Raw genomic sequence first — 57,671 nt, forward strand, 5'->3', positions numbered from 1 at the left:
TTTACAATGGTGTGGTTCAGGGCGTGCTGACCTGTCTGGGTAGATAGCACGTTGAAGTTCTTGTCAAAAATCTTCCAGGTATAGGTGGCGTTGGCAAATGGATAATGAACGGCTTTCACTACCGATGTGTCGATCTTAAAGGGGGCGCAATCAAAGGCAGCGTTTACTTGCAGCTGTGCCTTGGCATTTGGACGAACGAGAATGTTTTTGTGCACCGTATCTACACACCCAAAGGCGTTGGTCACAATCAGTCGCACGGAGTAGGTGGTGTCCTGGGTGCCGGTATTGACAAAAACCACAGGTGAAGGCAATGAGTCGGTCGAGGTCTGACCGTTGCCAAAGTTCCATTGATGGCTCAGCTGTGGTACACCGTTCTGGTTGGAAGATGAGGTGCTGACAAAAGTGATGGCCACTCCGTCGCACACCGTGTCGGACGATGCCGTAAAGTCAGCCTTCGGCTTGGGATATACCCAGTACTGCTTGCTGAGGCTGTCCACACAGCCGTTGGCGTCGGTCACCACCAGTTTTAAGGTATAGACTGCGCTGTCGCTGGTGGTTAATGGCAGATTGAAGGTGGGCGTAGCCGTGTTCAGCCCTGTGGAGGATACCGCCGGGGTGATGCTCCACGCATACTGCAATCCGCTTCCGGTGCTCTGGTTTGTCGGTTGCAGCACAGCGGGCGAACAAGCCGGCGCAGGCAACTGAAAGGCTGCTGTGGGACGCGGGTTCACCACCACAGCCTGCCAGGCTGAGTCCTTACAGTCATCCGTTGAAGTTACTGCAAGACTGATGGTATAGGTGATCGGTGTGGCCGTCTGATTGTCGGGGAAAGTAAAAGTCGGCGCTGCTGCCGTCGCATTGCTGATCAGCACGGCCGGATCGCTTACATACCACTGATAGCTCAGCCCCTTGCCCTGGCTGGTGTTGACAGCTGTGACAGTAGATGTGGCACACACAGGCGATGGAATGCTGAACTGTGCCAATGGCCTTGGATATACCGTCACCGACTGGGTGACAGAGTCCTTACAACCGGTGCCGGCTGTTACCACCAGCTTGACTACTATTGTGCTGTCCTGGGTGTGGCTTGCGTTGGTGAAGGTAAAAGAAGGATTGACAAGATTCGAAGCAAAGTTTCCATTTACATACCATGCATACTGAATGTTTGGAGTTGAAAGATTTGTGGTCTGAATGACAGAGTCTTCACAAATTCCACTAGCAGAAAGGCTGAAATTGGCAACTGGGTTGGCAATAAACGTCACCTGCACTGTATCATAGTTTTTACACTCGTATATAGAGTCCCTCACCACGAGGATATATGTAGTAGGCACAGTGGGTTTTACGTATATCTGCGCCTGGTGACCAACTGTATCGTTGGAAGATGTAATCCACAAATATTTATTGGTGCCGGAAGCCGGATTTCCGATCAAAACCGAATCACCCAGACAAATTACTTTATTGCCCCCACCTGCTGCAACGGGCAAAGGAATGATGTCGATGCTTATGCTATCTGTCCGGCTGCATCCGATAGAATCCGTCACCGTGACATAGTATTTACCGACGCCCTGAGAAGCATTAAGAGTTACCGTAGGAGATGTGGTAGATGACAGTCCGTTTGAAGGAGACCACTGGAAAGTTTTAGGGCCTGTACCACCGGTAGCGGAAGCTGTAAAAGTAGCTGTACCATCGATACAGACAAACGAAGGGCCGAATACCGAAATCTGAATTTCAGGATATACCTGTATCAGAAATGTCGCTGTATCCTTACAGCCGCGGCTGTCGGTCACATAGTAGGTGACAGTCGTTGATTGGGTTATATTGTTAAGGATAATGGTGGCCGATGAATCCGAGGCACCGGTAGAGGCCTGCCAGAAAATGCTGTATGGGGGCAACCCACCGGTAATTGGTGGAGTGTATTGAAACGTGTCATTGAAGCACACAATCGTATCATTAAAACCACCAACCTGTGGCAATGGATAAATCTCAACCCGTTGGGAATCAAGGGCCTCACCGCATTCATTCACAAGTTTGGCTTTGATCCAGTAAACTCCCGGGGTGTGAAAGAAAATTTTCGGCAGCGAGTCATTCAATGTCGATCCGCTGTCCAGCGACCAACCGGTAGCAGGTGAAATCGACCAGGTGTAATTCACTGCCCCAAGACTGTCGTAAAATTCGTACTGATGCAAGGGATCCACCCCCATATGTATCCATGTTGGCCCGCAATACTCCACCGGCGGAGGCATGTTGATAAAGGGTTTTCCCTTTATGCGAATGACGGTATCTATGACCAATGTGCCGCAGAAATTGGTTTTGGTCAGTGTAATGGTATATTGGCCAATCTGATGGAATAGGGCAGTAAAAATCCGCATGTTGGTATCTCCTTGTGTGATGGTATAGCCAGAGTCAGGAGTAATCGACCAATGCCAATCGTTGTACAGACACGCCTGCATGGTGTCACCGGGGTCAAAAAAGGTGAGTTCAAATGGTGCACAAAAAGAGCTGTCGTTGTTTGGAAAAATGAATTGTATATCTCCGTTGGGCGGCTCGGCCACACAGATGGTATGTGGTATGGAATCAATTTCACAATTCTGATCGTTGCCTACGTATTGCCAGATGGTGTAATAACCGGGCACGAGAAAGCGCACCACAATGTCTTTTGTACCCGAAATCCACTGTGTCGGGTTGGCTGGATTTGTCATTATTCCCAGAAATCCGGAATCCACCACAAACGTATTAGGTGTGATACTCCACACGATTCTGCCCGTAGAATCGCAGTTGTAGTTTCCTGAGCTGAAAAACGTACGAATACCCTTATTTGACGTGTCTGAAATTTTCACAGGGTCATTGGCGCATACTGTATCGGGTACGGTGAAGCCAGCTACGGGACTTTTAGAAATTACAATGGGAAAAATGGTGGCAGAAGTGGTCAGACATGGATTAACCGCCGTAATCGTGACACTAAATGCATTGCTGCTTTGAGCCGTACTATTGCCACATGATGGTTGGAAAAATGTGTAGGTGAAATTGGGTGGAGGAGGATGATTAAATACTATGGGCGGACTGCCATCGCTCACCTGAACAATGTATTTCGTACCCGGTGGATTGTTCTGAAAATTATTGATAGGAAAAGTAAATGTTACTCCGGTACCGTCTTTTGGCAAACAGGCTACAGTATTACCCGGAGAGCCAATCCCAATAGCCGGGTTCGATCCATAAAAGAGATTAATGGTTTGAGTAGTCGTACAGCCAGCACTATTGGTGAGTTCTACCGTCACAGGATAAAAGCCGGGGGTAGTAAATGTCAGGTTTAATGTCGGTGGTAATACTGCACCTTGTGAATGTAATACATTATTTACAAATATCTTGTAAGAAGAATATCCTCCACTTCCGAAAAAGGCAAGAGTAAATGTAACACTTGGATTGACCGAGCATACATAGTACGTTTTTACTCCTTCAATAGTGATTGTGTCGCCATTGGCAAACAAGTTGAGCACCGGAGCAGATAAGACATGTACAGTTTTATTTACTGTGGTTGTACAGCCGAATTCATTTATAAAAGTGTAAGTAAGCGTTTTATTACCTGTACCCGCTGCGCTGGTATTCCAAGTATTGTTGCTTACACCCGGGCCGCTCCAGGTGCCGCCCGGTGGGCTTGCCCATGCTGACATTGGGAATGTACCTTCATGGAGGCAAAAGGTATCTTTCGGAAGATTTAGCGTAACAGGAGTTGAGGTTCCAACGAATACATATATAGATTTAGCAGGAGCGTTGTTTGTATCAAGATGAACAGGATAAATTCCAGAGCTGGTGTAGCTAACAATAAGGGGATTACTGAATGAAAATTGAAAAGGTCCGCCGTTGGAATATACCCAAGTCACAGAACCGGAAAAAGATGTGCTGAATGTAACGCTCGAACCTGTACAAATGCGAATAGTATCATTGACAATCTGGCCCGGGGAGGTAGTTATTATTTGAGAATGAAGATAATTCGTGCAAAAACAGGCCAATAGCAATGTAATCCAGCGGAGCATGAGGTTTCATAATCTTTTGCCCTAACAAAAATATTTTTCACAAATAATCGCATTGTTAAAACTTACCACAAAAGGGAAAAGTTTTTCCGGAAAGGGCATAATTGTTTAAACAGAAACCAAATTACATAAACTAAACTGAATTCTGTTTATTAAGCTCAATCACTGCAATCTCAGGCCATATTCCCACCCTTCCCGGAAAGCCAATAAAGCCCAGACCTCGATTCACATACAGATAGCGATCGTTTTCCTTGTAAAGTCCTGCCCATTTTGGATATCGCCATTTAACCGGGCTCCACTTGATCCATCCCGGAATTTCGACACCAAACTGCATTCCGTGGGTGTGACCGCTGAGGGTGAGATGAATTTTTTGATCAGTGTGTTTGATCTCTATATCAAAATGTGAAGGGTCGTGGCTCATCAACACGATGAAGTCGTCGCTTCGGGAGGCATGTAACGCCTTTTTCAAGTCTCCGTACTGAGGAAATGGCGGTGCTCCGAAATTTTCAACCCCGGCCACATAAATCGAATCAGAACCTATTGAGATTCGAACACCTTCATTTCTCAAGTTGGTAAATCCAGCCTTTTTTTGAAGCTCAATCAGCTCTTCGAGATTGGCAGCTTTTTCAGTAATCGACTCCCAAAGTACATAGTCGCCATAGTCGTGATTGCCAAAAATGGCATACTTTCCAAAGCGAGCTTCAATTTTCGACAAAGACTCTAAAAAAGGTTTTGTCTCTTCAGCTATGTTGTTAACCCAATCACCTGTAAAGAGCACCAGATCAGGTTTTTGTTCATTGATTAGCCGCACAGCATCTTCTACAGGCTCTACATCCCTAAAACTTCCAATGTGTAAGTCAGAAATCTGCACGATCCGAAAACCATCAAACGCGTCAGGCAATTCCTGAAAAGAAAGCGGAACGCGATGAATCTTAAACAAATATTTACCTTTCAAGAGACCATGTAAAATAGAAGCCATCGGAATCGCGGCTAAGCCAATGGCTACCTTGCTGACGAATTCTCGTCGCGACAGGTCAAAGTGGGTTTTAAATGCTGCATTAGCAATCCAACCAAGAGCTCTGGCAACATCTTCTATAAGAAGCACAGCAGCAATAAGCATTTTTGGAACATACAAAAGGATCATCGCTCCAAAAATCCAAAAAGCCGGATAGTATCGCGCAGAGCGATCGCCTACATACCACACCAATGAAAATATGGAAAGATAAAAGGCAACAGTGGTAATCCAATACACCATTCTTGGCCAAGAACTTTGAAAACCAGCTCGAAATGCCTGCCATGCATAATAGTCAATCGCTATCAGAAAAATTAATGAAACTAAAAAGCGGAGTAGATACACCGAATTCATTTTGCAAAGGAGTTGTTAATTCAAAGATGTTTAGTGGGTGCAGCCAATAATCAATTATGTACTTTTGATTGTCAAAGAAACGTTTTTGAATTGATTTCGTTTTAAAAATGGTTGCTAATTTTCAATGATGGCAAGGAAACATTCTCTTTTTACGCTTGGGTTTATTGCGGTAATTCTTACCTCTTGCAACAACGAACTAAAAGTTAATGCCCCCTGGCGCGACATTCCGGTAATTTATGCACTGCTCGATCCGGCACAAGATACCCACTTTGTCCGCATCCACAAGGCCTTTTTGGGCGATAAGCCTGTGACTGAAATGGCTTCGATTCCCGATTCACTCTACTATACCAACATGACTGCTGTGGTGGAAGAGTACGTCGATAAGCAATTAACCCGAACATTTCCCGTATTACTTCATCCTAATCCTCCAAGGTTAAATCCCGGTATTTTTACTACAGATGGGTATAAGCTTTACTACTTCAATGCGCAGCTCAACAACAATGCTACCTACAAAATCATCGTGTCGCGTCCGGGCGAACCCGATGCAATGGCTACTACTACATTGGTAGGTCCCTATCGCATTGTACGCCCTGTGACCCAGCAGCTCAATCTAGCGGGCCGAAGCTCTGACTTCGCATGGACAAAACCCGACAGAGGCACCATTTTCACGTGGGAACTCGACCTTTACTACCTTGAACAAAAAGTCAACAATCCGCTGGATACAGTTACTAAGGTTATTACATACGTCTTCAATCACGAACCCACCAATTTCCCGGCTCAGCTCAACTATACCTTTTCAACTGACCAATATTTCGCCTTTTTAGGAGCCAACCTCGACAGCGATCCTTCTGTTTACAGGTTTTTCCGAAGGATGCGTATGCGCCTTGTTGCAGGCCATGAAACCATGGCTCAATTTATAAAAGTAAATGCTCCCACGGGAGGAATTGTGCAAGAAAGACCTCTGTTTACAAATGTAGAAAATGGCGTTGGACTTTTCTCATCACGCCGTACAGTTGTTCCCTCAAATATCAATACAGGTCAGGAGATTGTCTTCGACTTCGACCAGGGAACACAAATCCGCCTCTATTCTGACCCGGCAATGTGTGGCAAGCGCTTTGTACGGGTAACAGCCGTGGACAGCTGCATTTGTCAAGACGGAAACATCGTCTGCTGGAGATAATTATCAGGTATTTAAACGTCCTTTAAAAACAATTCGCTACATACACCGTGTTTAGCTCTTTATATGAAAGAGCGCATTCAAAAATTACTACAACATCTCACTGCAGGTCTCGAAGAGCGCGATGAGGCCGTAAAACTCACCTTGCTTAGTGCCATAGCCGGCGAAAGTATTTTTCTATATGGTCCGCCAGGTGTAGGCAAGAGCCTGATTGCACGTCGTTTGAAATACGCCTTCGCCGACGGCAAATCATTCGAATACCTCATGACCCGCTTTAGCACGCCTGAAGAAATCTTTGGCCCCATTTCCATTAAAAAACTTAAAGAAGAAGACCGCTACGAACGCCTTACCGACGACTACCTGCCGGGAGCCAACGTGGTCTTTCTCGACGAAATCTGGAAGTCTGGTTCTGCCATCCAGAATGCCCTGCTAACCATTCTCAACGAACGCATCTACCGCAATGGTACTCAAGAAATAAAAGTAAACCTCCACGCCATAGTAGCAGCCAGCAACGAACTACCGCCCGACGGTGAGAGCTTCGGCCCGCTCTGGGACCGCTTTCTCATTCGTTACCAGGTGCTACCGGTAAAAAATCCCCAAGCCTTCCTGCGGCTCATCACGGCTAAAGAGGATGTCTATCAAGACACCATACCTCAAGAGCTGAAAATCACCCTCGATGAACTTCGCTCTTGGAACGAAAAAGCGGAAGCTGTTGAAATACCCGACGAAATTGCGACTGTAATTCACGTCATTCGCCAAAAGCTCGAGGAGGCAGAACAAACCATACCCGACCTTGCACCTTTCCGCATCTACGACCGCCGGTGGAAGAAAATCGTTAAACTTCTCAAAGTTTCTTCCTTCCTCCACGATCGCAAGGAAGTACACCTCAGCGATGTGTATCTGTGCAGCCACTGCCTCTGGAACGACACTGCCCAAATACCTGTGGTGCGTCGCATCGTAACAGAAACCATACGCGAACACGGCTATAACACAGCTCTGCGACTATCGCTGCTCACAGCTGAAATTCAGCGCTTCGAGTCAGAAGTACACACTGAAACTCAGATTAAAGTCGTCGATTTGGCCGAAGTGCCTAAAACCGTAAAAGACGAGTACTTCCGCCTTGAAAAATGCGACGAATTGCCTTCGGCTGCGTACATCAAAATAACCGATTACAAAATTTTACAGCCAAACGATTTTCAGGTTATCAATGTTTTTGACGACGACTTCAAGCTCGTGTATCGCCTGCAAACCACTCTGGGAACGCGGCCTTACAGCATCCGTATTTCGCACAACAGTCGCACTATTCAGCTCGATCTTCAGTGTGTAAAACAAGAAGTAACTCGCACCATTTATAAGGCTCCTCATCCGCTGGTAAAAGCTTACTGGGACGAGTGGAGTCAACGCCTTGCCCACTATTTAAATGAGCGATTTAACGCCTTGCAAAACGACATCCCTCAAGATCTTCTTGCCGAGCGCGACCACCTTTTCAGCGACATTTCGGTGTTTGAACTAATCAAGGAAAATTTTGAAAAGACCCGAAAGCGCCTCGATGCCCTGCGCTTGCGCCTTGAGAAGACACAGCACCTCTACACCTCCGTACCTCAAACTGAAAAAGTCTGATGCGGCTGGACAACGACTTTCGCCTGGCTGAAGACATAGATGCCTTTGTTCATTTCGGCCAAGTACTCACCCGCCGGATGCGCATGTATATAGCCGACTACCTCATAAAAAAAATTGGCATCAGGACGTACTGGAAACCTTCCGAAGAACTGCTTGACTCTTACCAAGTTCACTTGAGCGCTCAGCTCGATTTCCTCTTTGAAAACGAACAAGTACTTGCCGAACTTTTGTCCAATCAACTGTTGGCTCGCCGAATATTGTCTGAGGTGCTCTTTTTCTTTCGCAATGTGGCCAAAAAGACCCAAAAACAACACCCCTGGCAGGTGGAACAAGCCACCCTCGAAGGCTGGACTGCCCGCCCGATATCTAATCTCTTGAAGCAGTGGCCCTTTCTACTACGCGACATGCTCGCCACTGGCGAAGTGAACGAACCTCAAATAGCCTACCACCGAACAAAACTCAAAGAGCTCGAAAAATCGTTTGACATAACCGCTTTCGACCTGGTAATCAACGACCTGCTTGCCATATGGGACGCTTCTCTTCAAACCCGGATACTCCGATGGCAACTCAGCCAAATCGAAGATGACTACCAGCAGCTCAAAGAAAACATCGAGAACAAAACTCTCGAGATTATCCGCGTGAAGAGCACTTTAGGCCAAATTACCGACTTCCTCAACCCCGATTGGAATTTGAACAGTGCCCTAATACGCGATGAAGATTTCAACGTGCTTGAGCAGTTCAATACCTATCTGAAAGACCACTCTTCCATACAACATCTTGCCGACATGCTTGGCAGCCTTCGTGAGGCAGAAATGGAAACTGTAGAAGAGTACTACGAACGCCAGCTTACCACATATAGCCTTGTGCGCAACCCTAACTATAAATCCGAAATTACCGGAATCACCCTTGGCGACTCGCTTCCACACGTGCTACCCCAAGACCTTAGCCTTCTTGGCGAATCCGAAACCGAGTGGAAGTTTTTAAAAAAATTTGCTGACCATCAGCTCCTGCAGTGGCAGTACGACGATAGCCTGCGCATCAAGGGCACCGAAGAAGTACTCGAGTCGCGCACGCTCACTCGCAAAAAGAAAAAGGGGCCCTTCATTGTATGCGTTGATACCAGCGGCAGCATGGAAGGCATACCTGAGAAAATTGCCAAAGTGCTCTGCTTTGCCATCATCCGTATGGCTGCCTCACATCAGCGCCCGGCCTACCTCATCAACTTTTCCACTGGCATCAAAACCATCGACCTCTACAATGTCTCAAATGAGCTTGGCGCTCTGGTCGAATTTCTCAAAATGAGCTTTCGCGGAGGCACTGACATTTCCCTTGCTCTCGACGAGGCCCTCCGACAGCTCGAAACCCATCAGTACAAAAACGCCGATGTGCTCGTCATTTCCGACTTCATCATGTACCGAATCTCTGAAGACATCATGCAACGTGTGGCACGCCAGCAGCTCCACTACGGCACTGCCTTTCACAGCCTCATCATCTCAAACGAGGCAAACGAGCGTGTCGTAGAGCGCTTCGACCACGTATGGCTCTACAACCCCGACGACAAAAACATCATACAGCGCATTTACAAAAGCACCCAACAGTTCGGTCATTAAAGCACAACCAGAGAATCTTTGCCTTCGAAAAATTAACGCAGCATCTTAATGGCCTTGCGCAGCGCTTCGATAAATAGGTTAATTTCTTCCTTGGTGTTGTAAAAAGCAAAGGAAGCGCGCACCGTACCCGGAATGTCGAAAAAGTCCATCACCGGTTGTGCACAGTGGTGACCTGTACGCACCGCTATGCCGTAGTTGTCGAGCAATGTACCCACATCATAGGGATGACACCCATCAGGAATAAAACTTATCAGCGAAGCCTTCTGTGGTGCTTGTCCATAGATGCGAATTCCACCCATTTCGTATAAGGCAGCTGTAGCATATTCAAGCAATTCCTGTTCATAGGACGCTATTTGGTCAAGTCCTATGCTCTTAAGATACTCAAGAGCCGCACCCAGTCCAATCGCCCCCGAAATATCAGGTGTACCCGCCTCAAACTTAAAGGGCAGCTCTGCCCAGGTACTTTTCTCAAATGTCACTGTTTTAATCATCTCTCCACCGCCCATATAGGGTGGCATAGCCATTAGCAGGTCTTCGCGGCCATAAAGCACACCGATACCGGTTGGCCCACACGCTTTATGACCTGAAAAGGTATAAAAGTCAGCCCCAATCGAACGCACATCCACAGCCATGTGCGGTATGCTTTGTGCCCCGTCAATCAGAATTACAGCCCCTGCTCTATGAGCCATTTCGGCCATTTGCTTCACGGGATTGATCGTGCCAAGCGCATTCGAAATGTGATTTACCGCCACCAGAGCTGTATTCCCCTCCATGAGTAGCCGGTCGTAAGCTTCTATATCGAGAACCCCATTGGAGTCCATAGGTATCACCCTCAGCTTCAAGCCATAGCGCTCTGCTGCCATTTGCCAGGGCACAATATTAGAATGATGCTCCATTGCCGAGATCAAAACCTGCCAGCCGTGAGGCACTAAGCTTAAAAAAGAGTTAGCCACCAAATTAATCGCCTCCGTAACACCCCGCACAAAAATGACTTCATGTGCATGTGCAGCGTTCAGATGCCTCGCTATAGTTAGGCGGGCATTTTCCATAGCCTCCGTAGCCAGCTGGCTTAAGGTGTGCACCCCACGGTGTACATTGCTATTGTAATTATTGTAATATTCTGTTATACAATTGATTACCTGTAAAGGCTTCTGGCTTGTAGCCGCATTGTCAAAATATACCAGAGGCCTACCATTCACCGTAGCCGACAGTATAGGGAAGTCCTTCCTGACATTTTCCACCGAAAAAGCAACCGTATCCATTACGCGTTTTTGTATCAAACAAAAGTACTGTTTAGAATGATTATAAACTTCCACAAAATCCTAAAACTTCGCCTCTCTTATTTTATGATTTTTTTTTTTTTATCTGGGCGTGCCCCAGGCGAAGGCAGAATATTCTGCCTTCGCCTGGGTCGGCGTGCTCCGGGGTACGCTTCGCTCCCGTGCTTCAGCTCCGCAGCGCTTCGCTTTCGCACCGCGCTAGCGCGCGCCCTGCGCATGCCTCACGCAGTAAAATTCAAATAAATTACAAATACATCCCTCCATACCAAAAGAGCTTTGATTTGCAGGCGACCAATACCTTTTAAACAAGCAAATTACAAAAATTTAAATCCTAGGTATTGGCCATGATAAAACCTTTTACTTCAAGAATACAAAATCTACCGATACCCAAAAGTTTTATTATCCAGCCCGACTACAACACCTCCACCGCCACAACGAGAAATTTCATTTTCTTAATCATGCCCACTTACATTCATCAAAACACGCACAAATCCCAGATTTATAGCCAAAAATTCCCGGATGTAGATTGCTAAAACTACCAGAAATAAGACCCTCGAAAAGATTTTTTCCCTCCTTAGTGTATTGGTATTTCTACCTTTGCCCATATGGAAGAATTCATCGTTTCAGCTCGAAAATACAGACCACAAGACTTCAGCTCCGTAGTTGGCCAGGAGCACATCACCCAAACCCTTTACCGCGCTATACGCAGCAATCAACTCGCCCATGCGCTGTTGTTCACCGGTCCCCGGGGCGTGGGCAAAACCACCTGCGCACGCATCGTAGCGCGAATGATCAATCAAACCTCTGACGACGACCCCACCGACTATAGCCTCAACATATTTGAGCTCGATGCCGCTTCGCACAACGGTGTGGACGACATCCGCCAGCTCAACGAACAAGTGCGCGTAGCCCCTCAAGTGGGCCGATACAAAGTGTATATCATCGACGAGGTGCACATGCTCTCTACAGGCGCCTTCAATGCCTTCCTCAAAACCCTGGAGGAGCCACCCGCTCACGTTAAATTTATCCTGGCCACCACCGAAAAGCACAAAATACTGCCTACCATCCTTTCGCGCTGCCAGGTGTATGACTTTAAGCGCATTAGCGTTGACGAAATCACGGCTCACCTGCGCAAAATCTGCGAAAAAGAAAACATCACTGCTGAGCCTATGGCCCTTCACGTCATCGCCCAAAAGGCTGACGGAGCCCTGCGCGATGCTCTCTCTATATTCGACAAGATGGTCACCTTCTCAGGCAAAAACCTCACCTACGCCGATGTAATTAAAAACCTGAACATTCTCGATTACGACTATTATTTCAAAATAGTAGATACCCTCCTGGCCGGAGACTCTTGGCAGCTGCTCCTTCTGTACAAGGAAATACTCGACAAAGGCCACGATGGTCAGATTTTTATCAACGGACTTGCCTCTCACCTGCGCGATTTGCTCGTCACCGGAAACGAGCGCACCAAACAACTGCTAGAGGTACCCGAAGATGTTCGTGGCCGCTACATAGCCCAGGCCAGACTAGTACAGCCCAACAGCATTTTTAAAGCCCTTAAAGTCCTGAACGACGCCGACTATCGCTATAAATCTACCTACAACCAGCGCTTGCTCGTTGAGCTTTCGCTGCTACAGTTGGTTGCACATTTCCGAAAAGAAACACCAAAAAAGTAGCCGGGTCTGGAGAGCAGTTAACGGCTCCAAAATCTTCAGACCCATCTGCACAGGAGCCTAAAGCCGAAGTAGCAGGCCCACTGTCTACTTCATCAAAGGCTGCTTTTTCCACCACCGCAGAAGAAAGCGGAAACACCACTGCTCCATCAGCCAGCTCTTTCCAAACCGCATCTCAGAAAAAGAGCCTCTTCTCCTTAAAAAAGGAAGTTTCTGAAGCCTTATCCCAAGCAATAAAAGAACCTGAACACCTACCCGAAGAGCCTTTTACGCTTGACACACTTCTCAGGCACTGGCAAAGTGTTATCGATTTAGTAGCGTCTAGGGGTAATCAGGTTCAGGCGAGTCTTATGATGCAGTGGAAACCCATCCGCGTCGTGCAATCCAAAGTCTATCTTCAGGCCCCATCGCTCACAGTAGAAAAAATGATCCGGGAGACGCTGGAACCTTTTCTGCCCGAGATTAAAAAATCTCTGCAAAATTTCGCTTTAGAACTCGTCTTCGAGATTGTGGAGATAAAAGACGATAGTGATGAAGAGAAGAAAATTCCTCAGCATATACGAAACTTTCAATACCTCACTGCCAAATATCCCGAAGTGGATAAGTTGAGAGAACTTTTTGGTCTCTACCCCACTGAGCTCTAAAAAAGTATCACGTCAATACCTTTGCACTGATGGAACGCAAAATCTTGATGGACCACACGCTGATGCAAATCACCTTGCAGAGGCTGTGCCGTCAGCTCATCGAAAATCACAACGACTTTTCTGAAAGTGTGCTGATCGGTCTTCAACCGCGCGGTACTGCCCTTGCCAGGCGTATCCATCAGCTACTCGAGGCCAATGGTGTACAAAATTGCCAGCTCGGTAGTCTTGACATCACTTTTTTTAGAGATGACTTTCGCATGCATCAAAAGCCCTTGAAGGCCAATCAAACGAAAATCGACTTTTTAGTGGAAGGCCAGCGAGTCGTGTTTATTGACGATGTACTCTACACCGGCCGAAGTGTTCGAGCAGCCCTCGATGCCATTCAATCGTTCGGCCGTCCCAGAGAAATTGAATTACTTGTCCTCATCGACCGCCGTTTCAGTCGTCAGCTGCCCATTCAGGCCGACTACATCGGTCGGTCGGTCGATGCTATAGCCTCAGAACGGGTACTCGTAGAGTGGAAAGAAGAAACGGGCAGTGATCAAGTAATAATCGTAAGACATTCATCATGAGCGCCTTAAGCCAACCTCATCTCTTGGGCATCAAATATTTACAGCCTTCTGATCTGCAGCTGATTTTCGAAACAGCTGATGAGTTTTACGAAGTCATCAATCGCCCGATCAAAAAAGTTCCATCACTTCGCGACAAAACCATAGCCAATATTTTTTTTGAGAACAGCACCCGCACCAAGCTTTCCTTTGAATTGGCAGAAAAGCGCCTGAGTGCCGACGTGATTAACTTCTCAGCATCAGGATCTTCGGTGGCTAAGGGTGAAACGCTCGTCGATACGGTAAACAACATCTTGGCAATGAAGGTCGATATGGTGGTAATGCGCCATCCTAACCCAGGGGCTGCCCACTTCTTAGCTTCACAAGTAAAAGCCACCATCATCAATGCCGGCGATGGTGCCCACGAGCATCCCACTCAGGCCCTGCTCGACGCTTACTCCATTCGCCAGAAATTCGGAAAAGACCTCAAAGGTCTTCGAGTAGCCATTATTGGCGATATTCTCCACTCCCGTGTAGCACTTAGTAACATCTTCTGCCTGCGCATGCTCGGTGCGGAAGTACAGCTCTGTGGGCCAGCCACATTGATGCCGCGATACATCGAGTCACTGGGCGTCACGGTGAGTTATGATCTCATGCAAACGCTCCAATGGTGCGACGTGGCAAACTTCCTTCGCGTACAGCACGAGCGCATGGACGTGAAGTACTTTCCCTCCATTCGCGAATATGTCATGCAATATGGCTTGAACAGCCAACTGCTCGATAGATTGAATAAACCAATCACCATCATGCACCCCGGACCCATAAACCGCGGGGTAGAGCTCACCAGCGAGGTAGCCGATAGCGCTCAATCCATCATCCTCCAGCAAGTAGAGAATGGAGTAGCCATTCGCATGGCCGTGCTCTATCTACTGGCCGGAAGTCGATAATTTCCGTAATTCCAATCACCGGGTCAGCTTTATCCATTGGCTACTTTTGCCCCTCGATTCACTTTTTAAATTTCAACGATGAAGAAGGAACTTCTCAATGCCTTTTTACTCAGTGCTTTTGGAGCTTTTGTCGCTTGGTTGATTGTCGATTTTACTCGCCTTGGTATGATTGCTACCGGCTTTTTTGTAGGACTGATACCTGCATTGATTTTTTCCACTAAAATTCAGTTTGTTACCGATACAAAAAGTTTAAAAACCGTCGAAAAAATCCTCTTTCCGATCGTTGTGGCTCTTATCGGATTTGAAGTAAAAATCCGCTCCATCACAGGTGCACCCATTTCTATTTGGATTTTTCTGCTTATAATGGTATCGCTTGTAGTTCTATTTGCATGGCTCATCTCACGTCGCGAACCCATCGGCGGATTTCTCGGAATAGGCACAGCTATATGTGGCAACTCAGCTGTTGCGGCCTTGGGCTCTTTCTGCCCCAATCGGGTGAAAGAGGCAGGTATAGCCATAGGAGTCATTAATATCCTAAGTATCGCTGCTATTTTGGTACTGCCTTTCTTGGCGAATCTATTTAACCTCAATGAGGCTCAAAGTGGCTTTCTGGCTGGTGCGGGTGTACAAGCTATGGCACTGGCGCTCGCCACCGGTAAAATTATGGGTCCCGATGCAGAAATGTGGGCTTCTATCACCAAGATTACACGAGTAGCTCTGCTCTCACCTGCTCTGTTGCTCACTTTTCAGCTGATGAAAAAGGACAAAACAGGCAAGGGAAAGCTCCAAATTCCTTTTTACATCTACATTTTCCTCGGTGCACTGCTGTTGTCTAACTTAGGAATTATACCTGCAGAGATTTTAAAAACCATTAAAATCGTAAATGAGTGGATTTTTGCAGCAGTAATGGTGGCCGTAGGTCTTCAACTCACGCGTCAGTCAATGGCTACCAGCGGCCGCAATGCCATTTTTTACGGTGTGGCTATATGGTTCTTTCAAATTGCCCTGATTCTTGTATTTTTAAAAGTCTTTGGCGTTTTCTCGAGCTAATCTCAAGAAATCAGGCGCTGAAGAACTTTTTTTATGAAATACTATCGAGCAGCTTCATAAGCTGATCGTGATGATTGCGAGCCGCTGTGTATCCTGCATCGAAGAGTTCTTGATGTTTATCAAAATCAAAAATGCCGAAGTTGTACGTCTCTTGAATGTCGATGCCTAAATCGCATTGCAGAAATCTCGATTCTGTATTTGACCAAAGTGCAAGGTCGAAGATGCGCTTGGTGATGGAAAACATGCTTTCGAATTGTGCTTGATGGCCATGCACATTGATATTGATTCCAATAATCTTTAAGTCCAGTTCCTTAAGTGGCTCGATGGGCAGATTGTTAAGCAAACCGCCATCCACATAGGTATGTCCATTGATCACCACCGGATGAAATACTACGGGTATTGACGATGAAGCCACCACAGCATCGGCCACACTGCCGGTTGAAAATATCTCCCAACGGCCGGTACTCAAATTTGTTACACAGGCATAAAAGGGAATTTTCAGTTGGCGAAAATCGTCGTGCGGGATGCTCTCGTTAAGAATTTGACGCAAATAACTCAAGTCCGATAGTCCAAACTTTAAATTTTTGAAATTAAAGACTTTAAAAACTGAGTTGACCTTTACGCGCTCGAGAATTTCTGTGGGCGATAATCCCTCGGCATAGAGGGCACCAGCAATCGCTCCGGCACTGGTGCCTGATACAGCCGCCGGTCTGATGCCAATTTCTTCCAAATATTCCAACACGCCTGCATGAGCTATTCCTCTGGCACCACCCCCACTAAAGGCAATGCCTATAGGTAATCTATTTTCGAGATTCATTTATGTTTTTGAAAATAAGTAAGTCCTTTTTACCCTGTAAAAGAGGTTTTTGCGAAGCTCTGTAAAACTCTTGTGCCACCTCATTCACACTCCTCTCACCACAGCAGAGTCTATCGTATATCTGGCCTATGGTAATCTCAGAACTCTCTATGGCCGAAAGTTCCTTAACAAAGCGATGTAAAAAAAGGCTCAGTAGTGTACGCGGATGTACAAGCGCCGTCTGCCCTGGAATAGTAGAAATCAGAATGGCAACTTCATCGTCTGAAGACTTTACCAGATTCGGGATTGAAATATTGTCGCTGTTTAAGAATGAAACGTCCAACAAAATAATGATCTTTTTATACCCCAGCGATCGGGCAGATTGAATGATCTCATCAACCGCCACACCAGTGAGGGGCACATAAGATGGATGCCCATCCACAGGCATAAAGTATAGTCGATTTTCGGTAGTATCAATATGTGCTAAACCATTAATGTAAATGAGTAAAAATCCGCCTGAGGCTGAAGTTGTTTTGGCGAGCTGTCCGATCCACTTCTGTGGCTTGCCGAAGATTCGCTGAATATCTGCTTTTGTGGCATTTTGCTCAGTTAGCATGTTTTCGGGAGTAATGCCTAAGCTCTGTGTAGCCAGTTGGCGCATTACCGACACATTGCTGAGTACCATACCTGTAGCAGGCAGGTGTTTGTACTGTGAGTTTTCAATGAATACTGCTTTTACATCAGAATAAGGTGCCCTACCGATTGGCAATTGAAATTCGTCTTCCTTGGTGTAAAAATCGTACATCGATTTGGCAAAGAATTCAGCAACTACTTCGCGCCGGAGTTGTGGTATGTTTAAAATTGTTTTCTCCCAGAGTTTTGAACCTCTGTGGATCCGCTTCATTCGCTCTTCGTAGGTAAATTGAGTCTGAAGAGCAGTGTTAAAAATTGAAATCTCCTCTACCTCTAAAGCATCTCTGCGATATACGAGTTTAATTGAACTTAAAGTAGTAGAGTTTGCCTCCTCCTTAAAGCTGGCAACCATCGATCGACTTACGCGTACGGGAAACTGGCCAAAGCTTTCCAATTCAATTAAGAACAACTGATTTTCAGCGTCGTATTCGATCAATTTAATTTTGGCAAACAGCAGTCGATCGCGCATCCACTGAGCATAAGCATCTACAGCCTGTCGCAGCCAATTGTTTCGCTGGGCATCAAACCGTTGTAAACGGGTTTTGTACTGTTCTTCCGTTTCTACCTCCTGTCGCTGTAAAAACTTAGATGCACTGTTTTTCAAATGCGTGGCAACGAATGAATTGATATCCGGAAGGTTGACTGAATAGTGATATTCATTGGTATAAACAGGTGTAAGGTGCTTTTTTTCAATAAAGTAGCTACTACCGGAGATTAATACTTCCGAAAAATTTTCGTTCTGAAGCTCACCTTCAATGAAAAAAATGCCTGGTTCGACCACATGGATGGGAAGGTCAGACGCATTCGGTTGGGCATACACTGCTGCATCTTGGGTAGTGTAGAGCACGCGCTTGGTGTAAAAACGCAAGGGCAGTTCTGCTACTGAGGAACCGTAATAAAATCTCAAAGTATCGAAAGGCAACAAATTGTATGAGGGATATGTGTTAAACAAGGCAAACACATTGCTCCGAAATACCCCTGACGAGTCAAATCGAGCTTGAATTTTTGGACCGTTGTTGAGCTGAAGAGTAAATACTGCATTACGAGCCGGAGTGCTATCAGCCGAATAGTAGAATTCGCTCGACAAACGATAGTAATAAGTCGTGTCTATATAAAGTCCGCCAAGACCAGCGCCAAAGGTAAGAGCCGAACCAGCAAGCAAATAGTAGGGAAATGGATTGTTCTGTGCAGCCTCTTGGCTTATCATAGTCAGGCCGGCTGTGATACCTGCTGCTCCCAGCATCATAGCACCCAGTTTGTAGCGATTGTTTCCCTTTACTCGTGTTACTTTTTGAACATACTCATTGTTTCTATAGCGGTAAGGCTTTTCGATCGTTCCATTAATTTCAACATATCCATCAGATCGCACTATCACAGGGCTCGGGTAGAGATTGCCCACCGTGTCGATCATTTCAATGGTGCTGAGTTCTTTGTTTTGTCTTAATACCCGCTCAGTTACCTGGCAACCGCTTATCAGCACAAAACTGACCCCCAGAAGTATCATTCTTAGCAAAATTGCCATAAGACAGTTCCTTATAAAGAAAGTGCTACAAAGTTTGCTTCCAGAAGCTAAACTTTGTAGCACATGGGTATAATAAAAGATGGTTTTAAAGGGTGATTAATAAAGTGATAGTTGGAACAACTTAACTTTTAACACGTTTTATCGAGCAGCCAATGGCTCTTGACTCCGCTACTTTAATGGCTGATCCACTTGCAATTGCCTCAATCACATCCATTAAGTAAAACCTGGTAGGTTCAGAACCAGAACGGCTGTTTTCATATTTATCGTTTATTGACCCCTTAAAGACGAGCTTCCAATCCTTGTCGAAGACAAATACGTGAGGGGTGGTCTGAGCACCAAAGGCATCGGCCAAACGATGGTTTTCATCTACCAAATAGGGCATTTTGTAATTGTTTTTCCGAGCATGTTCCTTCATGGCTTCAAACGAATCTTCTTTTTTCCGAAAGGCCTCGTTGCTGTTGATCAATACAAAACCAAGGCCGGCCTCCCGAGCACGTTCATATAGCGGATTGTACTGATCTTGCCAGCCGAGCACAAATGGGCAGGTGTTGCAGCTAAATACGACGATAAGTCCCTTTTTACCTTGTAAACTCTTGAGGTCGTGGTATTTACCATCTACGTTTTTCATTTTTACGTCGATGAGAGGAGCTACATCGCCGATGGAAAGTTGTTCTTTGTTTTGGGAAAGAGCATAAAACACACCCAAAAGTGTAAAAGCCGCAGTCAGAATTTGTTTCTTCATAGTTAGAAAATATTTTCTCAAAAATACCTTATTTCACCTATTTCAGTTCATACATGCCACTTTTATATTTAGGAGTATAATATTTTTTGTTTTAAACTACAAGTTTTCCTTGAAAATATTTTAGAAACGATGGACTTCCACAAAGAATTTGCTCGATTTATTGACAAAAGCATTATTTTGGCTTTAAAACTTTATTAACATTGCAAAAAATCCCCAGTGACAGATGAAATGGATTCAAAGCCTAAAACCATGGGCTGAAATATGGCTGTGTGACCGATTTACTTCCGAATTTACTCAACACGTACTTGGCAATTATCTCTCAGAGTGTCGATGGTTTGGAAGTAAAAATGCAGCAGTGAAGCGCCTAGTACCGCGAGGTGATTTGCGCTGGAACTTTTCAGACAGCCGTTTCTCATACCTTATGATGATCGATGTGGTACATTATACAGCACATACCGATACATATTTTTTGCCCATAGTCTTTCGGGCCGATATCGATGATGACCTACCCCAAAAATCTGTGCTTTGTGGCCTCGAACTACCCGAAACCAAAGGCTACATCATCGATGCCCTTTACGATGCTGACTTCCGGGAAGCGTTGTTTTTGCACATCTTAAAAGAAAAAGACCCTCCTATCGGAAATGGTCATTTGCGCTTTGAAAAAGGAAAAAAATTGCAAGCACCAGAAGCAATTGAATCACGATTGCTTAACGCCGAGCAGAGCAATACAACCATCGTGTACAACGACATGTATTATCTCAAAATTTACAGAAAACTCTTTCGCGATACAAATCCCGACTTAGAAATCACCCGATATCTTAGTGAAGAATCGTCCTTTACAAACTCACCCATCTATGCAGGTTCAATCACCTGGAAACGCGAAGGTTACTTCGACGTTTCACTCGGACTAATGCAGCAAAAGGTCGAAAATCAAGGCGATGCCTGGAACTATTTCCTTCAGAAAAACCTGCAAACCTTTCTCACCGTAAAAGAAATGAGCATCGGCCTCGACGACCTGCCAAAAGTACCGCTCTACAAAAGCGAAAAGCCTGAAGACATTCCTCAGATTTTTCACCAAATTACTCCTCCTGGCTTTTTTGGCGACATTGCTTTGCTTGCTCGACGAACTGTAGAGCTGCACATCGCCCTTTTTCGCGAAAAGACCAACCGAAACTTCTCTCCCTCTCAATTTAATCAAGACTACCAGGTGTGGTTGCTCAACAGATTGCTCTACCAGCTCGACAATAGACTTAACCTACTGGAAATGAACATCGATCGACTACCCGAACAAGGTAAGGTGTGGGCTGTTGAAGTAATGCGCAATGCCGAACACATTCGCAATCGCATCCTGAATTTTGACTATCACACCCTCAACAGCATGCGTATCCGCATACATGGCGACTACCACCTCGGTCAGGTACTCGTGAGTGGAGTGGATTTTTTCATACTCGACTTCGAAGGTGAGCCTGAAAGCACCATTCGCGACCGCAAAGTGAAACAGCCACCAATTAAAGATGTAGCCGGCATGTTTCGCTCTTTTCACTACAGTCTCTTTGCCACCATATTTAATCACCCTGAAATTGGTCTTCCACAAGAGTTTCTCTTCGAAGTGGCAGGTCGCCTTTATCGAGCTATAGCGTCTGTTTTTCTGCACTTCTACACCTGGCAGGCTTTTGAAAACAACCTCGACATAGGCTATCGACCTGAGGTTGATTTTCTATTGCGCTACCACATTTTCGAAAAAGCCATCTACGAACTCGGCTATGAGCTTAACTCCCGGCCTGAGTGGGTTGTAATTCCACTTAAGGGCATTATGCAGATTCTTAACAATGAATAATAAAACGTCCACAAAGACTCATTACAATCACCAGATTGATTTGAATCTGGTTGCAGCCATGCCTTGGAGCCTTATTAACATATTCAACTTTTTTTACAAAAGATTAAATGGATTTTCAAAGTCGAATTTGGATTCCGAGAATTTTCTGACTTCTTTTTACATCCTTATTCAGTGTGAAATCAAAAAACGCAATTTTTACACACCCTCATCAATGCTAACAAGAACACTCCAGTTCCGATATAAAATGCAGTGTATCCAAAAGAAAAATTTTAGTTGATCTTAATAATTTTCTTACAAAATACTCTACCGTCTTTTGTCAGTACTTCCATTGTATATACTCCACCAAGTAGATGGTTGAGGTCCAAATGATCGCCTGGATTCCAGAATTCAGAAACTTTTCTGCCGGAAAGATCATAAATAGTGACTTGTGATGCAGGCACGTCTGATATGAGCCTCAGTTCTGAGTAAAACGGATTGGGATATGCCTTTACAGAAAATTCTTCATTTTCGTTCAGATTTACCAGTCCGGAGATTGGTCTTCGATATATGCCTGTACCAGGATCATTAAATGAGACGAATATGTAGCCATTGTGCTCCAATAGCCCGGTTACAAATTTATTTGCAGGAAGGTTTGCTGTAATGTTTGTCCAGGTGGCACCTTCATTAGAAGTCACAAAAATACTGTCATTGATGTTCAGGCTTTGCTGGGTACGGGCCACGTAATAAATCCTGGTGCCAACCCTTACTACTCTTTGCAGCGTCTTAACAATACCACTTGCGAGTGAACTTTGTAAAAATGCTGGGATGGAAGTCGTAGTCCATGACGAACCTTCATTGGTGCTTTTGAAATATTGATTTCCGACAATCGCATAGCAATACAATTCACCATTCAGAACCCAGACGATCGAACCTTGCAGATTTGATGGAAGTCCGGTATTGGAAGGCTGCCAGGAATTACCTGCATTGGTTGATACAAAAATTCCTGATCCTTCAGTAAGTGCAATCAGCTTGTTGTTTATTGTAGCCATCGATGCAATATTCGAATTGGTCAATCCACTGTTGGCTGCTGTCCAGGTCAACCCTCCATCAGAAGATTTAAATACACCCTTGCTGTTTGTATAGGCAAACAAATCATTACCCATAATCAGAAACCCGCGGACATTCGTATAATCAGGACCCGTAGCGACTTCTGTCCATGTAGCTCCGTTATCAGTAGTGTAATGTATTCGGGAAGGCCCGTTAAAACCGACAAAAAACTTTCCATTGTGAAATATACTACTTACTCCTGTACTGGTGGCAAAGCCTCCCGTGTTTGGAATTGCACTCCAGGAGTCTCCGTTTGTATTGCTTCTAAAGTATCCACCAGCTCTTGTGAAGATGTGGCTTCCGGAAGACCCAAGAAGAAATGCACCTGCTGATTGAATGTTCAGCCCATTGTTTACCGCTGTCCATTGAGAATATACAGCGTTATCACCTAAATAAAGCACGATTATAAGTGCCAGTAATAACGAATTAGCATTCAATTGTTCAGATACACTGGTTTTCATGACTCTTAGGTTTAATATTAATTTTTAGTGGATTATTTAATTAAGAAATCTGAACATCGGGTTTTTTCAGTATGATAGCTATTAAAGAACCAGAGTTTTTTACCAGCACCCATAACAGGTTTCTCAGGCACTTGCTTCTTATAAGACCTGAGTTCCCAGCCCGCCAATTTTTGTGAGTAATTTGAATAGGCAATGATCATGTATTGTAATATTTGTAGATTCTCTTAACAGTTATAATAAAACGATCAGAATCCGGACATGGACATTTATAGTTGCATAATTCAACTTCTTGATCGGACAGAAGTATCCAACTTTTAAAAAAAGAAAAAATGAAAACTTCCGAAATTGTACTTTTATGATAGTTGGGTTTCATTGCTTTAGCCCGAACTGAGTTTACTGATTTCAAAATTTTTATAAGAAAAACTTATTTACAATACGTTATATATCGTATGTGAACAGATGTCCGGGTGCCGAAGTATGTTTTGTCTCGCGAAAGAGTTTTTTTAAACAAAAAAGCCGTCTCATTACTTGAGACGGCAGATTTTTGGCGAATCTAAATCTGGATATTATCCCACCAGCTCTTTTACTTTATCTGCAGCTTCCTGAAGAGCAATGACTGAGTGTACTTTCAAGCCGCTGGCATCGAGTATCTGTTTTGCTTCTTCGGCGTTAGTGCCTTGCAGGCGCACTATAATGGGTACCGGTATTTCACCTACATTTCGATAGGCATCCACAATACCCTGAGCTACGCGGTCGCAGCGTACTATGCCGCCGAAAATATTGATTAAAATTGCTTTTACATTTGGATCTTTCAGAATTATGCGAAAGGCTTTTTCAACTCTGGTTGCATCTGCTGTGCCGCCTACGTCAAGGAAGTTGGCCGGATTTCCGCCTGAGAGCTTAATGATATCCATTGTAGCCATAGCAAGTCCGGCGCCATTTACCATACAGCCCACATTGCCATCGAGCTTTACAAAGTTCAGGTTAGCTTCGCGCGCTTCTACTTCTGTGGGGTCTTCTTCGCGAATGTCGCGCATGGCAGCGTACTCCGGATGGCGAAAGAGTCCATTGTCGTCGAGTACTACTTTGGCATCTACGGCAATTATGCGGTCGTCTGAAGTTTTCAGTACAGGATTTATCTCAAACAAACTAGCGTCAATGCTGATAAATGCCTTGTAAAGCGCGTGTACAAACTTCACCATCTCTTTGTAGGCCTGCCCTTCCATTCCAAGATTAAAGGCTATACGGCGCGCTTGGAAATCTAAGAGACCAGTAGCCGGGTCAATGATTTCTGTAAAAATCTGATCGGGGTGCTTCTCAGCTACCTCTTCGATATCCATGCCTCCCTGTGGCGAGTAGAGAATCATGTATTTGCCTACTTGACGGTTAAGCAGCACGCTCATGTAAATTTCTTTGGTAGGATTCGGACCAGGATAGTATACGTCTTCAGCAATAAGCACCTGATGTACCTTTTTTCCCTCTTTTGGAGTTTGAGGGGTTACAAGGTTCATCCCAATAATTTGTGAAGCTTTTTCTCTGACTTCATCGAGTGATTTTGCAAGCTTCACTCCACCACCCTTTCCGCGGCCACCGGCATGTATTTGAGCTTTTACTACCCACCACTTGGTGCCGGTCTGTTCGGTGAGTTTTTTTGCTGCTTCTACCGCCTCTTCGGGTGTAGTAGCCACAATACCCTTCTGAACCCCTACGCCAAAAGAGCTTAAAATTTCTTTGCCTTGATATTCGTGTAAGTTCATTTGCTTCTGAATTTGTGCCCAAAGGTAATGGCCTAAAAGAAGTTATCGAGGATAATGTATCTGTTTTAAAAGAGCATTCAACATCAAAATCGATTTCTTTTAGGAATTTTACTATTTGTGATTAGTACAATTTTAAACAAAAATCTTATGAATACACTGAAAGTTATCTAGGTAGCCTTAATCTTTATGATGGCCTCTGTGAATTCCTTTGCCCAAAACAAAAAAAAAAAAAAAACGAATTCAATGGAAACCCTCAGCTTAGCCAAGGTTAGAAAGCAAATCAATCCTTTCTAATCGTTAAGCAATAAACGATGAGGAATCTCGGGCATAGTTGCTTTTTTCAAAGCATTCAAAAACACTTTGCAAAAAACTATAAGTAACCCGATGAGGCTAAAAAAGAAAAAATTCAAGGTTAAATTTCTGTTTCATTTGTGATTGCTGAAGATGGTACAATAAGAGATATTGATGTAGCAAAACCGGTTTATCCGCTGTTAGACAAGGCTGGTATTGCAAGTATTGCCAGCATTAATGAACTAGATCCTCGGAATAAACCTGCCACTCAAAAAGGAAAACCTGTAAGCGTAAAATATACAATTCCAATTTAGGCTTCTTAGAATGACTATATTTTTGAAACCCGTCGAATAAAAAAGCCGGACGATTTGTCCGGCTTTTCTTGTTCATCTCTGCTTTTTGATTTATTGAATGTTGTTCAAATTGCGATACCCTGGTTTGTTTTCGTACCAGTCAGTACGCTGCACACCAAGAGTATTCACCCACGTATTAAAGTACAGATAGGCATCCCAAATCTTTACCTTCTCTTTTGGAGCTTTATAATCGTGACTAATTAAAATAGCCCATGGATATCCTTCTTTATTTCTGTAAGTTACAGATCGATCTGAATTTGTTACGTCATCTCCTGTGCCGAGCAATGCTGTATTGGCTAAGGCAGTTGGTTGCTTGCCAAGCAAATGAATCTCTCTGCCGCGATTTCCGTCAACGAAGGCGAAGTAATTCAGTCCTTGTTGGTTCATTGGCTGCAGACTCTGCGGGCTATTGTATTTAATATTGATAAATATTGTGTCTCTTAATTGCTTAAAGGCATTGTCAAAAACGATCACTGTAGGTGCATTTTGACTGGTTTCCAAACCCTTGGCATTTGTTGTAATGATGTTTTCAGTAAGCCTTATTCCGGATACGCTCTGAACCGCTGATTCGGCATAAGGTAGCTGAAAACCAAAGCCATTGCGATAAGAGGCTCCTGTATGGTCTACCACAAATTTGTAATCTGACTCTACAAGCTGGTTCTGAGCGTTTAAAACATTTTTGAGGTTCAGTTTTACGATCAAATCATTGAAGTCGTAGTCGCCCATGTACGGCCATAGGTCTTCGAAAGCGACTGAAGAATAGCTGTCTTTGAAGGGTTGATATTGATTAAAAGCTTTAGTAGCATCATTTGGGTATTCGTCAAGAATGTCGGGTATTCCATCCGCATCGGAATCAGCGGGTGCAGGGCCTGGCACAGGAACATTGGCCTGGCTGATGGCTGTCACAGGATTGGATGAGACGTAAAAAATAGCATCGTTAAAATCATTGTCACACGTAGCACCATCTCTTCGCAAATCCTCGAAACCAATTACAAATCTCTGGAATTGAGAAAAGTTTAACATAACCATATGTGGTTTAAGAGATGGATTTGGCTCAGGATTAAAGGCAGGCTTTGAGAAGAAGTTGGTGTTTGATGGTGTAATGGTCGACGGTCTTGATGAGTTGCCTTGAGAGAATGCGTTTTGAATTAAGACCCATCCAATAGATTTTCCGGCTGGGAATCTTCCCAATTTAACCTTCATGCCAGGCAGTAATTCTCCTCCACTACCGTTAAGCGAATAATTGGGGAAGATTATATGTATTGTGTCAATTTGAGACAAAGATGTCGGCGGATTGGATGTATTGTACACATAATAACCCAAAACATTTCTGTAACCGGCACCCTCATGCACTACAGTAACATACACATCAGCTAATTCGGTAATTTGCACGTCGGTTTGATTTCCAGACTGAATGTAGTGCGGATTAAATTGTGGAACAGGTCTTTGCTCGGGCAGGGCATTGTTTACGGCTTGTAAGAAAGCTGAACTAAGCTGATCCCTGTTAGGCTCTAGATAGTTAGGCAAACCTTGAAGATTAAATCCTCCCATAAATTTGTATACGATGCCATTGTGCACAATGGGAGCAGGAGTGTTTTTATATGTAAAGGAGGGTGTTGATTTATTTACCGCAAAAAAGTTGTAGGTGATGCTTTTATTGATAATGGGAATTTCAATGTCACTTGGTAAACCAATAAAGTAGGATTTTAAAAAGACTGTATTAAGAGAAGAAGGCAGAATGATGGAAGAGATGTATTTGCCATCGTTGTCAAGTCTGATGGTTTGAAGCAGTGAACCGCCGGAATCGGGATCAGCAGTAAAGAGTTTTACGATTGCCCCTTTGTATTCAGGCGTTGCAATAAGTGAAATACTTCCTGGAATGGTTGTTTCAAAATTAAAATTGCTCGCCGGATTTGGCGCTGGCTCATCCACGTTCTTTTTACACGCAGCGAATGCAGCAAGTACAAATATGGCAGAGATGAATCTTGTTTTCATTATTTCTTTGAATTTACTTTTTTACATGAAAATACGTGCCAGTTTTCTATAGTATTGATTTTCAGTATTTTGAATTTCGCAAAATTTCCATTATTTGGAATTTGTACCATTTTAAGATTTTTTCTCAAAAATCACCTTTTTTTCTTTTTCTTATCAAATTTCAACACTGCAAGCGGAAATTTTTATGAGATTTGTTTGTTATCAGATGAATTTTGGTTGAAACAAAGCAGAATGTGGTTGAAAGTAATAATTTAACGAAAAGTGCAATAATCGAATGGGAGTAAAAGGTTTATTACTTAAGACTTGTCTTAAAAATGGATCTAGATGAATTAAATCATCTTCAAAAATGGGTAGAACAATTAAACCAACGGCAGCAAAAGCGTAAACTAAAATGACGCGTAGAAGTACTCGGCTATTCCGTTTTTGTCAACTATAATCAGCAGATTGTATCCGTCTATTGAAACTTTTACACCATTTCTGGTAGTTGTAAGGTTTGGCAACTCAAAAAGGTAAAAACCTATAATGTTGTATGAATTTGGTTCAACCTCAAATTCAATTCCTTCGATACCATCTTCTGTTATGTACTTACTTCTACTCACTGAAAAATACAATCTGTAATTTGGCTCAGCCGGATTTATTAACGTAATTTGATTACCGGAACTTATCGAAAAAATTGCTCCTCTATCTCTATTCTGCGAATAATAATTTCGGGACATAGTGATTCGTACTTTATCAGGCTGATTAGTAGCAAATGCTTTTTGCAGCGAGAGTACACTTGAAAACAGCAGTATTAAACCGAAAAAGCTTGAATTTTTCATAAATTAAATTTATGATTGCGAAGTTGGCAATTCGAAGATTCATCCATACTACTACATCTGAATGAAAAAAAAAGCCGCTCTACTGAAGGAGCGGCTTTTTATACTTAAAAAAGATAGATTAAATATTTCCTTTTACATCCAGGGTAAGCAAAAAGTTGTCGTCGATCAACTGATCTTTAAGTACTCCCTTGATGCCTGATGAACGGAACATTACGTTGAATTGGGTACGGTTTACACCAAACTCTGGTGCACTGAGGCTTACACCGTTTTCATTAACAGTGACAGTAGCGGGGAAGGTAATGTTTTTTGTAATGCCGCGAATGGTAAGGTTTCCACTGATGAGGTGAGTTGTTCCCTTCTCGGCATTGGCTTCTTCAGCCACATTAGTGATTTCAAATACAGCGGTGGGGAAGGAATCAACGGCAAAGAAGTCGTTGCTCTTCAGGTGATTTACGAGTTTAGCGTTGTACACAGAGTCTTCCAGATCCTTGCATACAATGGAGTTCATGTCGATTACGAAACGACCACCCACCAGCTTGCCGTCTTGCAACTGAAATACACCTTCCTGAATGTTGATTGTACCAATGTGAAAATCTCCAGAATAGGTTTTAAAGCCCTTCCAGTTCACAGTGCTACCCGCTACATCTACATAAGCCTGTGTGGCTGATAGGTAAGCTGGAACTTCTTGTGCTTCAGTAGTTTCTACAGCTTCTGTGTTGCTACCACCACAAGACCAAAGTAAAGTGGCAATTAGAGCTAGTGACGCGAGATTGTGGATTTTCATACGCTTTGTTGGTTTTAATTATGCAGAACAAAAGTAGTTTATTTTTTGAACACAATAATATGTACCTACATTTAATACATTAAATTTAAGTTAAATGAGGATAAAAGAAAATGAATGTAAAGGGCTAAATAACAAAAATATCGAATACTTTACAACCTTATAATTTTGTAGTTTTATTCTTTACTTTTCAAAATAAAATATTCAATAGCTAAAACGTACGACATTAAACCGAATCCAAAAATCACCCCTACACAATTTGGAGAAATGTATGACGTGTGTCTGAAGGATTCCCGTGCAGCGATGTTTGAAATATGCACCTCTACCACGGGCTTAGCCATTGCTTTTACGGCATCGCCTATGGCTACAGAGGTGTGTGTGTATCCACCAGCATTAAGTATGATTCCATCTGCCCACAGATCAGCCTCCTGGAGTTTTAAAATGATTTCTCCCTCAATATTGCTTTGCCAATCGTATAGTTCGATCGACTTCTGAGCGTATTTCAATCGCAATTGCTTTACAAAGTCTTCCCAGCTTTGACTTCCGTAGATGGATGTTTCCCTTTTGCCGAGTAAGTTGAGATTCGGCCCGTTGAGGATTAAAATTTTCATAGAAATTTTATAATAATAAGATGTTTTTCACTACTGTTTCATCTTGTCCAATTTCCTCGTTGATGGCTTTGAGCAATTTTTCTTTGTGCATCCAGAGTTCTTCGCGAAGTACCGAAGAATTGAGGTGTATGGTAAGCGTTTGTCGCTCATAGGTGATGTTTAGGGTATGATTTTGTGCTACTGGCCCTAAGATGCGGTACCATGCATCTTTTGCAGCCACTTCCATCATCTTTTCACTCCAACCGTATTTCTTTTTCAGTAGTTGAAGTACTTCGGCCAGGCTGTGTTCGTTTTTGCGTTTCATTTGACGTGAATTTTTTGGTCAGAGTGAATGTGAAAGAAACGGGCATTGCCATGAAACTGGCTGGCTATCTGTACACTCCGCTCCGGATCGGTATCTGAAAGGAAAATTTGTCCGAAGTTCATATCGCGTACCAGACGTATCACGTTAGCAGTTCGATTTCGGTCGAGCTTGTCAAAAATATCGTCGAAAAGCAGAATGGGTGGCATTCCAGTCTTTTCCTGAAGCACAGCATACATAGCAAGCTTAAGGGCGATCAGATAAGACTTTTGCTGTCCTTGGCTTCCAAATCTTTTCAACTTATATCCGTTGATGCGCATATCGATATCATCTTTGTGAATGCCACGAGAGGTGTAGAGTACTTCCATATCACGTGCGATAGCCTCGCGAAGCACAGTAGCAAGACTGCCCTGCGCCAAGTCGCTCTGATAGGCTACAGAAATATCTTCAGTAAAACCGGCTATTTCAGAATAAAACTTTGAGAGCCATTTAGCGGTTTTCTCCCAAAACTGTCTGCGCACAGTGTAGATGTATTCAGCCAGTGGCTCCATTTGTTCGTTGTATAACTCGAGCATCTCGGAGCTACACTTCCGCTGTGGTACTGTTTCTTTTAGGTAGGTGTTACGCTGTTGAAGCAATCGGTTGTAGCGCATTAGATGATGCAGATAAAGCGTATCTGCTAATGATAAAATCAGATCCGTCACTTTTCGGCGCTCTTCACTGCCCTCGTAAATCAGATTGGTATCCATCGGCGAAATCACCACTACCGGAAGCAGCCCGATGTGATCTGATAACTTTTGATATTCTACGTCATTGCGCCTGAGGAGCTTTTTGTCGTTTTTGCGAAGTGAAAGCAAAATTTCTTCTTCCTGCCCTGATCTTTCAAAAAGCCCTTTCACCATAAAAAATTCAGCTCCATGCCTGATAGCATGAGCATCGGTATTGGTTAAAAAAGATTTAGTGGTACACAAATAATGAATAGCATCGAGCAAGTTGGTCTTCCCTACTCCATTGGCTCCCAGAAAACAATTGATCGAAGGAGAAAAGTTCAATGATACTTCTTCCCAATTTTTGAAATTCAGTACATTAAGTGAAAGTAATAGCAGCTGGCTCACATGCGCAAAGCTAAGGGTCTACAGAGTAGTGTACTTTTGTTTGACTCAATTAAACTTAAAACTGTGAAACTACTACTGCTCGACAATTACGATTCATTTACTTACAATCTTTGGAATTATTTGAAGATGTGTAATGTCGATGTAGAAGTGGTATACAACGATCAGGTAGACGTGGGTAAAGTCAGGCATTACGGAGGCATTGTTCTTTCACCCGGGCCGGGCATTCCCTCAGAAGCAGGAGCACTTATGGAGGTGATTTTAAAATGGGCAGGCAAAAGGCCAATTCTGGGTATTTGTTTAGGTCATCAAGCCATAGCTGAGGCTTTTGGAGGTCGATTGCGAAGACTTTCTATGCCCTATCACGGAGTAGCTCACAAAATTTTCTTTAAAAACATTCCAATTTTTAAAGGTATCGAAATGCCTACAGAAGTCGGATTATACCATTCCTGGGCAGTAGACAGTGTCCCGTCAACTATAGAGATAGTAGCAGAAAATTCAGAAAACATACCTATGGCCATCTATTCCGAACGTTTACATTTGACCGGACTACAATTTCACCCGGAGAGCATAATGACTACTGACGGTCTAAAAATGATAAAAAACTGGATTAATTCACTATGAAGATCAAAGAATTCAGACCGACCATTTTTTTCCTTCTGCGATTTGGTGTTTTTTACGCAGTTTCTAGTGTTTTATATGGATTTTTTATTAAAAAGTACCACCCATTAGCTGATCCTCTGACGGAGTGGACTGCCAACCACACCTATGGAATTATGAAATTTCTGGGCTTTGATGTTAAGAAATTTCCAACAGAGGGATATCCGAGCATTGATATTTTTTGGAAAGATCAATACGCCATATCGGTTTTCGAAGGGTGCAACGGATTTATTCTTGCAGTTCTTTTTCTAGTATTTATTGTAGCTTTTCAAGGGAGCTGGCGCAAGATGCTATGGTTTATACCGTTGGGATTTTTGATCATTTATGTATTGAATCAAATTCGACTCATCTTGCTTGCTATCATAGCGGTAAACTATGCCCGTCACATGCACTTTTTCCACAAATACTTTTTTACGGGAATTATTTACGGTGTGATTTTGTTTTTATGGTTTTGGTGGGCTCGGTTAAACAGAACGGAAAGCCCAAAAATCGAGAAGGTTTCAGCCGACTGAATTGAATTTATTCATAGTAGCATGTGCGCCTGCCAGCACAAAGGATTCAACACAATCGGCAGCACGATCGAGCAAAGCAGGTAATTTCAAGGTTTGATCGTCATTGAACCGACCAAGTACGTATTCTACTTGTTTTCCTTTGGGAAAATCATTGCCTATGCCTATTCTAAGCCGAGCATATTGCTGAGTATTGAGCCACTCATCTATGTTTTTAAGGCCATTGTGTCCGGCAGGCGAACCTTTGATGCGCAAGCGTAAAGTGCCGAATGGCAATGCGATATCATCTGTTAATACTAAGAGATTTTCAATTGGAATTTTTTCTGCATCGAGCCAGTAGTGCACAGCCTTGCCGCTAAGGTTCATGAAAGTTGTAGGTTTAATCAGCGTGATGTGATTTCCTTTCAAGGTGTATTGGCCAACGTAGGCATGGCGCTGGAGCGTAAAAGGAACGCCCGACCGATGCGCCAATCGGTCGAGCGTCATAAACCCTATATTATGTCTTGTGAATTCGTACTCCGAACCTATGTTTCCAAGCCCGGCGATTAGGTACTTTTTCACTCGCAGTGCGCTTCAGCTAATTAAGCTGTGGCCTCAGCAGTTTCAGTTTCCTCATCTACATCCTTCACCACATTGCGAGTAGTCTTAATAGAGCAAAGCACGGCTGAAGGAGCGTTTAGAATTTCATAGCCATTGGTCGCTAAATCAGCTACACGCACACTCTGGCCTACGCGCAGGTCAGTGATGTCATAAGTAATTGAATCTGGCAGATTTTCAGGCAGAGCTCTTACCTTCACCTTGCGCAATACAAGCTTCAACTTACCACCGGCACGTACACCACGAGCGTTACCGGTAAGGTTCACAGGCATTTCAACAGTTACAGGTTTACCCGGAACAAGCTGAATAAAGTCAATGTGCAAGAGAGCATCAGTAACGGGATCAAACTGTACATCCTGCATGATGGCGCGGTATGTCTGGCCCTCGATGTCAATTTCAGCCACCTTTACTTCAGGGGTATAAACCAGATGCCTGAAGGCATTCTTATGAGCGTAGAAATGAATGGGTTCTTCACCGCCATAGAGTACGCAGGGTACATTTTCTTCTCTGCGAAGACGCGCTGCTGACGATCCACCGAGTTCAGTTCTTTTTTTGGCGCTGATTTGTATAGACTTCATTGTATTCGTTGATTTAAATAATGAATGAATCGCTTATTGACTGATGATAATGTACTTTTTTCATGACAGAGGCAAACATTTCGGCAATTGAAATAACCTCAATTTTGTCAGATGGCCGTTTCAAAGGAATAGTATCGGTCACTACAAGCTTTGATAAAGCAGAATTTTCGATTTTTTCATAAGCATTTCCGCTGAGCAAGGGGTGTGTGCAGTATGCCATTACGCTTCGAGCCCCTTCTTCCATTAGCATATCTGCGGCTTTGGTCAGGGTACCTGCAGTATCGACCATATCGTCCACCAATATTACGTTTCGGTCGCGCACATCGCCGATTACGGTCATTTTTTCAATTTCGTTGGCTTTCTTGCGCTGTTTGTAGCAAATGACAACTTCAGCACCCAAAGCCTTGGCATATGCGTTGGCTCGCTTCGAGCCACCCATATCGGGCGATGCTATGGTGAGATTTTCGAGGTTTAAACTTTGTATATGAGGCAGAAATAGCGAAGAAGCATACAAGTGATCGACCGGTATTTCGAAAAACCCTTGAATTTGATCGGCATGCAGATCCATCGTCATAATGCGGGTCGCACCTGCTGCCGTAATGAGATCAGCCATCAGCTTAGCACCGATTGGCACTCTGGGCTTGTCTTTTCGATCTTGTCTGGCCCAACCGAAATAAGGAATTACAGCTGTTATATGCTTAGCTGAAGCCCTCTTGGCTGCGTCAATCATAAGCAGCAGCTCGATCAAATTGTCGTTAGGCTGATGAGTAGAACTGATCAGGAATACCCGGTTGCCACGGACAGTTTCTTCAAACGACGGTTGATATTCGCCGTCGCTGAATTCTGTAAAAATCACTTTTCCAAGGGGTTGACCATACGCATCAGCTATTCTCTTAGCCAGAGCATACGAACCTCTACTTGAAAATATTTTGGCGTTAGGTATCACCCGCAATCAGATTTTTTAAAAATAAAATAGCCCCAAAAAGGGGCTGCAAATGTAGTCAACTTTAAGCAGAATAGAATCGCTTTAAATCCTCACTTTTATTTAATTATTTTTTAAAAATTTTAGGGCTATCAATCCTCTCTTACCCTAGCTATCCAACGGGAGAAATCAGTTTAGATACGAATTAATCAACTGTTTTAAGCCGTGCAAGGGCATCATTCCGGATTGCCGCCAAACTTGCTGACCATTTTTATAAAGTACCAAGGTGGGCACTCCACTTATGTTCATTCGGGCAGCCAACTCCTGGTTGCGATCCACATCTATTTTGATGATTTTGACTTTATCAGCAGGCACTTGAGATGCCAGCTCCTTCAAAATTGGTGCTTGCATTTTACACGGCCCACACCACTCAGCCGAAAAGTCAACTAATACTAATTCCTTGCTTCGTATCAGGTCATTAAATGTACTCATTTTTCGATGTCAAATTCCCATTCGAGAATTCCACCTCTCAAATTATATACATTTTTAAAACCTTTATTTTCCAAATATGCGCAAGCATTGGTCGAACGCGCTCCTGAGCGACAATAAATCAAATAATGCTTGTCTTTATCGAGCTTTTCAACTGCTGACATAAATTCAGTTGGATTATTAATATCTGCCAAAATGGCGCCTTTGATATGCCCTTGCTGATATTCAGCAGGAGTGCGTACATCGAGCAGGATGTGGTCTGGTAAGTCGAGTTTGTCGTGAAACTCTTTAGGAGTGAGATGAGTCATTTTCTGATTGTTCTTTTTTTGAATCCACAAACATAGATATACCTAAATATCCCAACAACGAACCGTAGCCAGCTGATATATATGGATTAGACCAAATGGCGCAACTTCCAAGGCAGCCCACTTGATCATAATACACCAATCCACCTATCAGACCGGCTACAGCTCCCATCAATTTAAAGTGCCATGCTTTTAACATTTCTTCGTTTTTATTTGCTTTACATAACACAAAAGTAAAGCCTCCCGAAGGTATAGGTCTGTGACTTTGCTTTAATGAAGTTTCAACCAATCTAATGGAATAAAAAATTCAACGTTTATTTAGAAAGAAAACCATTAAGACTATTAAAATTTCTCTGATGCTGTTCAATCAAGTTTTTAATACTTTAGCTCTAAAAATTTATAAAATGTCAAATCCAGAAATCGCTCAAAAATCGCCCTATGTACTGGATATGCAACCCGGCAAATACTGGTGGTGTGCATGCGGCAAGAGTCAAAAACAACCCTTCTGCGACGGCAGCCACAAGGGATCGGAATTTCGACCCGTGATGGTAGAACTTACCGAGAAAAGCCGCGTCGCATGGTGTGGATGCAAACATTCGGGCAAAGCCCCTCGTTGTGATGGTTCGCACCGCAATCTTTAAATGCATACATGCTGCTCATCGACTTTTCTACCCCCCCTGAATTCAAAGATCTATTTTCAAAACTACAAGGCATTCTCGGTCAAGAAGAGGCCAATATCTTCCGAGAAACATATGGGTTTTATTACGATCAAAACCCTGTTGCCTTAAAAGTCACAACGTCAGGCAGTACCGGCACACCAAAAACCTACACCTTTAGCCGAAGTGCAGTGTGTACGAGCATTGAAGGTACAGCCAAAGCTCTTGGATTAGATTTGGGCATCACGGCTCTGCTGGCACTTCCACTTCGCTTCATAGCCGGCCGCATGATGCTGCTCAGGGCAATGCACTTGAAATGGAAACTGCTTTGGATAAAACCAACTCTGAGATTAAAAGAATTTCCTGAAGTAGATTTTGCTGCACTTACTCCGGCACAGGTAAGTGAGAGTTTACACGTACTTGGTTCGATTCACACATTGCTGCTGGGCGGATCACCTATAACCAACGCACTGCTCGCCACCATCCGAAATACAGCCAAATATTCAGTCTATCAATCTTTTGCGGCTACTGAAACGCTCTCCAATTTCGCTTTACGCCGTTTAGCTCCTGATTATCAGGATTTTTACACTGTTCTGCCGGGTGTTAAAATTCGAGTAGATGAGCTATCGCGACTTTGGGTTCTCTATCCCGGCATTACTGCTGATTTTATCACTACCGGCGATGTGGTCAAAATGGTAGACCCCTCTTCATTTATTTGGCTCGGACGTGCTGACTTTGTGATTAATACCGGAGGTGTAAAAGTACATCCGGAATTTTTGGAAGCTCAGCTCTCAGAGGCTTTTCCTGACAAACGATTTATCATTACATCTATGCCTGATGAGCGGCTGGGCGAGGCAGTGACAATAGTGATAGAAAGTCCAGTTGAACTAAATACCGATAATTTAAAACGCACCCTTGAAAAAATTGCTTCAGAAAAACACCTTCCAAAACACCTGCTTCCCAGGATTCATGTAACAGTGCCTGAACTTCCCGTTACTGCCACAGGTAAACCTGATCGAATTAGAATTAAACAATTAATAAACAATGAGCATGAAAAATAAAAATTATTTTATTCAGTGGAAATTACTGTTATTTCTAACAGTTTTTGCCGCATCCTCCTGTCGACTCCTCAAGCCTTGCGATTGCCCCAGTGTACGAACCTCTTATCAAAATGAGCGCTAAACCCCCTGTTGGCTCTCCTTCGCTGTGGGTGCCACTGGCAAAGTACCTGCCGGATAAGGCTTACCACTACGTAGAAGGCTTGCTCAACCAGCACACAATTTTTCTAAAAATCACCAAACCTAAGCGATCGCGTGCAGGCCTCTATTTTTTTGACGAAAAGCGCGGCCGTCACGCCATTTACATCAACGGAAATCTCGACAAATACAACTTCCTCATCACCCTTATACACGAATATGCCCACCTGGTAGCCCGTAGCAGGTATGGAAAGGCTATCAAACCACATGGCCCTGAGTGGAAATCTACCTTCAGAGAGCTGATGAAGCCTCTTTTGCACACCGATATTTTTCCGCCGGCCATCATCACCTATCTGAGAAGTCACATGGCCAATCCTGCCGCTACACATTTTCGCGACAAGGCCCTCATCGAAGCCATAGACCGGTATATTTCACATGCTCAATCCGTTCTAGGACAGCTTAAAACTCACAACACCCCAAAGTCATCGCGTTAAAAGTCACGGGTCTTTTACCTTTGCCACAAAAATCGAAGGACATTCATGCTTGGACTCCGCCTGCCTACTGACCCGCGATGGGTAGATATTGCATCACGAAACATCGAAGAAATCCTCACCGACCACGCCTATTGCGAGCAGAAGGCTGCTTCGACGGCTATTTCGCTGATTGTGAGCTTTCCTGAGTACCCCGATCTGGTAGCCGAGATGGCTGCCCTGGCCCGTGAAGAGATGGCTCACTTCGAGCAGGTACACAAACGAATCCTCGAGCGCGGCCTAAAACTCGGCCGCGAACGCAAAGACGAATACGTAGCCCGCATCAATCAATTCTTCCCTAAAACTGGCGACCGACTGGAGCGCCTACTTCAACGTCTGCTCATTGCAGCTTTGATCGAAGCGCGCAGTTGCGAGCGCTTTAAGGTGCTGAGCGAAAACATTCAGGACGAAGACCTCTCTCGCTTCTACCGCGCTCTCATGGCATCTGAAGCTGGCCATTACACGACATTTCTCACCTTCGCCCGTAAATATGGTGGCCGCGAACGCGTAGATGCCATGTGGCAAGCACTTCTGGACTTCGAAGCCGAAGTGATACGCGACTTTGGTAAAAAAGAACTCATCCACGGCTGATGAACATCTTCAGACTTCAGGCCACCGACCCGCATTCCAAGGCTCGGGCCGGTGTCATCACTACTGCCCACGGCCAGATTGAAACACCTATCTTCATGCCCGTCGGCACAGCCGGCACCGTAAAGGCCACCCACCAATACGAGCTCACTGACGACATTCGCGCACAAATCATCCTCGGCAATACCTATCACCTCTATCTGCGCCCGGGCACCGAAATCCTGCGCAAAGCCGGCGGACTCCATCGCTTCATCGGCTGGGATCGTCCGATACTCACCGACAGTGGCGGATATCAGGTATTTTCACTGGCCGACAGCCGCAAGCTCACCGAAGAAGGGGCTCGATTCAAGTCGCACATCGATGGCAGCTACCACATGTTTACCCCCGAAAGTGTCATGGATATTCAGAGAGCCATCGGGGCCGACATCATCATGGCCTTCGACGAGTGCCCACCCTGGCCCTGTGATGAGCGCTACGCTGAGGAGAGCATGCATCTGACGCACCGCTGGCTTGACCGTTGTATCGCCCGCATCCAATCGACCGAACCGCTCTACGGCTACAGCCAATACCTATTTCCCATCGTCCAGGGCAGCACGGTAGCCCGTCTGCGCCGAGAATCATCAGAATACATCGCCTCTAAAGACATGCCCGGCAACGCCATTGGAGGACTCTCTGTGGGCGAACCTGCCGAGCTCATGTATGAAATGACTGACCTGGTCACCGACATTCTTCCCCGCGATAAGCCCAGGTATCTAATGGGTGTAGGCACACCGGAAAACATCCTCAATGCCATAGCACTCGGCATCGATATGTTTGACTGCGTCATGCCCACCCGCAATGGCCGCAACGGCATGCTCTTCACCACCGAAGGGATTATTAACATAAAGAACCGCAAGTGGGCAGATGACTTCTCACCCATTGATCCGGCAGGCATCAGCCGCGTCGATACCCTCTACACAAAGGCCTATCTGCGCCACCTCTTTGTAGCCGACGAATACCTCGGCCGCCAGATCGCCTCAGTACACAACCTTGCCTTCTACCTCTGGCTTGTTCGTGAGGCCCGTTCACATATCCTCGCGGGCACCTTCACCGAGTGGAAGCGCACCATACTTCCCACTATAACTCGCAGGCTCTGATATTTTTCTATTCTTTTTAAATTAAATGGTCTTATCAAAATAAAAGGCTAATATGTGCCTTCGTCTTTAAACATTCTCCCCTATTCCTCATTCGAGGAAACTGATTTCATTTTCATCACATTGACATTGATTATGTCTTATTCAATTCTGACTTAATTAGAAAACTTTATTATTAGTTAACAAGTGAATCAGTGGCTACAACGAATACTTCTTATTATAAATCAGCATCGCTCTTGTAAAGCTTTGCATAATTTTCTTCCATGAATGCACTGCAATCGTTGAACTTCAATAAATTACCATTCATTGGCTAAAATTTTAAATACAAAAAAGGTGTCCGAAAAACTCGAACACCTTTTAAGTAATTGTTCTTCTTTTTATTTGCTAATGATTAGCTGCCGGCGTTTTACCTGGCCACTGAGATCTTCCACGGTTACGACATAAGAACCCGAAGGCAAGTGCTTGAGCGAAAAATCTATCTTTTGTCTATTATCGAGAGTTTGTTCGTGCACTACCCTACCCGTTACGTCAGTGATCCGCATGCTTCGGGCGATTAATGCGGAGTGAAGCTGTAAGCTGAACTCGCCTCTGGAAGGATTAGGATACAAGTTGAAACCTACTTCTTCCAATTCAGCTACGGAAAATCCGGAAACAGTAACCTGAGCTGAAGTTTGAAGCGTTCCACAGGCGTGATAAACAATGAGCGTCACTGAATAGGTGCCACCTACTTGATACTTATGGGTACCACTTGGCAGTGTAGAAGTAGTGCCGTCGCCAAAGTTCCAACGCAGCGAATCATACGAACCTACCACGTTGGCACTGAAAGTCAATGTATCTAAATTCACAACTATCGAAGGCGAAAAAGTCGGATTTTCAAAAACGTTGAGCGTTTGAGTGGCCGACGAAGTTCCATTTGCATTTAGCACACTCAGCGTCACAGTCTTTTGTCCGCCATTTAGATACACCACCTTGTGCGGACCAGGCGTATTAGCAAAGGCTGGGCTTGCCCCGTTGCCAAACGTCCAGTTATAACTCGCCGGATTGTTTTGGCTGTTGTCAACAAAGGTGACCGTATCACCTACGCATATCACACCAACCTGAGGTAATTGCACAGTAAAGGCCGCGACAGGTGGCGCCTGAGCTAAGTCAACAATGCGCACATTCGTAATATAGAGGTTGTTTCCGTAGCCGTTGATAGACTTAAAGCGAAGACGAACAGGGCCATTGGCAAAAGGTGTGAGCAGTATTGTATCTGTGCGCCATTGTGATTGGGTAGGTGTAAACTGATTGGTACTTGGATTAGCAGTTGCCAGCTGAGAACCACCCCTTTTATACACTTCTGTAAACGCATTTGAAACGCAACCTCCAACAGCTTCTACGGCCAAACTATCAGAAAAGCCCGGATACTGTGCATAGGCTACATCAAAAAGCAAAGCAGGTTGCGTGGTGTTGAGAAGCGAGATAAGTGGCAAATTCAAATAATCAACTTCTCCTACTACGGTGTAATTAAAGAAATTCATTCGTGCAGAAGCATTTCCAGTGGAGTGAGGTGTGGGCGACTGTCGATTCCAAGTAATTCCATTGTCCGGATTCACCACTTCCCAGTTGGCTGGCGGGAAGATTTGAGGCTGGAAATTTTGAGAGAAAGGCAAGTTCTGTCCGGCTGTTATGTTAATGACGTTCACTTTAGTAATACTGTCAGAGCCGTTGGCATTCGAAGCAACCAGCTTAACTGTGTACGTTCCGATCTGATTAAATGAAACTACCGGATTTTGTGAATTCAAAGTAGAACCACCAACCAGCGTAAAAGTATTTGGCGTAATTGACCATTGCCATTGAGTAGGAGTTCCCATTGAGAGATCGAAAAGCGTTACAGGTGCCTGAGGGCAAGTAACTGAAACGGAAGGGGCAAAGTCTGGGATCGGCGGTAGTGTGTTCTGACGAATTTCAATTAAATCGAGAGCTAAATCAGAAGTATTTCCCCCAGTGGTACCAACAAAGCGCACGGCAATCTTTTTGCCGATGTAAGGTAAAAGGCTGATACGAGCATTGAGCCATGCGTTCCCTTGATTGCCGGAACGCTGCCACACCGTAGTCCAGCGGTTGCTGTCGAGTATCTGCACTTCCAGCTGGCCCATAGCTGGTCCGAACATATGATACCAGAAAGACAATTCCGGAAGAGTCAGCCCCGAAACGGTAAAGCAGTTTGAAGCGAGATTTGCTGTCTGATTTGAACAGGACGTAGCTTCCAGATAAATGTATCGGCCCTGGCCATTGAGATTATAGTCGCCTGACGGACCGGTACCGGCAGTCTGAGTGGGTCCTGTATGCACCCTCCAATCTATGTTATCCTGAATTCCATTTTGCAGATTGGCCCATGATGCAATGCTACACACGGTCTGCTCACAATCAGCAGAATCGCTGCAAAGCGGATTTGAGTCAAAATTTGTCGTAAAAGGAATTGTAACAGATGATGCATTATAGACTCCAGATACAAAAGTCAGGGTATCATTTATCGCATTTTGGTCACCTGACCCTTTAATTACAACTTTAAAAGTTATAAGCGGCTGGTTTGGCATCAGAAACTGCTTGGTAAACGTGTAGTTGATCATATTTCCTGAAGAGGGCAGGCCTGCAGTAATTGTATCTGAAATAAGGAGTGATCCATTTGCAAACACTGATGCTACAGCGCTGGCTATCTGGTCGGTGGATACATTTCGTATTCTAAGCACCGGCCTTATACTATCAGATGCCTGGCAGGAGGGTATAGCACCATTCGGAAAATTGAACACATCCTCCAGCGCGAGATCTTTCTGTACTGTGCAATTAAAAAGACCTGGAGCCTTACGGGCAGCAACCCCTCGGTTACCAATCAATCCGTTTGCACCGTATGCCATTACACTTAGCCATTCTTCCTCATTAAAATTCAAGCCGGTAAGGTGTGCTATGGTCGTATTTTGACCCGCAACAGTGTCAAAAATTTCCATGTATTTCTGACCAAGACGTGTAATGTAATATCCCTGAGCATTGGCAACGGCATTCCAAGTAAGGGTGACTGTGTCAGGACATGCCTTGTTTATTGTAATATTTTGAGGTGTACCTAATATGTGAACTGGATGTGCTGAGATCACTTGTTGTGTACCACGGGTTAGCCTGATCCAGTATTTGCCTGAAAGATTGGCTGGCAATGTCCATTGCAAGCGTCTAGTTGCTGCCGGAATATTGGTATTAATAGCAGTCCAAGTCGCGCCAGAGTCAGCTGAAATGTGCAACTGAAAAGGCTGTGTTCCAGCAGGTGCTTCCCATCTGATGATTTGCTGACTACCCGGTTCCCAACTAATCTCGGGTCCGTTAGGATAGGAGAGTACAAGATTATTGGTAATAATATCGTACACCACAAAAAATTCCTGTGCTGGAAAAGGAATTGACTTACCTGTCACTGTAATGGTATAAAGACCTTGGGCCGGAGTATCGATTACGATCTGTTCTACATTGTTTACGCTATCTATACCAGGCACTGCAGCACTCGTAAGAGCAGCTACATTTGGTGCAGGATTTAGTATAAGTGGAAAATAAATGGTAGATCCATGTGATACGGTCATGTCCAAATCGTTGACCAAGGTTTTCTGAGCATTAGCCAGTGCTTCCCGATCGTGGTAATATAGCATTACTTTTAACTGAGCTACATTGGCGGGAAGTTCGATAGTGAAGGTTTTTATTTGATTAGCAAGAATTGTGTCTGAAAAATTTTGATTGTTTTGTATTGCCTGAATGGCGCGTCGTGCGTTGATTCTACCGAAACCATAGCGAAAATCTGGACCCCGGTTGCCGAGATCGTCAGCAGTATTCATCAGATGTGCTTTTATCAGAGCACTTTTTGGTTCCTGATTGAAAAAGGTTTTATAGGCATGATAAATAGTTGCTAACGTGCCGGCTGTACCGGGTGAAGACATTGAAGTCCCGGTAAAAGACGCATAAGTGTGTGGGTCGATGGTCGAAAATACACTGGTACCATTAGCTACGACCTCAGGTTTAACGCGGCCATCGTGGGCTGGTCCTCGGCTGCTGGAGCTGTTGATGGAGTCAAGTGAATTGATGTTACCTACAGCTATTACGTTTTTAGCCTGTTTATGTCCGCCTGTTATGTTACCCCAACCTGTGATAAAGTTGCAATTTTGAGTTCCGTTGTTTCCCGCTGAAAACACGTGCAGAAGCGAAGGCAACTGGCGGGTCTGAATATCCATGTTGCGTGCGTTGTTGGTGTAGCCGGTGTTACAGCCATCGCTGTAGGATGAATTGGTGATGCGCACATGGTATTGATTGTAATCGCTTACAATATTCTGCAGATTGCCCGGATAAGTGCGATAGAACACCTCAGCACCTGGTGCCATTCCCATGCCTTGCGGATTGACATTGCCGGCTCCAAATACAATACCGGCCACGTGATCGCCGTGATTACCTGTACTTGCGGTTGCAAAAGGCTGCTGCAATCTCCCTTTGTAATCAGCATGTGGGCCAATGGCGCCATCATCGCCTATGCCCACCACCACTCCTTCGCCTGTGAAACCAACGGGAGCCAGTCTACCATAGTTGACGTTCTGCACGCGATGATTCTCACGGGCAAATTTGTTTTCAGGCTCTCCCTGAGGTTCAGCTTGCTGCACAAACATTAATCCTGCTAGCTGCGTAAGTTTTTGAACATCATTCTTATGAACGACTACTTCCGCGAGATTGTCTTGTTGACTTACATGTAATATTCGCTTGACCAGCCTTTGTGCAAACGGTAGAAAATCATCGATGCGAATATTTCGGTAAGGCACTAATATGGCACGAAGGTGATGGTCATCGATTTGTGTGTACGAAGGCAATTCGTCAAAATAAATCTCCTTGCTAACCTTTAATTCATATGGTACGGGTAATATGCACACTGCCCCATATTCAAACACCTTCTGAAGATTAGAACCGGTAGATATTGATGCTAAATAACCATTTTTTGGCACGTACTCAAGCATCTGAACGCCCATCTTCTCGAGGGCATTCAGGTAGTGAATGCCTGGAATGTCCTGAAAAAGAATGAGCCTATAGAACTTCCCGTTTACCGCCTCTCCTTTTTTCTCTTTCCAGACCGAAGGTCTGTCTTTATTGTATTCATAAGAAAAATTCCCGTGGGTTAGTTGAATGGTTGCCTTTTGCGATTCAGCCTGAAAACCCATCAACATTGAACAGAACACCAGCAGTAAAATTTTTTTCATATTCCTTCGTTCGGATTTTTTAACATTGCCAATTGTTAATACAAACTTAGGAGTAAAAAGAAAATGTACATACATCGATTCTTAACTATTTCCATATTTTGCACTTTAACAGGTTATTCTCAGTATTATTCTTCAAAATCTTCTTCTCTGATACTTCACGAAATCGAGAAACTTCAGAATACGGCACGCGTGCTGTACGTAGCAGCTCATCCCGACGACGAAAACACTCGGCTGATCACTTGGCTTGCCAACAGCCAGAAAGCCACAGTGGCTTATTTATCGCTCACTCGAGGCGAAGGTGGTCAAAATCTGATAGGCCCGGAACTTGACGATGCCTTGGGTGTAATTCGTACCCATGAGCTATTGAAAGCCCGTGAAATTGATGGCGGCTTGCAATTCTTCACGCGAGCCCGCGACTTTGGCTATTCTAAAAGCAAAGAAGAATCGCTGCGCCTGTGGAACGAAGACAGCATTTTAAAAGACATTGTCCTAATCATTCGAAAATTTAAACCCGATATCATCATCAACCGGTTTCCACCCGATGCACGCGCAGGCCATGGTCATCACGCAGCTTCAGCTTATTTGGCTATTAAGGCTTTTGATCTGGCAGCTGATCCTGAATACGAACCGGACATAGCCGCTACTTACGGGGTATGGCAAGCAACGCGCTTATTTTGGAATACTTCCACATGGTGGATTAAAGATCTGGATACCACTCAGACTGGCAATGGTAAGCTCTTGAAAATCGAAGTCGGAGATTACTACCCCTACCTCGGAGCCGAAACTGGCGAACTTGCCGCCTATTCGCGTAGTCAACACAAAAGTCAAGGATTTGGAATTCCAGCTTCCAGGGGTCAATTTGCCGAATACCTACAGCTCGAACGCGGCTCGCCAGCCTATAAAGAACTCTTCGAAAATATACAAACAGGATATGCGCGCTGGGGCTGCCCCTCGCTCGACAAACAAGCCAAAACAATCGCTCTTACTTTCAATCACGACAAACCCAACCTCTCCATTTACAAGCTGAATGAGTTCAAAAAAGCTGCACAACAATGCCTCCCCGAGCCTTACTTATCTGAACTGACGCAAAAAATTGACGACCTCATTTGGCAATGCAGTGGTGTGTATGCCGAAGCTGCTTCCAATCAAAGTTTTTGTACCGAAGGTGATACCCTACAGATTAACTTTCAAATGTTTAACAGAATTGGAGAAATGGTATTTATTAATGCCATAGAAACAACTGATTCAACCTACAAAATCAATCGGCTCATTCAGCCAAGACAATCTGTTTCAATTAAAATACCTCATCGAATTACAAAGTCTTATTCTCAACCCTTTTGGCTCAGAAATCCAGAAAAATACCTGTATTTAAGCGAAGAACAAAAAATTGGTAAAAGCATAGACGAACCTCTTTATTTACCCATTACTGTTGACCTCGAAGGTGCTAAAATTGTAAAACACCTTCCCATCATTTTTAGAAACAATGACCGCGTAAAAGGCGAAATCATTGAAGATGTTTTTGTATTTCCTCAGATCACAGGCACAACTGATGCCGATGTAATTTATCAAGTTTTTGACAATACATTTTATATTGCATTGAACATACAAACTCATAAAAAGCTTGACACATTACACATTAGTGTCAAAAAAGAAAATGATGTTGAAATTCAACCAGATTTGCTTTCACTTTTTAGACTTCAAGAAGGTGAAAGTAAAGAACTATCAATAAGTGGAACTACACAAAAAAATCAATCATCAACAATCAAATTTTTCTACACATCAGAGCATGACAGCCTTGAATTAATGTCATATAAAACTATTTCATACGATCACATTGGAAAGAAAGTACTTTTTAAACCCATAACTGTTCAACTATTTTCACTGGAAAATGAGAAGGTAAAACCTCTAAAAATAGGTTATATATCTGGATCGGGAGATGATATAAAAACCATTTTGAAAAAGTCAGGCTTTCACGTAGAGGATCTCCAACTTCAAAATGTAACAGCTGAAGATTTAAAAAAGTACGATGCTATCGTTTGTGGAATAAGAAGCTTCAACACATCCACTATACTTGCAAAAGAGCATCAGAAACTACTTGAATACACTAAAAATGGCGGAACGTATATCGTACTCTATCAAACGAATGGAGCTGATCTAAAAGTAAAAGAAATTGGGCCCTATCCATTTACTATCGGGCGGGGAAGAGTTACAGAAGAAGATGCATCTCCTACTATTCTACTTCCGAACCATAAAGTATTGAAGTATCCGTACGAAATCACAAAAGATGATTTAACTAACTGGCACCAAGAAATTGGCTTGTATTTTGCTGAAAATATTTCGCCTGAATATGATACACCTCTTGCTTGGGCTGACACTAATGAACTACCGCAATCAGGCGGACTTATCATCGGAAAATATGGTAAAGGCATTTTTGTTTATACTGGCTTAAGTTTCTTCCGCCAATTACCTAACGGAAATGCGGGTGCTTTTAAACTTTTAATAAACATTTTACACCTCAATCAATAAACTTTTTCAGCGAGAAAAGCAGAAATATTTTCTACTTTCAGGGCAATATTTTTTTTATCCCGATTCCAGATAAAAATCTTTAATTTTTCAGCCTCTATAGATTGTATAAATTGATCAAATGATTTTCGCTCTAAAAAGCGACTCACAGGTATTGAAAAAAAGGAAACGATTGAATCCCTTTTTTCAAAACTCATACACAGACCAACATTCGATAGATCGCCTGAAAAATATGTGAGATCAAAGGAAATATGAAGTATGTTTTTTAAAGCGATTTTCTCTATAGGATTCAAATCCACATTACAGATATCTATAAATTCTATGTTATCTTTAATAAGAACCCTTTCAAGGGTAGGTAAATAAATTTTATTTAGAAATTTAGACGCTTTAATACTATCAAGTACTCGATATATCGATTCACTATTTTTTTCTGCTCTTGAAAAAACATACACTTCAAATGCACGTCCGTTGAGTGTTTTCTCTTGTACAATAGGCGCAAAATAATTTGTAATTTTAAAATACGGATTTTCTATAAATGCTTCAAGCTTCACACCTCCTTCGATGGGAGCATATCGGGTATCATAAATAATAAAATCACCAATTTTAGTGTCTTGTTCAGGATGCTTTTTGTTTATAATTCCCTCCCTAATTTTTAAAGTATCGTATGGATTGAAATTTAAATAATAAGGTACAAACACATCGAAATAAAAAATTCTTTTATTGAATAACTCTTGAGTTTTAATCCAATCTAAAGCTGAGATCAATACCTTGTCAGTTTCATTGAATTTGTAAGGGATGGGCAGTTGAATCCAAGGTTGAATAGTTTGCGTTACAACAGTGAAAATAACGATTAAATATCTAAAAATTTTTCTTTTGGAAGAGGAGATCTCACTGACACTGCGATAGATAAACTCAAAACCAATCGCTGCACTTACAGCTGACAACGGCAGTACAGGAACTAAAACTCGAATCAATCCAAGAGAGGCCTTGTTGCCCAACCAGTAAGCTACGGAATGAGCAGAAAATAGACAAAGCCATAAAAAGTGTATTAGGATTAGTGCATATTTTGTCTCTCTACTCGTATCTTTTTTATATGCAATTTGATTAAATGTTACTGCCAATCCAATGATTAAAAACAGTAGAAAAGGCCATCCGAATATCTCAGGTGATTTCTTAAAAAAATGGAAGATAGAGCCTGATCCATAAACATCTGATGCTCCGGCGTATGGATTATAAGTGATGAGCCAAAAAAAATCATGATAAACAAAAAATCCGATGATAGAATATATAAATGGAAACGAAAGTACTAAAGGAATATCTTTATATCTTTTCAACATTAAAAGATAGATGATAATGATCGGATAAAAGATGTAGGTTTCGGTTCTAACGAGCACAAGAGAAGAGAAGAAGATTGCAGCTAAAGAATACCTCTTTTTTACAAGTAAAAGCAAGGAAAAAGTAAGTAAAAAAGCTGCTAATACCTCGGTCATTGAAGACATTAAAAGGACAAAATAGATTGGAGAAAATAAAAGAAAAATCAAAGCGATCAATCTGGTTTGTATTCGAAGCTCTCTAAGAAGTATATTTAAAACAAAAAGAGTAAAAAGACCTATGAGTATATTAAAGAATACAACTCCCTTTATACCCAACTGTGCAAAAAGCGATGTGAGCAATGTAAACAATGGCTTACCCCAATGATCTAACAAAAGTTTGGGTTGTAACCACGAATATTTTGATATAAAGTAGTGCGCATAGTTGTCGCGACCTCCTTCATACACTTCAAAGCGAAAGGAGTAAAGAAAAAGCAATACAGAAATGCTAATAAATAGAAGAAGATTTAGGTTTTTTTTGATTTTGGTTGATTTTATGTACAAAGAAAAATAGTTTGGACGATATTTTTTGACCTATTCAGAGTGTTTTTAAGCATTTTTAATTGGGCGAGATGATAAACAACCACTTTTACAGTAAAAATTTTCTGAACGAATTTCTGAAAACAAATAACTTACAACAGTTTCGTTTGAAGAACATGCGAAATGGTCAATCTTTTCAAAAATGTACGGTTGGTGTTGTACTTTTGCAAAGCTTTTAATGATTTGCCCGCGCTTTTAGCTCAGCTGGTTTAGAGCGCTGCCTTGACAGGGCAGAGGTCACTGGTTCGAACCCAGTAAAGCGCACTAAATTTCTCATAGGAGTTAACATCCTTTTAGGTTTCTATATTTCTTTGATTTCTGAATATTTGCAGCCCCAAAAACGGCGAGGTAGCTCAGTCGGTTAGAGCGCAGGATTCATAACCCTGAGGTCACGGGTTCAACTCCCGTCCTCGCTACCACCACACCATAAGCCCGGTTTACAGTACCGGGTTTTTTTATACTCTTTCCGAGCTTATTCTTTCAAAGACAAAGCTCTATTCAGTCGGTGCCAAAGCCTTATGGCTCTCTGTGCAGCAATTCGTTTTCGGGTTCTTTCAGGGGCTTGTGTTTTCGGCTGTCAATCACATGCGTCACCCAGAAAAGCGCTGTGTGATAATATGTGACATTACCAGGTGTGCTTCCTTGCACCCACCTCAGCATATAGCCAAGTTGAAAAGTGGCATTTGGTATCTGATAGCCAAAGTTGATCCAGCTGCGGTTTTGGTCGAAATAATTCCAAATAATGTTTTTTCCGAAGTTGAAAAGGATTTCATTATTGATAGAAAAGAAGGGTTTGTAATTACCTAAACTCCTACCTACCAAAGGAAATCGTAGGCTTGACATAAACCTAAGGCGGTGGTTAGCCACCCATTCCCCATCGAGTATCTCCCCTGCCAAAACAGACTGACGGATGCGATAGTCATATCGTACCCGGTGATTAAACTGGGCTGCCTCTCCAATCTTAAAATTAAAGACCAACTGGCCCCATGGTCTGTGCTCACTTCTGGCAAGCAGACCATCGACTATGGGTGAAGTATTCAAAAAGGCATACCCTGCCGTACCAACTACCTGTGGTGTAAAATGCCACGACAATCCTGTTCTGTAAATAAAAAAAGATTCCGGCACATAGTGCAGATCATTCCAGATGGAAATCCTCTCCGATAGTTTAATACTGGAAATATACCCCCCCCCAAATGGCCGGTTCGTTCGAAATGTTCTTTACAATCTGACCTTTTAAAAATCCGAAAATACCAAAGAAAAACAAGATTGCCGACCATCTCATCAACCATAATGAATTTGAAACCTAAAGGTCTTTAGATAAATCGGATATTAAGCTAACTAAAGTCAGTTTTCAGATGATTATTCCCAGACCAAAGCTGATATACAAGCCATCGGTAAATGCCTTTTTATAAATTCCAGGTCTTAGGCCGGCTTCCACCTCGGTATACAATCCCGGTTTTTTGCCTGAATACCTGATTTGATTGGTAGTTCGCTTTATCCGAAAACCAATAGAATTGGACGATACACTTTCAACATCTTCAGGTGTTACTTGATTGTTCTGATAGGTAATTACTTGCGATCCATATTCAAGACCAGAGCCGTATAAAATTTCAACTTTGGTCATTGAAAATACGTTTCTCCTAAGTTTTTGAGGTCTGAGTTCACTGAGCTTATATGTATAGGAATACGAGAAAAATTCAGATATGTGAATCCCGGCACCGAATACCGTTTGATTAAAAGGCATGACAAGATCAGTGGGATTAGCACTTTTATCCACCAAAGTGATACAATCAAGGTTGTAATTTTCCCCTTTTGATGAGTATATCAAATTGGTTTTTCGGCTGATAAAAGACCCTCCAAATCCCCAAGCAAATCGGTAAGAAACTTCCTGATTGGTATGAAAATTTTTCCACTCTTTATACGACCTGTGGATCTCTCCTATTTTATCTTTTTGTATGTATTCATAGTTGTAAATATTCTCAACCGTCTTTTCATCGCGAAGTACCAAAATTCCCACATAGGGTAGCATCATTCGGGTTTTTACTTTATCGCTTACATGGATAGTTGCTGAAATTTCTGTTTGCCTGTAAGGCTGATTGTACACCTTCACCAGCGGATTGGAACTGCTGAATATGGAAGCACTGCTGATATCCCGTGCATAGCTACCCTCCACCACAAAACCTCTGTGTGTAAAATATGCGTTGATTTTATTGTAAACGGCCCCTCCGTTTTTCTGCCAATCAACTCCCAGCTGCATCCCTATTCCGTAAACAATGTTCCAATTCAACGGATTGTCGTACTTCCTCTGAATGCTCAGCAATGGATGTGATGGTGGGACATAATTTGAATTAGGCAGGTTATACTGAGCATAGGAAAATAGTGTCAGGAACATGAAAATGGCCAATTTCCACGGCAACATGATGATTTGATTTTTTTCAAAATTTCACGTTGCCCGGCTCATAAGTAGTCATCCATATGTCGTAAAATTCAGATGATGTTAAAAAGTTTTAGTATGCTTATTGACAAAATAAAAATGAGTACATACTTGGTGATCGTCGTAGCCTTGGGATGATATAGAAAATATCGGGTCGAAATAATCGAACCCACTGATTGGCCCGCAGCCAAAACCAACCCTGAAGGCCAATGAACCTGGCCATACAGCACAAACATGAAAAAGGCTGGAATAGAAATCACCACTGCCATTACCAGTTTGATGATGTTTGAATCCTTGAGGCTCAGCTGCATCGACAGCACCATAATGGTCAGCATCAAAATACCCACACCCATCTGTATAAAGCCGGTGTAAACACCGATCAGAAAAAACCACAAATAATTGACCCATGTATGAATGCGCCTTTTGGGGTCTGTATTTCGCTTCCACTTTTTAGGATTCAGAAGCAGGCTGAGCAGAATCAGCACCATCAGGATACCAATAATTTTTTTCAGCAGCTGATCGTCAATATCCATAACGATAAAAGCACCTGTAAAACTCCCGATAAATGCCGGAATGAAAAATGGAACACTTAGTTGAATAAGTCTTTTGGTCCTCAAGGTTTTACGGATTGCAAGTACGGAGGTTATTGTTTGGACCAAGGCACCTATGCGGTTTGTGCCATTAGCCAGGCCTGGAGGCATTCCTGCAAATATCATCAGGCTCAATGTGATGGCCGATCCATTGCCCGCCAGCACGTTGATCATTCCGGTGAGCACCCCACCCACCAGATACAGGGCATACATCCACCATTCAGTATTGAGCAGAGCCTCGTTTTGCATCGGTTTTAAGTTGACGTGTTAAAAAATAACCACTTAGCAGAGCAACGGTCAAAAACGATACAGCATTAAACCATTGCCCAAACAACATATAACCTGTACCAAAGAGCAACGAATACGCCATTAAAACGGCAAATAGCCACTTTACAGCGTTTCTTTTTACTTCCGAATTGTCGGGTTTATGAAGTTTATCTGGCCAAAGGCCTGCGGGCTTTATTTGCGCACAGAAATTTTTTAGCACTTGCATATCAGTTGGTTTTGATAAATAGGCCACTGAAATCCACACCGTCATGGTGCCAAAGACCACAACGTAAAAAGTCCCATTCTGGCGAACAAATGCATCGCCAAAAGCAGGCTCCAACCACACTTTACTCACTGCCAAAATGAAAAGTGGTACCACAGTCGCCACCAATTCCGTAGCCGCATTAATACGCCACCAGTACCAGCGAAGGATCAATACGGATCCCAATCCGGCTCCGGCTTGTATGAGAAATTGAGCAGCTGTATCGATAGTATCAATGTAAAAGGACACCAAACCACCGGCGACCATGATCAGTAGCGTAAAAATCCTTCCCGCCTTTACAGGCTCTTTTTGGTGTTTTATTTTAAAATTTTTCCTGAGCAGATAGAGATCATTGGTCATGTACCCGCTGCCCCAATTGAGTTGGGTAGAGATGGTGCTCATGTATGCAGAAAGAAATACCAGAAGCATCAACCCCCTAATACCCGTAGGCATATAGTCACGTATCAGGCGGATGTAGGCATTGCCGGCTTCCTGATCGGTAAGGCCCGGATAGAGAACCAGTGCAGCCAAAGCCACCACAATCCAGGGCCAGGGCCTCAGACAGTAATGAGCCAGCTGAAAAAAGAGCGATGCCTTCTGCGCGTCTTCTTCAGAGCGGGCACTCATCATGCGCTGGGATATGTAGCCTCCACCACCCGGCTCAGCTCCGGGATACCAACTGTTCCACCATTGAAGTGCAACGAATGAAAAAAAAGCCCCTGCGGAAATGGTGAGTACATCAGAGCTACCATGATCGATGGTCGGAAAAAAGTGAAAACGCCACTCAGGCAACTTTTCCACCAATCCCGCCAATCCGCCGACTTCCGGCAGTCGTACCACCAATACTGCAAGCAGAATACTCCCCGCCATAGCGATGACAAACTGAATAGCATCGGTCACCACAATGCCAATCAAACCGGAAACAGCGGAATACACAGCGGTATAGACCATCATCAGCATCACTACAGCTACACTCCACTCGCGGCTGAGCTGAAAAAACTCGCCTACGACCTTGATCATAGCCGCATTCACCCAACCGATGATCACGGCATTGAGAAAAAGTCCGAGATACACGGCCTTAAACATTCTCAGGGGCTTCACAAGCGGACCGCTATATCTGAGACTGATAAACTCAGGCTCTGTCAGTATGCCGGCCCTTCTCCAATATTTAGCGAAAAAAAACGTAGTAAGCATACCACCAAGCAGCATGTTCCACCAGAGCCAGTTGCCACTGATGCCGTGTTGTACCACCTTTTCGGTGACCCACAGAGGTGTGTCAGCAGCAAACGTGGTAGCTACCATACTAAGACCCAGTAGTTTCCAGCTTACATCTCTGCTACCGAGAAAGAAGCTTTCGACGTTTTTCGTTCCTTTCTTTCGAAGTTGCAGATTAATGATCAGAAAAAAGACAAGGCCGACTCCGGCAATTAAGTAATCGATGCTGCTCATCAGGCGAGTAATTGATCAGCCCAATTTTTTAAATCTACTCCTCCAAAATTTCCCGATGTCATGATCAGAAACACCGTATTGGAAGCACGCTCCGCCAGGAGCTTTTTCAGTACTTCGGATGCGTCGGTAAAAATATTTTCAACCGGTATCGAAAAAGCGTCAGCTACTTCTTCTTTATTTAATGCTGGCAACCGCTTGTGTTCCACTGCCTTCGGATTAAAATATACAACCGGAACATCTGCACCCTCCAATGCGTGCTGATAGTTTGGTAAAAACTCCTTGCTGAGGCTCGAATACGTATGCAGCTCGAGCACGGCGACGATTTTTTTACCGGGAAAAGATTCTTTCACCGCTGCCAAAGTGGCCTTCACCTTACTGGGAGCGTGGGCAAAATCGAGGTAAACCTGAGTATTTTGATTTTTGCCCAACAGTTGAAGGCGTTTTGCTGCCCCTTCAAAGCTCGTAATTGCCTCGTAAAAATCGCGCTCCTGTATGCCCATGAGCTGGCAGATCCAGCGGGCAGCTTCCAGATTGGCCATATTGTGCCGGCCAATGACCATCAAGGGCAGTGGCCCATCATCCGTGAGCAAGTGATATACACCAGAACGTACCTCATACGACGGCGTGTAATAAGGCACTTTTTTTACAAAATTCTGAGCGCCCTCTACGACTGTTTTGAGTTTTACGTCCTCAGCAAAATAAACCACCGAAGCACCGTGCTCACATAATTCGATGTATTTCCTAAACTGATCTACATACACTTCTTCGGTCGGAAAGACATTGGCATGATCCCAGGCAATGCCGGTGATAGCTGTAATGTTTGGCTTGTAAAAATGAAACTTAGGTACGAGCTGAAGGGCCGAAGCCGGATATTCATCCCCTTCGATGAGCATAAATTCGGCAGAGTCCGAAAGACGCACCATTGTATCAAAGCCTTTGACCAGCGCCCCGACCAAATAGTCGATTTCTAAACCTACAGCGCGGCACACGTGCATCACCATACTTGTTACAGTGGTTTTGCCATGACTGCCGGCGATTACTACACGTGTTTTGTCTTTTGAATGTTCGTATAAAAATTCAGGATACGAAAGTACCTTCAGGCCAAGTTCACGGGCCCGAAGAAGTTCGGGATTATCAGCCCGAGCGTGCATTCCAAGAATGACCAGATCAAGATCACTGGTGATTTTGTCGGGATACCAGCCGATTGCATTGGGCAAAAGCCCTGCATTACGCAGACGGGAGAGAGAGGGTTCAAAAATCTCGTCGTCACTTCCGGTGATCATGTGACCAGCCTCTCGGAGTGCCAGTGCCAAGTTGTGCATGGCGCTGCCTCCGATGGCTATCATATGTATTTTCATGAAGTATTATGTTCCATTGAAATTCACGACAAATATAGATTGGCGATAATGCGAGGATTTTTAATAAAAAAATTTGCAATTTGGAAAAAAGGTTACTTTTGAAGCCAAATTAAAAAATCAAAACATGTCATTTATCAAAGAATTCAGAGAGTTTGCCATGCGCGGCAGTGTGCTTGACCTGGCTGTGGGTGTGGTCATTGGCGGAGCTTTTGGAAAGATTGTAAGCTCCTTTGTGGGCGATGTTTTGATGCCTCCACTTGGTTTGCTGCTCGGAGGTATAGACTTCAAGGATTTTGCCGTCACCCTGAAAGAAGCTACTGAAGAAGCCCCGGCCGTAACCCTCAATTATGGAGCTTTTATTCAAAACGTTATCGACTTTACAATCATAGCCTTTGCGATTTTTCTGCTCATTAAAGGGGTTAATCAAATTAAAAGAAAGCAGGAAGCGCCTGCTCAGGCTCCGGCTGCTCCTCCCGAGCCATCGAACGAAGAAAAATTATTGGCCGAAATCCGAGATTTACTGAAAGCCCAAGCGAAATAATTCGACGTTGAGACTTTAATACTTTCCAATCTATGAAATTGGAAGGTCTTTTTTATTGTATTTGAATCTTCTCAAGTGCATCGGTAAGTTCTTCCCACTGCTGCATAAGCGACTCAAGAAGTTTTTTAGTGGTTTCGTATTGATTTAGAAGTTCCACACCCTCCGAGGTAACGAATATTTCAGGATTAGTGAGCTTTTCTTCTAATTGTTGAACGAGCTGTTCCGAAGCGTGAATTTCTGTTTCGATTTTTTCAATCTTTTGCTGAAGCCTTTTCTGCTCGTTTTTATTGCCTACGGTTTGTTTTTCAATAGTTTTTGAAGATGTTTCCTCAAATGGTTTCTTTTCTGAAAAGAGGGTTGAAGGTTTGCTTTCGTAATCTCTGAAAGTCTCTCTTTGCTTTTCAGCAAGGAAGCTGTCGATGTCTCCCAGCCATTCCTTTACAGTACCTCCTTGAAATTCAAAAACCTTAGTCGCCAGACCCTGGAGAAAATCCCGGTCGTGGCTCACCAGCACGATAGTGCCCTCAAAGTCAAGCAAAGCTTGCTTCAAGACATTTTTACTAGCGATGTCAAGGTGATTGGTAGGCTCGTCGAGCACGAGCAAATTCGAAGGTTGAAGCAAGAGTTTACATAGTGCCAAGCGGCCTCGCTCGCCACCCGATAACACCTTTACTTTTTTGTACACCTCATCGCCGGAAAACATAAAAGCGCCGAGCAATGACCTGGCCCGCGGGCGCAGCTCGTCTGGAGCTGCATTTTCAATTACTTCGAGCAGTGTGCGGTCGGCGTCATGGGTGAGGTGTTGTTCTTGAGCATAGTAGCCAATTTGCACATTGTGGCCAATTGTCAGTGTTCCACCACCTTGAAGTTCGCCCAGAATCATGCGCACCATCGTGGTTTTACCCTGTCCGTTTTTACCCACAAATGCCACCCGCTCACCGCGCTCTATTTCGAAATTCACGTTTTTCAAAACGGTTTTTTCTCCAAAAGCCATTGAGACATTTTCGGCCTTTAGCACCACTTTACCACTGCGAGGTGCAGGAGGAAAGCGAAAATACATCGTCCGGGTGTCTTCGGTATCGACTTCGATGAGTTCAATTTTATCGAGTCGCTTTATTAAGCTCTGTGCAAATGCCGCCTTTGTTGCTTTAGCCCTGAATCGGTCAATCAGTTGCTGGGTTTCTCTGATTTCTTTTTCCTGATTTTTGCGCTGAAGCTGCTGGTGCTCAATACGCTCTTTGCGCAGCTCTACAAACTTGGAATACGGCACCGGATAATCGTAAATCTTGCCCCCTGCAATCTCAATGGTACGTGTAGTAACGTTGTCGAGAAAGGTTTTATCGTGACTGATGAGCAATAAGGCACGATCACTGTTTTTCAGAAAATTTTCCAACCAAAGTATCGACTGCAGATCGAGATGGTTTGTAGGCTCGTCCATCAGCATTAGCTGATGCGGTTTGAGCAAAATTTTGGCCAGCTCTACACGCATACGCCATCCACCGCTGAAGGTGTCGAGCTGTCGGTTGAGGTCATTGTCGGTAAAGCCAAGTCCTTTGAGTATTTTCTCCACTTTGCCCTCAGCTTCGTACCCACCCGCTATTTGGAATTCGTGCGTGAGATCTGATACCCTCTGAACGAGCTGCATAAACTCCTCACTGTCGTAGTCGGTACGAGTAGCCAGAGCTTCATTGATGTGATCTATTTCAGCCTGAATCTTTCGAATGTCATCTAAGGCAGTTTCAGCCTCTTGTTTCACTGTTTTTCCGGATGGTAATGGCAGAATTTGTGGCAGATAACCGATAGAAATACCGCGCGGCTTTGCCACT

The 57,671-nt window shown here is 43.7% G+C and carries 48 protein-coding genes and 2 tRNA genes (1 of these 50 running past the window's edge); 22 read left to right on the forward strand and 28 right to left on the reverse strand.

Annotated features, from left to right (window positions below; all coding sequences use genetic code 11):
• Both ACK4EX_RS00005 and ACK4EX_RS00010 read right to left on the reverse strand, forming a co-directional pair.
• Window positions 1–3,875, reverse strand: a 3,875-nt coding sequence (locus tag ACK4EX_RS00005) for a PKD domain-containing protein (protein ID WP_409768381.1), incomplete at its 3' end; no start/stop codon positions are given.
• A 283-nt stretch (window positions 3,876–4,158) separates the two neighbouring features.
• A complete protein-coding gene (locus ACK4EX_RS00010) occupies window positions 4,159–5,391 on the reverse strand; it encodes a metallophosphoesterase (RefSeq protein ID WP_409768383.1) in 1,233 nt (410 codons plus the stop codon).
• A gap of 127 nt (window positions 5,392–5,518) precedes the next feature.
• Here ACK4EX_RS00010 and ACK4EX_RS00015 point away from each other — a divergent pair, with 127 nt between their 5' ends.
• From ACK4EX_RS00015 to ACK4EX_RS00025, 3 genes are all read left to right on the forward strand, one after another.
• Entirely contained in the window at window positions 5,519–6,571 is a 1,053-nt protein-coding gene (locus ACK4EX_RS00015; protein ID WP_409768385.1) for a DUF4249 family protein, read from the forward strand.
• Window positions 6,572–6,634: 63 nt separating this feature from the next.
• Window positions 6,635–8,188, forward strand: coding sequence for an AAA family ATPase (locus ACK4EX_RS00020; protein ID WP_409768387.1), 1,554 nt, complete (start codon window positions 6,635–6,637; stop codon window positions 8,186–8,188).
• A complete protein-coding gene (locus ACK4EX_RS00025; protein ID WP_409768389.1) occupies window positions 8,188–9,798 on the forward strand; it encodes a VWA domain-containing protein in 1,611 nt (536 codons plus the stop codon). Before ACK4EX_RS00020 ends, ACK4EX_RS00025 begins: the two co-directional genes overlap by 1 nt.
• A 32-nt stretch (window positions 9,799–9,830) precedes the next feature.
• On the opposite strand, the gene ACK4EX_RS00030 is transcribed toward ACK4EX_RS00025, so the two are convergent.
• Window positions 9,831–11,060: a cysteine desulfurase gene (locus ACK4EX_RS00030; protein WP_409769395.1), complete on the reverse strand. Its 1,230-nt coding sequence runs from the start codon at window positions 11,058–11,060 to the stop codon at window positions 9,831–9,833.
• Between the two features lie 84 nt (window positions 11,061–11,144).
• On the opposite strand from ACK4EX_RS00030, the gene ACK4EX_RS00035 reads away from it, so the two are divergent.
• From ACK4EX_RS00035 to ACK4EX_RS00060, 6 genes are all read left to right on the forward strand, one after another.
• Entirely contained in the window at window positions 11,145–11,321 is a 177-nt protein-coding gene (locus ACK4EX_RS00035) for a hypothetical protein (protein WP_409768391.1), read from the forward strand.
• 362 nt (window positions 11,322–11,683) lie between these two features.
• Window positions 11,684–12,754 (forward strand): DNA polymerase III subunit gamma/tau, encoded by a 1,071-nt coding sequence (gene dnaX, locus ACK4EX_RS00040; RefSeq protein WP_409768393.1) that lies wholly within the window; start codon window positions 11,684–11,686, stop codon window positions 12,752–12,754.
• A gap of 347 nt (window positions 12,755–13,101) precedes the next feature.
• Window positions 13,102–13,395: a hypothetical protein gene (locus tag ACK4EX_RS00045; RefSeq protein ID WP_409768396.1), complete on the forward strand. Its 294-nt coding sequence runs from the start codon at window positions 13,102–13,104 to the stop codon at window positions 13,393–13,395.
• A gap of 29 nt (window positions 13,396–13,424) precedes the next feature.
• Window positions 13,425–13,967 (forward strand): bifunctional pyr operon transcriptional regulator/uracil phosphoribosyltransferase PyrR, encoded by a 543-nt coding sequence (gene pyrR / locus ACK4EX_RS00050; RefSeq protein WP_409768398.1) that lies wholly within the window; start codon window positions 13,425–13,427, stop codon window positions 13,965–13,967.
• Window positions 13,964–14,890: an aspartate carbamoyltransferase catalytic subunit gene (locus ACK4EX_RS00055; protein ID WP_409768399.1), complete on the forward strand. Its 927-nt coding sequence runs from the start codon at window positions 13,964–13,966 to the stop codon at window positions 14,888–14,890. Before pyrR ends, ACK4EX_RS00055 begins: the two co-directional genes overlap by 4 nt.
• A gap of 78 nt (window positions 14,891–14,968) precedes the next feature.
• Window positions 14,969–15,940, forward strand: a complete 972-nt coding sequence (locus ACK4EX_RS00060; RefSeq protein ID WP_409768401.1) for a YeiH family protein — start codon at window positions 14,969–14,971, stop codon at window positions 15,938–15,940.
• 31 nt (window positions 15,941–15,971) lie between these two features.
• On the opposite strand, the gene ACK4EX_RS00065 is transcribed toward ACK4EX_RS00060, so the two are convergent.
• From ACK4EX_RS00065 to ACK4EX_RS00075, 3 genes are all read right to left on the reverse strand, one after another.
• Window positions 15,972–16,757 carry a patatin-like phospholipase family protein gene (locus ACK4EX_RS00065; protein WP_409768403.1) on the reverse strand — a complete coding sequence of 262 codons (786 nt, stop codon included), beginning with the start codon at window positions 16,755–16,757 and terminating at the stop codon, window positions 15,972–15,974.
• A complete protein-coding gene (locus tag ACK4EX_RS00070) occupies window positions 16,741–18,933 on the reverse strand; it encodes a hypothetical protein (RefSeq protein ID WP_409768405.1) in 2,193 nt (730 codons plus the stop codon). Before ACK4EX_RS00070 ends, ACK4EX_RS00065 begins: the two co-directional genes overlap by 17 nt.
• Before the next feature lie 139 nt (window positions 18,934–19,072).
• Window positions 19,073–19,693 carry a thioredoxin family protein gene (locus ACK4EX_RS00075; protein WP_409768407.1) on the reverse strand — a complete coding sequence of 207 codons (621 nt, stop codon included), beginning with the start codon at window positions 19,691–19,693 and terminating at the stop codon, window positions 19,073–19,075.
• Between the two features lie 223 nt (window positions 19,694–19,916).
• On the opposite strand from ACK4EX_RS00075, the gene ACK4EX_RS00080 reads away from it, so the two are divergent.
• Window positions 19,917–21,530: a maltokinase N-terminal cap-like domain-containing protein gene (locus ACK4EX_RS00080; protein ID WP_409768409.1), complete on the forward strand. Its 1,614-nt coding sequence runs from the start codon at window positions 19,917–19,919 to the stop codon at window positions 21,528–21,530.
• A 269-nt stretch (window positions 21,531–21,799) separates the two neighbouring features.
• On the opposite strand, the gene ACK4EX_RS00085 is transcribed toward ACK4EX_RS00080, so the two are convergent.
• A complete protein-coding gene (locus ACK4EX_RS00085; protein WP_409768411.1) occupies window positions 21,800–23,077 on the reverse strand; it encodes a T9SS type A sorting domain-containing protein in 1,278 nt (425 codons plus the stop codon).
• A gap of 566 nt (window positions 23,078–23,643) precedes the next feature.
• A complete protein-coding gene (gene sucC, locus ACK4EX_RS00090) occupies window positions 23,644–24,834 on the reverse strand; it encodes an ADP-forming succinate--CoA ligase subunit beta (protein ID WP_409768413.1) in 1,191 nt (396 codons plus the stop codon).
• A gap of 431 nt (window positions 24,835–25,265) precedes the next feature.
• Here sucC and ACK4EX_RS00095 point away from each other — a divergent pair, with 431 nt between their 5' ends.
• The gene (locus ACK4EX_RS00095; RefSeq protein WP_409768415.1) at window positions 25,266–25,439 is read left to right on the forward strand and encodes a hypothetical protein; all 174 of its coding nucleotides are present in this window, start codon (window positions 25,266–25,268) and stop codon (window positions 25,437–25,439) included.
• Between the two features lie 90 nt (window positions 25,440–25,529).
• On the opposite strand, the gene ACK4EX_RS00100 is transcribed toward ACK4EX_RS00095, so the two are convergent.
• The 6 genes from ACK4EX_RS00100 to recF form a co-directional block, all read right to left on the reverse strand.
• Window positions 25,530–27,473, reverse strand: coding sequence for an LruC domain-containing protein (locus tag ACK4EX_RS00100; protein WP_409768417.1), 1,944 nt, complete (start codon window positions 27,471–27,473; stop codon window positions 25,530–25,532).
• 386 nt (window positions 27,474–27,859) lie between these two features.
• Window positions 27,860–28,291 (reverse strand): hypothetical protein, encoded by a 432-nt coding sequence (locus tag ACK4EX_RS00105; protein WP_409768419.1) that lies wholly within the window; start codon window positions 28,289–28,291, stop codon window positions 27,860–27,862.
• Window positions 28,292–28,409: 118 nt separating this feature from the next.
• Entirely contained in the window at window positions 28,410–29,075 is a 666-nt protein-coding gene (locus ACK4EX_RS00110) for a YceI family protein (protein ID WP_409768421.1), read from the reverse strand.
• 173 nt (window positions 29,076–29,248) lie between these two features.
• Window positions 29,249–29,683 (reverse strand): type II 3-dehydroquinate dehydratase, encoded by a 435-nt coding sequence (gene aroQ / locus ACK4EX_RS00115; RefSeq protein ID WP_409768423.1) that lies wholly within the window; start codon window positions 29,681–29,683, stop codon window positions 29,249–29,251.
• 7 nt (window positions 29,684–29,690) lie between these two features.
• Window positions 29,691–29,987, reverse strand: a complete 297-nt coding sequence (locus ACK4EX_RS00120) for a DciA family protein (protein WP_409768425.1) — start codon at window positions 29,985–29,987, stop codon at window positions 29,691–29,693.
• A complete protein-coding gene (gene recF, locus ACK4EX_RS00125) occupies window positions 29,984–31,099 on the reverse strand; it encodes a DNA replication/repair protein RecF (RefSeq protein WP_409768427.1) in 1,116 nt (371 codons plus the stop codon). The genes ACK4EX_RS00120 and recF overlap by 4 nt, the downstream gene beginning before the upstream one ends.
• Before the next feature lie 63 nt (window positions 31,100–31,162).
• On the opposite strand from recF, the gene ACK4EX_RS00130 reads away from it, so the two are divergent.
• Both ACK4EX_RS00130 and xrtF read left to right on the forward strand, forming a co-directional pair.
• Window positions 31,163–31,720 (forward strand): anthranilate synthase component II, encoded by a 558-nt coding sequence (locus ACK4EX_RS00130; protein WP_409768430.1) that lies wholly within the window; start codon window positions 31,163–31,165, stop codon window positions 31,718–31,720.
• Window positions 31,717–32,268 (forward strand): exosortase family protein XrtF, encoded by a 552-nt coding sequence (gene xrtF / locus ACK4EX_RS00135; RefSeq protein ID WP_409768433.1) that lies wholly within the window; start codon window positions 31,717–31,719, stop codon window positions 32,266–32,268. Before ACK4EX_RS00130 ends, xrtF begins: the two co-directional genes overlap by 4 nt.
• Here the strand turns inward: xrtF and pth are convergent.
• The 6 genes from pth to ACK4EX_RS00165 all read right to left on the reverse strand — a co-directional run bounded on the left by pth (window position 32,257) and on the right by ACK4EX_RS00165 (window position 35,355).
• On the reverse strand, window positions 32,257–32,826 hold the full coding sequence (pth, locus tag ACK4EX_RS00140) for an aminoacyl-tRNA hydrolase (RefSeq protein ID WP_409768436.1): 570 nt from the start codon (window positions 32,824–32,826) through the stop codon (window positions 32,257–32,259). The genes xrtF and pth overlap by 12 nt on opposite strands.
• Window positions 32,827–32,846: 20 nt before the next feature.
• Window positions 32,847–33,440, reverse strand: a complete 594-nt coding sequence (locus tag ACK4EX_RS00145; protein ID WP_409768439.1) for a 50S ribosomal protein L25/general stress protein Ctc — start codon at window positions 33,438–33,440, stop codon at window positions 32,847–32,849.
• Between the two features lie 13 nt (window positions 33,441–33,453).
• Window positions 33,454–34,386, reverse strand: a complete 933-nt coding sequence (locus ACK4EX_RS00150) for a ribose-phosphate pyrophosphokinase (RefSeq protein ID WP_409768442.1) — start codon at window positions 34,384–34,386, stop codon at window positions 33,454–33,456.
• A 165-nt stretch (window positions 34,387–34,551) separates the two neighbouring features.
• The gene (gene trxA, locus ACK4EX_RS00155) at window positions 34,552–34,854 is read right to left on the reverse strand and encodes a thioredoxin (protein WP_409768445.1); all 303 of its coding nucleotides are present in this window, start codon (window positions 34,852–34,854) and stop codon (window positions 34,552–34,554) included.
• A complete protein-coding gene (locus ACK4EX_RS00160; RefSeq protein ID WP_409768448.1) occupies window positions 34,851–35,159 on the reverse strand; it encodes a rhodanese-like domain-containing protein in 309 nt (102 codons plus the stop codon). The genes trxA and ACK4EX_RS00160 overlap by 4 nt, the downstream gene beginning before the upstream one ends.
• Complete coding sequence (locus tag ACK4EX_RS00165) at window positions 35,140–35,355, reverse strand: hypothetical protein (protein WP_409768451.1); 216 nt, start codon at window positions 35,353–35,355, stop codon at window positions 35,140–35,142. Before ACK4EX_RS00165 ends, ACK4EX_RS00160 begins: the two co-directional genes overlap by 20 nt.
• A 157-nt stretch (window positions 35,356–35,512) precedes the next feature.
• Here ACK4EX_RS00165 and ACK4EX_RS00170 point away from each other — a divergent pair, with 157 nt between their 5' ends.
• From ACK4EX_RS00170 to tgt, 5 genes are all read left to right on the forward strand, one after another.
• Window positions 35,513–35,797, forward strand: coding sequence for a CDGSH iron-sulfur domain-containing protein (locus ACK4EX_RS00170; RefSeq protein ID WP_409768454.1), 285 nt, complete (start codon window positions 35,513–35,515; stop codon window positions 35,795–35,797).
• Window positions 35,798–35,805: 8 nt separating this feature from the next.
• Window positions 35,806–36,873 carry an AMP-binding protein gene (locus tag ACK4EX_RS00175; RefSeq protein ID WP_409768457.1) on the forward strand — a complete coding sequence of 356 codons (1,068 nt, stop codon included), beginning with the start codon at window positions 35,806–35,808 and terminating at the stop codon, window positions 36,871–36,873.
• Between the two features lie 110 nt (window positions 36,874–36,983).
• Window positions 36,984–37,502 (forward strand): SprT-like domain-containing protein, encoded by a 519-nt coding sequence (locus ACK4EX_RS00180; protein ID WP_409768460.1) that lies wholly within the window; start codon window positions 36,984–36,986, stop codon window positions 37,500–37,502.
• A 45-nt stretch (window positions 37,503–37,547) separates the two neighbouring features.
• On the forward strand, window positions 37,548–38,129 hold the full coding sequence (locus ACK4EX_RS00185; RefSeq protein WP_409768462.1) for a tRNA-(ms[2]io[6]A)-hydroxylase: 582 nt from the start codon (window positions 37,548–37,550) through the stop codon (window positions 38,127–38,129).
• A complete protein-coding gene (gene tgt, locus ACK4EX_RS00190; RefSeq protein ID WP_409768465.1) occupies window positions 38,129–39,262 on the forward strand; it encodes a tRNA guanosine(34) transglycosylase Tgt in 1,134 nt (377 codons plus the stop codon). Before ACK4EX_RS00185 ends, tgt begins: the two co-directional genes overlap by 1 nt.
• A 374-nt stretch (window positions 39,263–39,636) precedes the next feature.
• Here the strand turns inward: tgt and ACK4EX_RS00195 are convergent, their stop codons facing one another.
• Window positions 39,637–44,511 carry a S8 family serine peptidase gene (locus ACK4EX_RS00195; RefSeq protein ID WP_409768468.1) on the reverse strand — a complete coding sequence of 1,625 codons (4,875 nt, stop codon included), beginning with the start codon at window positions 44,509–44,511 and terminating at the stop codon, window positions 39,637–39,639.
• A 63-nt stretch (window positions 44,512–44,574) separates the two neighbouring features.
• Between ACK4EX_RS00195 and ACK4EX_RS00200 the strand changes: the two genes are divergently transcribed.
• Window positions 44,575–47,037 (forward strand): PIG-L family deacetylase, encoded by a 2,463-nt coding sequence (locus tag ACK4EX_RS00200; RefSeq protein ID WP_409768470.1) that lies wholly within the window; start codon window positions 44,575–44,577, stop codon window positions 47,035–47,037.
• On the opposite strand, the gene ACK4EX_RS00205 is transcribed toward ACK4EX_RS00200, so the two are convergent.
• Complete coding sequence (locus ACK4EX_RS00205; RefSeq protein ID WP_409768473.1) at window positions 47,031–48,740, reverse strand: hypothetical protein; 1,710 nt, start codon at window positions 48,738–48,740, stop codon at window positions 47,031–47,033. The two genes, ACK4EX_RS00200 and ACK4EX_RS00205, sit on opposite strands and share 7 nt — an antisense overlap.
• A 393-nt stretch (window positions 48,741–49,133) precedes the next feature.
• Here ACK4EX_RS00205 and ACK4EX_RS00210 point away from each other — a divergent pair.
• Together ACK4EX_RS00210 and ACK4EX_RS00215 are read left to right on the forward strand one after the other, a co-directional pair.
• Window positions 49,134–49,208 (forward strand) — tRNA-Val (locus ACK4EX_RS00210).
• Between the two features lie 78 nt (window positions 49,209–49,286).
• A tRNA-Met gene (locus ACK4EX_RS00215) sits at window positions 49,287–49,363 on the forward strand.
• Window positions 49,364–49,460: 97 nt separating this feature from the next.
• On the opposite strand, the gene ACK4EX_RS00220 is transcribed toward ACK4EX_RS00215, so the two are convergent.
• From ACK4EX_RS00220 to murC, 5 genes are all read right to left on the reverse strand, one after another.
• Window positions 49,461–50,123 (reverse strand): DUF2490 domain-containing protein, encoded by a 663-nt coding sequence (locus ACK4EX_RS00220; protein WP_409769397.1) that lies wholly within the window; start codon window positions 50,121–50,123, stop codon window positions 49,461–49,463.
• A 172-nt stretch (window positions 50,124–50,295) separates the two neighbouring features.
• Window positions 50,296–51,336, reverse strand: a complete 1,041-nt coding sequence (locus tag ACK4EX_RS00225) for a hypothetical protein (protein ID WP_409768476.1) — start codon at window positions 51,334–51,336, stop codon at window positions 50,296–50,298.
• Window positions 51,337–51,431: 95 nt separating this feature from the next.
• Entirely contained in the window at window positions 51,432–52,217 is a 786-nt protein-coding gene (locus ACK4EX_RS00230) for a sulfite exporter TauE/SafE family protein (protein ID WP_409768479.1), read from the reverse strand.
• The gene (locus ACK4EX_RS00235) at window positions 52,189–53,946 is read right to left on the reverse strand and encodes a sodium:solute symporter family protein (RefSeq protein WP_409768482.1); all 1,758 of its coding nucleotides are present in this window, start codon (window positions 53,944–53,946) and stop codon (window positions 52,189–52,191) included. The genes ACK4EX_RS00230 and ACK4EX_RS00235 overlap by 29 nt, the downstream gene beginning before the upstream one ends.
• Window positions 53,946–55,304: a UDP-N-acetylmuramate--L-alanine ligase gene (gene murC, locus ACK4EX_RS00240; RefSeq protein ID WP_409768485.1), complete on the reverse strand. Its 1,359-nt coding sequence runs from the start codon at window positions 55,302–55,304 to the stop codon at window positions 53,946–53,948. Before murC ends, ACK4EX_RS00235 begins: the two co-directional genes overlap by 1 nt.
• Before the next feature lie 124 nt (window positions 55,305–55,428).
• Here murC and mscL point away from each other — a divergent pair, with 124 nt between their 5' ends.
• Window positions 55,429–55,845, forward strand: a complete 417-nt coding sequence (mscL, locus tag ACK4EX_RS00245; RefSeq protein ID WP_409768488.1) for a large-conductance mechanosensitive channel protein MscL — start codon at window positions 55,429–55,431, stop codon at window positions 55,843–55,845.
• 52 nt (window positions 55,846–55,897) lie between these two features.
• On the opposite strand, the gene ACK4EX_RS00250 is transcribed toward mscL, so the two are convergent.
• Window positions 55,898–57,671: the 3' portion of an ABC-F family ATP-binding cassette domain-containing protein gene (locus tag ACK4EX_RS00250; RefSeq protein WP_409768491.1), read on the reverse strand. Its footprint extends 170 nt past the window's final position; the window shows 1,774 of its 1,944 coding nt (coding positions 171–1,944); the start codon falls outside the window, past its right edge; the stop codon is at window positions 55,898–55,900.

Origin of the sequence: Thermaurantimonas sp. (assembly GCF_046299575.1) — a bacterium.
GTDB lineage: Bacteria > Bacteroidota > Bacteroidia > Flavobacteriales > Schleiferiaceae > Thermaurantimonas.

Excerpts from the sequence above, each read along its gene's own strand:
- aroQ (WP_409768423.1), bottom strand. The coding sequence starts at position 29,683 with ATGAAAATTTTAATCCTCAACGGGCCGAATCTCAACTTACTCGGCAAA.
- ACK4EX_RS00085 (WP_409768411.1), bottom strand. The coding sequence starts at position 23,077 with ATGAAAACCAGTGTATCTGAACAATTGAATGCTAATTCGTTATTACTG.
- ACK4EX_RS00165 (WP_409768451.1), bottom strand. The coding sequence starts at position 35,355 with ATGTTAAAAGCATGGCACTTTAAATTGATGGGAGCTGTAGCCGGTCTG.
- ACK4EX_RS00015 (WP_409768385.1), top strand. The coding sequence starts at position 5,519 with ATGGCAAGGAAACATTCTCTTTTTACGCTTGGGTTTATTGCGGTAATT.
- ACK4EX_RS00045 (WP_409768396.1), top strand. The coding sequence starts at position 13,102 with ATGATGCAGTGGAAACCCATCCGCGTCGTGCAATCCAAAGTCTATCTT.
- ACK4EX_RS00235 (WP_409768482.1), bottom strand. The coding sequence starts at position 53,946 with ATGAGCAGCATCGATTACTTAATTGCCGGAGTCGGCCTTGTCTTTTTT.
- ACK4EX_RS00110 (WP_409768421.1), bottom strand. The coding sequence starts at position 29,075 with ATGAAAATCCACAATCTCGCGTCACTAGCTCTAATTGCCACTTTACTT.
- murC (WP_409768485.1), bottom strand. The coding sequence starts at position 55,304 with ATGAAAATACATATGATAGCCATCGGAGGCAGCGCCATGCACAACTTG.
- ACK4EX_RS00010 (WP_409768383.1), bottom strand. The coding sequence starts at position 5,391 with ATGAATTCGGTGTATCTACTCCGCTTTTTAGTTTCATTAATTTTTCTG.
- ACK4EX_RS00195 (WP_409768468.1), bottom strand. The coding sequence starts at position 44,511 with ATGAAAAAAATTTTACTGCTGGTGTTCTGTTCAATGTTGATGGGTTTT.
- ACK4EX_RS00105 (WP_409768419.1), bottom strand. The coding sequence starts at position 28,291 with ATGAAAAATTCAAGCTTTTTCGGTTTAATACTGCTGTTTTCAAGTGTA.
- sucC (WP_409768413.1), bottom strand. The coding sequence starts at position 24,834 with ATGAACTTACACGAATATCAAGGCAAAGAAATTTTAAGCTCTTTTGGC.
- ACK4EX_RS00060 (WP_409768401.1), top strand. The coding sequence starts at position 14,969 with ATGAAGAAGGAACTTCTCAATGCCTTTTTACTCAGTGCTTTTGGAGCT.
- ACK4EX_RS00070 (WP_409768405.1), bottom strand. The coding sequence starts at position 18,933 with ATGATACTTCTGGGGGTCAGTTTTGTGCTGATAAGCGGTTGCCAGGTA.
- ACK4EX_RS00080 (WP_409768409.1), top strand. The coding sequence starts at position 19,917 with ATGAAATGGATTCAAAGCCTAAAACCATGGGCTGAAATATGGCTGTGT.
- ACK4EX_RS00025 (WP_409768389.1), top strand. The coding sequence starts at position 8,188 with ATGCGGCTGGACAACGACTTTCGCCTGGCTGAAGACATAGATGCCTTT.
- tgt (WP_409768465.1), top strand. The coding sequence starts at position 38,129 with ATGAACATCTTCAGACTTCAGGCCACCGACCCGCATTCCAAGGCTCGG.
- ACK4EX_RS00120 (WP_409768425.1), bottom strand. The coding sequence starts at position 29,987 with ATGAAACGCAAAAACGAACACAGCCTGGCCGAAGTACTTCAACTACTG.
- ACK4EX_RS00075 (WP_409768407.1), bottom strand. The coding sequence starts at position 19,693 with ATGAAGAAACAAATTCTGACTGCGGCTTTTACACTTTTGGGTGTGTTT.
- xrtF (WP_409768433.1), top strand. The coding sequence starts at position 31,717 with ATGAAGATCAAAGAATTCAGACCGACCATTTTTTTCCTTCTGCGATTT.
- ACK4EX_RS00225 (WP_409768476.1), bottom strand. The coding sequence starts at position 51,336 with ATGTTCCTGACACTATTTTCCTATGCTCAGTATAACCTGCCTAATTCA.
- ACK4EX_RS00065 (WP_409768403.1), bottom strand. The coding sequence starts at position 16,757 with ATGAATCTCGAAAATAGATTACCTATAGGCATTGCCTTTAGTGGGGGT.
- ACK4EX_RS00185 (WP_409768462.1), top strand. The coding sequence starts at position 37,548 with ATGCTTGGACTCCGCCTGCCTACTGACCCGCGATGGGTAGATATTGCA.
- ACK4EX_RS00055 (WP_409768399.1), top strand. The coding sequence starts at position 13,964 with ATGAGCGCCTTAAGCCAACCTCATCTCTTGGGCATCAAATATTTACAG.
- ACK4EX_RS00030 (WP_409769395.1), bottom strand. The coding sequence starts at position 11,060 with ATGGATACGGTTGCTTTTTCGGTGGAAAATGTCAGGAAGGACTTCCCT.
- ACK4EX_RS00170 (WP_409768454.1), top strand. The coding sequence starts at position 35,513 with ATGCTGTTCAATCAAGTTTTTAATACTTTAGCTCTAAAAATTTATAAA.
- mscL (WP_409768488.1), top strand. The coding sequence starts at position 55,429 with ATGTCATTTATCAAAGAATTCAGAGAGTTTGCCATGCGCGGCAGTGTG.
- ACK4EX_RS00020 (WP_409768387.1), top strand. The coding sequence starts at position 6,635 with ATGAAAGAGCGCATTCAAAAATTACTACAACATCTCACTGCAGGTCTC.
- ACK4EX_RS00160 (WP_409768448.1), bottom strand. The coding sequence starts at position 35,159 with ATGACTCATCTCACTCCTAAAGAGTTTCACGACAAACTCGACTTACCA.
- ACK4EX_RS00230 (WP_409768479.1), bottom strand. The coding sequence starts at position 52,217 with ATGCAAAACGAGGCTCTGCTCAATACTGAATGGTGGATGTATGCCCTG.
- ACK4EX_RS00100 (WP_409768417.1), bottom strand. The coding sequence starts at position 27,473 with ATGAAAACAAGATTCATCTCTGCCATATTTGTACTTGCTGCATTCGCT.
- trxA (WP_409768445.1), bottom strand. The coding sequence starts at position 34,854 with ATGAGTACATTTAATGACCTGATACGAAGCAAGGAATTAGTATTAGTT.
- ACK4EX_RS00175 (WP_409768457.1), top strand. The coding sequence starts at position 35,806 with ATGCTGCTCATCGACTTTTCTACCCCCCCTGAATTCAAAGATCTATTT.
- pyrR (WP_409768398.1), top strand. The coding sequence starts at position 13,425 with ATGGAACGCAAAATCTTGATGGACCACACGCTGATGCAAATCACCTTG.
- ACK4EX_RS00180 (WP_409768460.1), top strand. The coding sequence starts at position 36,984 with ATGAGCGCTAAACCCCCTGTTGGCTCTCCTTCGCTGTGGGTGCCACTG.
- dnaX (WP_409768393.1), top strand. The coding sequence starts at position 11,684 with ATGGAAGAATTCATCGTTTCAGCTCGAAAATACAGACCACAAGACTTC.
- ACK4EX_RS00200 (WP_409768470.1), top strand. The coding sequence starts at position 44,575 with ATGTACATACATCGATTCTTAACTATTTCCATATTTTGCACTTTAACA.
- ACK4EX_RS00145 (WP_409768439.1), bottom strand. The coding sequence starts at position 33,440 with ATGAAGTCTATACAAATCAGCGCCAAAAAAAGAACTGAACTCGGTGGA.
- ACK4EX_RS00035 (WP_409768391.1), top strand. The coding sequence starts at position 11,145 with ATGATTTTTTTTTTTTTATCTGGGCGTGCCCCAGGCGAAGGCAGAATA.